The organism is Streptomyces sp. NPDC048560 (assembly GCF_040650955.1).
GTDB lineage: Bacteria > Actinomycetota > Actinomycetes > Streptomycetales > Streptomycetaceae > Streptomyces.
The window spans coordinates 282,955-340,625 of sequence record NZ_JBEZIJ010000011.1; the positions used below are offsets into that span (position 1 = coordinate 282,955).

Here is a 57,671-nt window from a genome sequence, read left to right on the forward strand (position 1 = left end):
CCCGGCCTCCAGGGTGATCGCCACGGACGAGTCGACGCGGGCCAGCTCCTCCAGGGCGATACCGAGGGCGAGGTAGTCGCCGCCCATGCCGCCGTACTCCTCCGGGAACGGCAGACCGAACAGTCCCATCCGTCCCATCTCGCGCACGATCTCGTACGGGAATTCGTGGCGCTCGTAGAAGTCGCCGATCTTCGGTGCGACCACGTCGTGCGCGAACGCCTCGACGGTGCGTCGCAGTTCCTCGTGCTCGGCGGTCAGCCGGTGGTCCAGAGACATGGGAGGGATCACTGCTCCTTGTGGGAGAGGGCGCGGACGGTACGGGACGGGCTGGGTCGGCCCAGTTGTTCGGCGAGCCACACGCTGGTGGCGGTGAGCTCGGCGAGGTCGACCCCGGTGTGGATGCCGAGACCTTCGAGCATCCAGACGAGGTCTTCGGTGGCGAGATTGCCGGTCGCGCTCTTCGCGTACGGGCAGCCGCCGAGGCCGCCCGCCGAGGCGTCCACGGTGCTCACCCCGTGCCGGAGCGCGGCGAGGGTGTTGGACAGGGCCTGGCCGTACGTGTCGTGGAAGTGCACGCCGATGGTGCCGGTGGCGACACCCGCCTCGTTCAGGGCGGTGAGCAGTGCCTGGACATGGCCCGGTGTGGCGACGCCGATCGTGTCGCCGAGGGAGAGCTCGTCGCAGCCGAGGTCCATCAGCGCCTTGGCGACGCGGACGACCTGGGCGACGGGGACGGGACCCTCCCACGGGTCCCCGAAGCACATCGAGAGGTAGCCGCGCACGTGCACCTTGCCGGCTCTGGCTCGTGCGACGACCGGCTCGAACATGGCGAGCGACTCGTCGACGGTCCGGTTGAGGTTGCGGGCGGCGAACGTCTCGGTCGCCGAGCCGAACACCGCGATCCGCCGCGCGCCGAGTGCGAGCGCCCGCTCCAGCCCCCGTTCGTTGGGCACGAGGACGGGGAGTGCGACGTCCCCGACGTCCGCGATGTCGCCGAGCATCGGGAACAGCTTCTCGGCGTCGGCCAGTTGGGGCACCCACTTGGGGTGGACGAAGCTGGTCGCCTCGATCGTGGTGAGCCCGGCCACCGCCAGCCGGCGGATGAACTCCGCCTTCACCTCGGTCGGGACGACCGCCTTCTCGTTCTGGAGTCCGTCGCGGGCCCCGACCTCGTGGATACGGACCCGGGCCGGCAGCCCGTCGACGGGGACCCGCATGGGAAGACCCTCGGTCATGATTCCTCCACAGGGGTCACGACGGCCAGCACCTGGTCCATGGCGACGGTGGCGCCCGCCGTGACGTCGAGTTCGGTCACGGTCCCCGCGTGCGGCGCGGAGATGACGTGCTCCATCTTCATCGCCTCGACGACGAGCAGGCTCTGCCCGGCGGCCACCTCGTCCCCGACGGCGACCTTCACCACGGTGACGGTCCCCGGCATGGGAGCGGCGAGCGTGTCGACCCCGGCGCGGGCGGCACCGCTGAGGGACGCCTCCACGGGGTCGTGGTCCTGGACGTGCCAGGTGTCTCCGTCCCGTCCCAGCCAGCTTCCCTCGGGCGAGGTGGCGTGGTCGAAGGTGTGGGTCAGCCCGTCGATCTCGACGGTGACCCGGTGCGCGGACGTCGTGACCAGCCGGGCCGACTGCGCGCCCGGCTGCGGGGGGACCGGCCCGCAGGCGTCGACCTGGACGTCATCGGCCCGCCCGCCGGCCACGGTGGTCCCGAGCGTCAGCTCGGCCCCTGCCGGATACGGGCGCAGGGCGGTCCGCACGGGCTCGTGGCCGGGCACCCGGAAGTGCTGGACGACCGGGGCCGGGGTGCCGCCGAGGCGCCAGCCGGTCGGTGCGGAGAACGGGTCGGCCCAGGTGCCGGGTGCCGGGTCGGGGGAGTGGTGCCTGAGGAGCGCCGCGGCCCCGTAGACCTCTTCCGGTACGCCGTCGGGGACCAGCCCCGCCACCTCGCGCTCCACGAGACCGGTGTCCAGGTCGCCCGAGGCCACCGACGGGTGGGCGAGCAGCCGGCGCAGGAAGCCCGCGTTGGTCGGGACGCCGAGCACCACCGTGTCGGCGAGGGCGGCGCGCAGCCGGCGCAGGGCCGTCGCCCGGTCGGGACCGTACGCGATGACCTTCGACAGCATCGGGTCGTACGTGCTGCCGACCGGCACACCCTCGCTGAGTCCGGAGTCCGTGCGCACCCCGCCGCTCTGCGGCTCGCTCAGCCGCAGCACCGTGCCGCCGGAGGGCAGGAAGCCGCGGGACGGGTCCTCGGCGCAGACACGAGCCTCGATGGCGTGGCCGGTGAGGGTGATGTCCTCCTGCTTGTACGGGAGTTGTTCGCCGGCGGCGATCCGGAGCTGCCACTCGACGAGGTCGAGTCCCGTGATCAGCTCCGTGACCGGGTGCTCGACCTGGAGGCGGGTGTTCATCTCCATGAAGCAGTACGCGGCGGGGTCGTCGCCCGGCACGATGAACTCCACCGTGCCGGCGCCGACGTAGCCGCAGGAGCGGGCCGCCTGGACGGCGGCCTCACCCATGGCGGCCCGGGTCGCCTCGTCGAGCAGGACCGAGGGCGCCTCCTCGATGATCTTCTGGTGGCGGCGCTGGAGCGAGCACTCGCGCTCACCGAGGTGCACCACGTTCCCGTGGGCGTCGGCCAGGACCTGGATCTCGATGTGGCGCGGCCGGTCGATCCAGCGTTCCACCAGCAGGGTGCCGTCGCCGAACGAGGCGCGGGCCTCGCGCCGCGCCGCAGCGATCTCGTCGGCGAGCAGGGCCTCGTCGCGCACCAGCCTCATGCCCTTGCCGCCGCCGCCCGCCGAGGGCTTCAGCAGTACGGGCATGGCGATCTCGCGTGCGGAGGCGGCGAGCTGGGCGTCGGTGAGGCCGCTGCCCGAGGACCCGGGCACGACCGGCACGCCCGCCGCGGCGACCGTCTCCTTGGCCCGGATCTTGTCGCCCATCAGCGAGATCGCGGAGGCGGGCGGCCCGATGAAGACGAGACCGGCCTCCGCGCACGCCTGCGCGAAGCCCGCGTTCTCGGCGAGGAACCCGTAGCCCGGGTGGACGGCCTCGGCGCCGGTGCGCCGGGCGGCGTCCAGCAGCCGCTCCACGGAGAGGTAACTCTCGGCGGCGGGCGCGGGCCCGATCCGTACCGCCGTATCGGCCTCCCGTACGTGCCGGGCGTCCGCGTCCGCGTCGCTGAAGACGGCGACCGACCGCACGCCGAGCTCGCGCAGGGTCCGGATGACCCGGACCGCGATCTCGCCACGGTTGGCGACCAGAACAGTGCTGAACATTGAAGTCCTCACATCACATCCGGAAGACGCCGAACTGGGGGTCACCCAGGGGGGCGTTGGCACAGGCGGTCAGAGCGAGCCCCAGCACCTGCCGGGTCTCCAGCGGGTCGATCACACCGTCGTCCCACAGCCGGGCGGTGGCGTAGTACGCGTTGCCCTGCTGTTCGTACTGGGCGCGGATCGGGGCCCTGAAGCTCTCCTCGTCCTCGGCGCTCCAGTCGTCTCCGAGCTGGTCGCGCTTGACGGTGGCGAGCACCGAAGCGGCCTGCTCGCCGCCCATGACGGAGATCTTCGCGTTGGGCCACATCCACAGGAAGCGGGGGCTGTAGGCCCGGCCGCACATCGAGTAGTTGCCCGCGCCGTAGGACCCGCCGACCACCACGGTCAGCTTCGGCACCCGGGTGCAGGCGACGGCCGTGACCATCTTCGCGCCGTGCTTGGCGATGCCGCCGGCCTCGTAGTCGCGGCCGACCATGAAGCCGGAGATGTTCTGGAGGAACACCAGCGGGATGCCGCGCTGGTCGCACAGCTCGATGAAGTGGGCGCCCTTCTGGGCGGACTCCGAGAACAGGATGCCGTTGTTCGCGACGATGCCGACGGGGTGGCCGTGGATCTGCGCGAAGCCCGTGATGAGGGTGGTCCCGTACTCCGCCTTGAACTCCGCGAAGCGGGAGCCGTCCACGACCCGGGCGATCACTTCCCGTACGTCGTAGGGCGTCCGCGAGTCGACGGGCACCGCCCCGTACAGCCCGGCGGGGTCCACCTTCGGCTCCTCGGCCGGCTGCACCGACCAGGGGAGCGCCCCGCGCTCGGGAAGGGTGGCCACGATGTTCCGTACGATCCGCAGCGCGTGGGCGTCGTCCTCGGCGAGGTGGTCGGTCACGCCCGAGGTGCGCGAGTGCACCTCGCCGCCGCCGAGCTCCTCGGCTGTCACGACCTCGCCGGTCGCGGCCTTCACCAGCGGCGGTCCGCCGAGGAAGATCGTGCCCTGGTTGCGGACGATCACGGCCTCGTCGCTCATCGCGGGGACGTACGCCCCGCCGGCCGTGCAGGAACCCAGCACGGCGGCGATCTGCGGGATGCCGGCGCCCGACATCCGTGCCTGGTTGTAGAAGATCCGCCCGAAGTGCTCCCGGTCCGGGAACACCTCGTCCTGCATGGGCAGGAAGGCGCCACCGGAGTCGACGAGGTACAGGCAGGGCAGCCGGTTCTCCAGCGCCACCTCCTGGGCCCGCAGGTGCTTCTTCACGGTCATCGGGTAGTACGTGCCGCCCTTGACGGTCGCGTCGTTGGCGACGATCACGCACTCGCGGCCGCTGACCCTGCCGATCCCGGCGATCACGCCCGCCGCCGGGGCGGCGCCCCCGTACAGTCCCTCGGCCGCCAGCGGGGCCAGCTCCAGGAAGGGCGAACCCGCGTCGAGCAGGGTGTCCACCCGCTCCCGGGGCAGCAGCTTGCCGCGCGCCACATGCCGGGCGCGGGCCTTCTCACCCCCGCCGAGCCGTGCCGTGCTGAGCCGCGACCGCAGCTCGTCGGCGAGCGCGTGATGCGCCGCCTCGTTGGCCTGCCAGGCCTCCGAGGCGGGATCGGCCGCGCTCGTCAGGACCGGTGCCTGCTGCATCGTTCGAGCCCCCTTGCCCGTACCGCACTGGTTAATGACCGTTAACGTGTTGCGCTCAGGTTAACGAGCGCTAACGGCCCTGTCTAGAATGAATCTTCATGAGCACTCATGCCACCGCCCGAGTCGCGGCTCCCACCCGCCGCGAGCAGATCCTCCGGGAGGCGGCACGCCTCTTCGCCGAGCGCGGCTTCCACGGCGTGGGCGTCGACGAGATAGGAGCCGCGGTCGGTATCAGCGGCCCCGGCCTCTACCGGCACTTCCCCGGGAAGGACGCGATGCTCGCCGAACTGCTGGTGGGCATCAGTGAGCGCCTCCTGGACGGCGGACGGATGCGCGTGTCGCAGGACGCGGTGGCCGGCGACGGCTCACCGGAGTCGCTCCTGGACGCGCTCATCGAGGGCCACATCGACTTCGCCCTCGACGACCGCCCTCTGATCACCCTCCACGACCGCGAGCTGGACCGCCTCCGGGAGGCCGACCGCAAGCGGGTGCGCCAGCTCCAGCGGCAGTACGTCGAGGTCTGGGTCGAAGCGGTCCGCGCCCTGTATCCGCGGCTGGCCGAGGACGAGGCCCGGATGACCGTCCACGCGGTCTTCGGCCTGCTCAACTCCACCCCGCACCTCACCGGTGCCCTGCCGGAACGGGACGCCACCGCGGCGCTGCTGCACCGGCTGGCACGCGGGGCCTTCACCGCCGCCGCCTCCTGAAGGGCTGTCCTCGACGCCGCCGCCTCCCGGTGCGGTGCACGCGGGCGGTCCTGCGGATCCAGGCAGGTGCGCGCCGGCGTTCCGCCGTGCGAGACACCCGGCACACTGCGCACACCTGACGGCACAATGGGTTCATGCCGATACCCAGCCGCGCCGCCCTCGTCGACCACCTCGTCCGTTCGCGCATCGCGGGAGACGTCGCCACCCCGCGCGACAACAACCTCTCCCACTACCGCAAGCTCGCCAACGGAGAGCGGCACTACTGGCTGGGCCTGGAGCTCGGGGACCGCTGGACCGACGAGCAGGACGTGCTCGCGGTGATGGCCGAGCGCTGCGGGGTCAGCGACGACCCCGCGCACCGGTACGGGCAGGACACCATCGACCCGGAGCTGACCGTCGACGCGCTGGACCGGATGGCGGCGCGGCTGCGCAAGGCGGCGGCGGATTCGGAGCGGGTGCTGCTCGCGACCGGCCACCCGGGTGGTCTGCTGGACGTGCACCGCAAGACGGCGGACGCGCTGCGGAACGCCGGGTGCGAGATTCTGCGGATCCCGTCGGGCCTGGTGACGGAGGAGGGCATGGTCTTCCAGTTCGCGGACGTCGCCGTCCTGGAGCACGGGGCGACGCTGTGGCACACGCACTCGCCGATCCCGATGGCGGCGATCCTGGACGGCTTCGAGCACGAGGGGCGGCCCAGGCCCGACCTCGTGGTGGCCGACCACGGATGGGCCGGGTGCGCCGGTCAGCGGGGCATCGACACCGTCGGGTACGCGGACTCCAACGACCCCGCGCTGTTCCTCGCCGAGGCGGAGGGCACGCTCCAGGTGACGGTGCCGCTGGACGACCACGTCACCGATCCGCGCTTCTACGACCCGATGACCGACTACCTGCTGGACGCGGCGGGACTGCTCTGACCCGTCGGGGGCGGGGTCACCGGCGGCCGGAGGCGGATCCGGCGCCCTTGCGCTGATCCGGTCCCGGCGTCGGGTCCAGATAGACGCGGCGGATCGCGGGGAAGCGCTCCCGCAGCTGGTCCTCCGCCTCCTCCGAGGCCCACTCGATCTCCTCCGCGCTCGCCACGTCACGGAAGTCGATCTTCGCCGCGATCAGGATCTCCGTCGGCCCCTGGATGAGCGTGGTGAGCTCCAGGACGCCCATGATGTGAGGGACCGAGAGCAGTTCCTCGCGTACGCCGTCCCGCATGGCCTTCGGCAGCGGGCGGCCGATCAGCAGCTGGGCGTTGGAGCGGCCGAGCACCCAGGCAACGTACACGAGCAGGACACCGATCAGGACCGAGGCGACGCCGTCCCAGACGCCCGAGCCGGAGAGCTGGCCGCCGAGCAGGCCGCCCGCCGCGAGCAGCAGGCCGACCAGCGCGGCGGAGTCCTCCATCACGACCGCCTTGACGGCCGTGTCGGGGGTGTGGCGCAGGTAGTAGCCGGCGGGGGAGTGCAGCCGGGCGGCCTCGCGGCGGACCTGCCTGACGCCCGTGCGGAGCGAGTAGCCCTCCAGCAGGAACGCGACGCCCAGCACGATGTACGAGATGAGCGGATCGCCCAGCTCCTCGCCGTGCACGAGGGTGTGCACACCGTCGTAGACGGAGAAGACGGCGCCGCCGACGAACGTGGCGATGGAGGCGAGCATCGCCCAGATGTAGCGCTCGGGGCCGTAGCCGAGCGGGTGGTCCTCGTCGGCCGGCTTCGCGCTGCGCTTGAGCGCGGTCAGGAGCATGACCTCGGTGACGGTGTCGGCGACCGAGTGCGCGGCCTCGGAGAGCATCGCGCTCGATCCGCTGATCAGGCCGGCGACCGCCTTCGCCAGGGCGATGCCCAGGTTGGCGATCGCCGCGACGACGACGGTGGACGTGGACTCCCCACCACCACTTTTCGCATCGGTCATGGTGGGGAGTATGTCCGAGTCGGGCGCCTGTGGCCCGTTCATCCCCTCGGGGTGCGGATCAGGCCCTCCTGGATGACGGTGATCGCGAGCCGGCCGTCCTGCGTGTAGATGCGGGCCTGGCCGAGTCCGCGCCCGCCGGAGGCGGACGGCGACTCCTGGTCGTACAGCAGCCATTCGTCCGCGCGGAAGGGCCGGTGGAACCACATCGCGTGGTCCAGGCTCGCGCCCACGACGTCACCGACCGTCCAGCCGCCGCGCCCGTGGGCGAGGAGTACGGAGTCGAGCAGCGTCATGTCGGAGACGTACGTCGCCATGCAGACGTGGAGCAGCGGGTCGTCCGCGAGCTTGCCGTTCGTCCGGAACCACACCTGGGAGCGCGGTTCGCGCGGATCGCCGGCCGTGGCGAAGGGCGGGGCGTCGACGTACCGGAGGTCGACCGCCGCCCGTGCCTCCAGGAGCCGGTCCATGACGCTCGGGTCGACGAAGCGGTCCGCGTAGCGGGGCAGCATCTCCGCCGCGGTGGGCAGCGTCTCGGGGTCCGGGGCGGCCGGCATGGCCGCCTGGTGCTCCAGCCCTTCCTCGAACGTCTGGAAGGACGCGGAGAGGTGGAAGATCGGCTGCCCGTGCTGGACGGCGACGACCCTCCGGGTGGTGAAGGACCCGCCGTCGCGGATGCGGTCGACGCTGTAGACGATCGGGGCGCCGGGATCGCCCATGCGCAGGAAGTAGGAGTGCAGGGAGTGGGCTGTCCTGTCGGCGGGGACGGTCCGGCCCGCGGCGACCAGCGCCTGGGCCGCGACCTGGCCGCCGAAGACCCGGGGCACGACCGCGGAACGGCTCATGCCCCGGAAGATGTCCCGCTCGATCTGCTCCAGGTCGAGCAGATCGAGCAGGGAGTCAAGTGCTTCGCTCATGGAGAGAACGTAACCGCCCTACAGCCCCATCGACTTGGCGATGATCGACTTCATGACCTCGCTGGTGCCGCCGTAGATCCGGTTGACGCGGTTGTCGGCGTAGAGGCGGGCGATCGGGTACTCGTTCATGAAGCCGTAGCCGCCGTGCAGCTGGAGGCAGCGGTCGATCACGCGGTGCGCGACCTCGGTGCAGAAGAGCTTTGCGGAGGCGGCCTCGGCGGCGGTCAGCTCACCGGCGTCCAGGGCCTCCAGGGCGCGGTCGGCGACGGCCTGGGCCGCGTCCACCTCGGCCTGGCAGGCGGCCAGCTCGAACTTGGTGTTCTGGAAGGAGGCGACCGTCTTGCCGAAGACCGTGCGGTCCTGGACGTACTCCTTGGCGAAGCGGACGGCGGCTGCGGCCTGCGCGTACGCGCCGAAGGCGATGCCCCAGCGCTCGGACGCCAGGTTGGTGCCGAGGTAGCCGAAGCCCTTGTTCTCCTCGCCGAGCAGGTCCTCGACCGGCACCTTCACGTCGACGAAGGCCAGCTCGGCGGTGTCGGAGACCCGCAGACCCAGCTTGTCGAGCTTGCGCCCGATCGAGTAGCCCTCGGACTTGGTGTCGACGGCGAAGAGGGAGATGCCGAAGCGGCGGTCGTCCTCGCGCGGGGCGGAGGTACGGGCGCAGACGATCACCTTGTCGGCGTGCACACCACCGGTGATGAAGGTCTTCGAGCCGTTGAGGACGTAGTGCGTGCCGTCCTCGGAGAGCTTCGCGTTGGTCTTCATGCCCGCGACGTCGGAACCGGTGCCCGGCTCGGTCATCGCGAGGGCCCACATCTCCTCGCCGCTGACGAACTTCGGCAGCCAGCGCTTCTTCTGGTCGCCCGTGGCGAGCATCTTGATGTAGGGCAGGCCGAGCAGTACGTGCACGCCGGAGCCGCCGAACGAGACGCCCGCGCGGGCGCACTCCTCCTGGAGCACGGCCTCGTACTTGTGCGAGTCGACACCCGCGCCGCCGAACTCCTCCTCGACCGAGATGCCGAAGACACCCAGCTCACCGAGCTTGTGGTAGAAGTCGCGCGGCGCCTGGCCCGCGGCGAACCACTCGTCGTAGACGGGGACGACCTCGGCCTCGATGAAGGCGCGAAGGGTCTCCCGGAACGCCTCGTGGTCCTCGTTGAATACCGTACGGCGCACGGGGGTGCCTCCTCTGTCGGCTTCGGTCAGCTCAACCTGAGCTTCCGGCGGGCTGGCTAAGCGCTTGCTCAGACCTGCCTCAAAAGTTACCCGCCAGTCACCGTGCCTGTCCAGGGTGATGCTCGGCACTTCGCGACGCCGGCCGGATGTCCACCGGTCGTCACGACCGTCCGCCGAACTGCCAGGTGTGCACCTCGATCCCGGCGTACCGGTCCGCGGTCAGGACGGAGCGGGCCATGTCCGGGTCCGGTGCCCGGACCAGTGCCGCCGTGCCCAGCCAGGTGGCGCCGTCGTCTGACAGCAGAGGCCCGTAGGCGATCAGCTCGTCCCGGTCGGGCGGCAGCGCGAGGTCGGCGGCGGCTCCCGTACCGAGGCCGAGCACCAGGTACCGGTTGCCGTCGTCCGGGCCGCCGGGGAAGTCCCACATGGTGCGCCCCAGGGTGTTGCGCCACCGGCGCAGCAGTACGTCCTGGTACACGCCCGCCTGGTAGCCGGGCTCGTCGAAGGCGAACGCGCGGGCCGCGGCCGGGTCGGGCAGGTCGAGGATGTGCACGCTGCCGGTGGGTGTGCCGCCTTCGAGGGTCGGGCCCCGGGCGATCATCTCCTTCGCGTACCGGTCCATGTAGGACCAGTGGTCTTCCAGCAGTTCGTCGCGCAGCGGCAGGGAGCCGGGCCGGTCACGGTGGTAGCAGAGGAATTCCATGCCCATAGGTTCTCTGTGCGGGGGCAGTTGGTCGAGTGGGTTTGGTCGAGCGGGCTCAAAGCCCCAGCGCGAACCACAGTTCCGTCCGCACGTCCATGTCGTCCAGGTCCGTCCCCAGCAGCGCCCCGCAGCGGGCGATGCGCTGGCGGACCGTGTTGCGGTGGACCTGGAGCGCGACCGCCGTGCGGTCCCAACTGCCGTGCAGGCTCAGCCAGCAGCGCAGGGTCTCGGTCAGCGGTTCGGTGAGCGGGGCGAGGAGGGTGCGGGCATGGGCCTCGGCCAGGTCGCGGGGGACGAGTTCCGTCAGGCCGGTCGGGGGCCGGTGCACCGCGAGGGCCGTGCGGGTCGCCTCCGCGCGGCCCAGGGCGCGGGCCGCCTGGGCGTCGGCCGCCGCGAGGGCGGTGACCGGGGCGGGGGCGGAGGCGCCGAGCGTCCAGCCCGGCTGCGGGGAGATCCGGCCGGCGTCGGTGACCAGGACGCGTACGGCGTGGCGGTCCGCGTCGACGAGGGCCGAACCCAGCGCCGTACCGAGCGCCCCCGCGGTGAGCGGGTCGGCGGGCGCACCGCCGGGGCGGCGCGCGTGGACCACCGTCCAGGGGCCGGCGGTGCCCAGGAGCGGGGTGACGTCCGCAGGGTCCGCGCCGAGCAGCAGGCGTACGAGGGCGGCCGAACGGCCCGCCGCGTCGGCGCCCTGGTGCGGGGCGGTCAGGAGGGAGAGGAGCACGACCGCGATACCGGCCACGGTGTGGTCGCCGGCCGCGCGCCGGTCCGCCGCCAGTGCGAGGACCAGGCCCTGGCCGCCGCCCAGGGGGTACGCGGACAGCTGGGTGCCGCCCACGGTGTCGGTGGCGGAGGCGGGGGCCGGGCGGCCCGCGGGGGAGACCACCCGGGCCAGCCTGAGGAGGGCCGCCCCGGCGTCGGGGGCCGGGCGGCGGCCCGCCGCGTGCAGCTCCTCGCCGTCCGCGGTCAGCAGGGCCGCCCGGCCTGCGAGCTGGGTCGCCAGTTGACGCAGCACCGCGGGCACCGGGTCGGGGCGCGCCGCCGCCGTGGCCAGGGCCTGCTGGGCCCGGGTCACCCGGCGCAGCTCACGGTGCCTGGCCTCCGCCATCAGCCGCCACACGGCCCGCGCGATGGCGGTGAACGGAGTCTCGGGCGGCACCTCCAGGAGCGGCAGCCCGTGCCGGTCGCACGCCTCCACCAGCTCCCTGGGCACCGTGTCGTGCACCGGAGCCACCCCGAATCCGAGCGCCGCCGCCCCCGCCTCCACCAGCCGGGCGACATAGGTGTCCGCGTCCTTCAGCAGCACCCCGGCACTCAGCAGCAGCTCACCGCCGAGGAGGTACGGGTACGGGTCGGCCATCTCCGAGGTGTGCACCCACAGCAGGTCGGCGTGGTCGGGGCCGGCGATCCGGCGCAGCCCCAGGTCCTCGCGGGCGAGCAGTTCGGCGAGGGGGATGGGCGGGGTCGGCGGCGCGGTGGGGGAGTCGGGCATGGATGGTCCATCCATTGGGGGTGGTGAGAATGGATGAAACGTACACTTCATGGCTGCTTACCGGCCACCTACCGTCTTCACCAACCTGTTGAGCGAGACGGAGGGAAGCCCATGGCTGTCGACTATGCCGTGATCGTTGTCTACCTGGCCGGAATGCTCGCCATGGGCTGGTGGGGGATGCGCCGCGCCAAGTCCAAGAGTGAGTTCCTGGTGGCGGGCCGCAGGCTCGGCCCCTGGATGTACTCCGGAACCATGGCCGCCATCGTCCTCGGCGGCGCCTCCACGATCGGTGGCGTGGGCCTCGGCTACCAGTACGGACTGTCCGGCGCGTGGATGGTCTTCACCATCGGCCTCGGGCTCCTCGCCCTGTCCGTCTTCTTCTCCGCCCGCATCGCGCGGCTGAAGGTCTACACCGTCTCCGAGATGCTCGACCTGCGCTACGGCGGGCGGGCCGGAATCATCTCCGGCCTCGTCATGTGGGCGTACACGCTGATGCTCGCGGTCACCTCGACCATCGCGTACGCCACCATCTTCGACGTCCTCTTCGACATGAACCGGACCGTCTCGATCGTCCTCGGCGGTGCCATCGTCGTCGCGTACTCGACGCTCGGCGGCATGTGGTCCATCACGCTGACCGACATGGTGCAGTTCGTCGTCAAGACGATCGGCGTGCTCCTGCTGCTGCTGCCCATCGCGGTCGTCAAGGCCGGCGGCTTCAGCGAGATGAAGGCGCGGCTGCCCACCGAGTACTTCGACCCGCTGGGCATCGGCGGCGAGACGATCTTCACGTACGTCCTGATCTACACGTTCGGAATGCTGATCGGCCAGGACATCTGGCAGCGCGTGTTCACCGCCCGCAGCGACCGGACGGCACGCTGGGGCGGCACGGTCGCCGGTACGTACTGCCTCGTGTACGCGATCGCCGGAGCCGTCATCGGCACGGCGGCCAAGGTCCTCTACCCGACGCTGCCCAGCGCGGACGCCGCGTTCGCGACCATCGTCAAGGACGAACTCCCGATGGGCGTGCGCGGTCTCGTGCTGGCCGCCGCGCTCGCCGCGGTCATGTCGACGTCCTCCGGCGCGCTGATCGCCTGCGCCACCGTCGCCAACAACGACATATGGTCGAAACTGCGGGGGGCCGTCACCGGGGGCGGCGACGGCGGGGAACGCGACGAGGTGAAGGGCAACCGGGTCTTCATCCTGATCATGGGCATCGCCGTCATCCTCATCGCGATCGCGCTCAACAACGTCGTCGAGGCCCTGACCGTCGCGTACAACCTGCTCGTCGGCGGGCTGCTGGTGCCGATCCTCGGCGGGCTGCTGTGGCGCCGCGGGACCGCGGCGGGGGCGCTGGCCGCGGTTGCGGTGGGTGGTGTCGCGGTCATCGGCCTGATGGCCGCGTACGGAATCCTCGCCAACGAGCCGGTCTACTACGGCCTGCTGTCCTCGCTCGCGGTGTACGTGATCGTGTCGCTGGCGACGAAGCCGACGGACGCGGCGGTGCTGTCCGCCTGGCGCGAGCGGCTGGCGGGCCGGGGAGCGGCCGAGGAGCCGGAGCCGGTGAAGGAGCCGGTCACCACCTGACCTCGTGTCCTCGATCGCCGGACAGGCTTGATTCCGCCGGGCTCGACTGCGGGCCGGGCAGGCAATCCGAGCCCGTCCGGCGATCGAGGGCAAAACCGTTGCCCCGGTGATCCCGCACACTCAATAACGTAAGAAACCCGAAGGAAAGGCACTCCGTCCCATGAGCAGCAACGAAACGCCGCGCGGTCCCGTCGACTCGTCCCGTGTCCCGCGGTACGCCGGACCCGCGACCTTCGCCCGGCTGCCCCGGCTCGACGAGGTCGGCACCGCCGACATCGCCGTCGTCGGTGTGCCCTTCGACAGCGGGGTCTCCTACCGGCCCGGTGCCCGCTTCGGCGGCAACGCGATCCGTGAGGCCTCGCGTCTCCTGCGCCCGTACAACCCGGCCCAGGACGCCTCCCCGTTCGCGCTCGCCCAGGTCGCCGACGCCGGTGACATCGCCGCGAACCCGTTCAACATCAACGAGGCCGTCGAGACGGTCGAGGCCGCGGCCGACGACCTGCTCGGCACCGGCGCCCGCCTGATGACGCTCGGCGGCGACCACACCATCGCGCTGCCCCTCCTGCGCTCCGTCGCCAAGAAGCACGGCCCCGTCGCCCTGCTCCACTTCGACGCGCACCTGGACACCTGGGACACGTACTTCGGTGCCGCGTACACCCACGGCACCCCGTTCCGGCGGGCCGTCGAGGAGGGCATCCTCGACACCGAGGCGCTCTCCCACGTCGGTACGCGCGGCCCGCTGTACGGCAAGCAGGACCTCACCGACGACGCGAAGATGGGCTTCGGCATCGTCACCTCCGCCGACGTCATGCGCCGGGGCGTCGACGAGATCACCGACCAGCTGCGTCAGCGGATCGGTGACCGTCCGCTCTACATCTCCATCGACATCGACGTCCTGGACCCGGCCCACGCGCCCGGCACCGGCACGCCCGAGGCCGGCGGCCTCACCTCCCGGGAACTGCTGGAGATCCTGCGCGGACTGGCCTCCTGCAACCTGGTCTCGGCGGACCTCGTCGAGGTCGCGCCGGCGTACGACCACGCGGAGATCACCTCCGTCGCCGCCTCGCACGCGGCGTACGAACTCACCACGATCATGTCCCGTCAGATCGCAGAGGCGCGCGCGAAGTGACCCACGACCACGACGACCGCCCGCGGCTCACCCCCGCGCAGGCCGAGGCGGCGCTCAACCCCCCGCCCGGCCGCAACGGCGGCGACCTCGTCGTCGAGACGCTCCAGGGTCTCGGCGCCACGACCGTGTTCGGGCTGCCCGGCCAGCACGCGCTCGGCATGTTCGACGCGCTGCGCCGCTCCTCGCTCACGTACATCGGTCTGCGCGTCGAGAACAACGCGGGCTTCGCCGCCGACGCCTACGGCCGGATCACCGGAGAAGTCGCCCCGCTGCTGCTCTCCACCGGCCCCGGCGCCCTCACCTCGCTCGCCGCGCTCCAGGAGGCGGCGTCCGCCTCCGCGCCGGTGCTCGCGATCTCCAGCCAGATCCCGACGGCGGGGCTCGGCGGCGGCCGGCACGGCTATCTGCACGAGCTCCGCGACCAGAAGGCGTCGTTCCGCGACATCGTGAAGTCGGTGCACACCGTCCGTACCGCTTCCCAGATCCCGTCCGCGATCGCCGCGGCCTGGGAGTCCGCGCTCACCGCGCCGCACGGCCCGGTCTGGGTGGAGATCCCGCAGGACGTGCTGCTCGCCGAGACGATCCTGCCGGTCGTCACGGCGATGGACGCCACCCCGCGCGAGCTCTTTCCACGCCCCGAGCTGACCGTCGCGGCGGCCCACCTGCTCTCGAACGCCGAACGCCCGGCGATCATCGCGGGCGGCGGAGTCGTACGGTCCGACGCGACGGGCAAGCTGCGCGCCCTCGCGGAGAAGATCAACGCCCCCGTCGTCACCACCTTCGGCGGCAAGGGCGCCTTCCCGTGGGAGCACCCTCTTTCGCTGCGCTCCTGGCTGGAGGACCGGCACACCACGGACTTCCTGGAGTCCGCGGACGTCCTGCTGGTCGTCGGCTCGGGCCTCGGGGAACTCTCGTCGAACTACCACACCTTCCGGCCGGGCGGCCGGGTCATCCAGATCGAGGCCGACGCCGGGAAGCTGGAGTCCAACCACCCCGCGCTCGGCATCCACTCCGACGCCCGTGAGGCGCTCGCCGACCTTCTCGACGCGGTGGAACCGCGCGAGGACGCGACGGCGGCCGAGCGGGTCCGTACGGTGCTGGAGAAGGTGGGGGCCCGGATCGACGCCCAGGACCTCGCCCTGGAGCAGCAGGTCCTCGCGTCGGTGCGCGCCGCGCTGCCCGAGACGGCGCCCAGCTTCTGGGACATGACGATCCTCGCGTACTGGGCATGGTCGGCCTTCGACGCCCGCCATCCGAACACGATGCACTCGGCGCAGGGCGCGGGCGGCCTCGGCTACGGCTTCCCGGCCGCCATCGGCGCGGCGGCGGCCGACCCCACGAGGCCGGTGCTCGCGGTCTCCGGTGACGGCGGCGCGATGTACTCGATCGCGGAACTGGCCACGGCCAGGCAGTACGGCCTGCCCATCACCTGGCTGATCGTCGACGACGGCGGCTACGGCATCCTGCGCGAGTACATGACGGGCGCGTTCGGCGAGGCCACCGGGACGGAGCTCTCCCGCCCCGACTTCGTGGCCCTGGCCGAGTCCTTCGGCGTCCCGGCGGTCCTCACGACACCGGAGTCGCTGACCGATGACCTCGGGAAGGCGCTGGCGGCCCCCGGCCCGTCGGTGGTCGTGCTCCCTGCCCTGCTGAGGATGTTCGAGCCGACGCACCTGTAGGCGGTCAGCGGAACCCGGTCTCCTCGGCGATGGCGTCCTCCTGCGCCTGGCAGCCGAGGAGGAACTCCTTCTGCTCCTCCGGGCCGAGGCTGCCGGGCAGCTCCCTCCCCGAGGGCATCAGGTCCGGGATCGACCGGAACACGGAGCCGGCGGCGGCGCCCTGTCCCCGCCGCCGGGCCGCGTCGTAGGACCTGCCGACCATCCACAGGGGCTCGCGAAGATGGGTCAGCGGCTTCGCCGCCGCCCTGGCCCGTGACTCCGGGCGTCCCAGCGCGCGGAAGCCGACGTCGCCGAGCTTCTGCAGGGCGGCGAGCGCCGCGTAGAGCTGCCCGCTGCGATAGGCGTCCGACGGCTGGGCGTCCGGCATGGGTCCTCCGCGCTCTCGGGGTGCGGAACGTGCCTACCCCGCGGCCGGCGTGTGAACGCCCCGACGCCTCCCTCCGGCCCCGGTTCACGGCCCGCCCGGTTCGGGACCGGCAGGGGACGCAGGCCCCGTTCGTGTTACGGCGGGATGAAATCTGCTCCCGGCCGCGTTGGTGACTTCCGGTAGATCAGGTGGCACGTGGCACGGCGGGTCGAACGGGAGGCATCGGTGGAGGGCGCGGAACAACAGGGGTGGGGACGGCGGCTGGCCGGATACGCATGGCGCTACAAGCGCAATGTGGTGCTGGCGCTGGGTTCCTCGCTCGCCGGAATGGCCGTGATGGCCCTCGTCCCGCTGATCACCAAGGTGATCATCGACGACGTGGTCGTCGGGCACACCCGGTCCCTCGCCGTCTGGACCGGGCTGCTCATAGTCGCCGCGGTGCTCGTCTACATCGCCACGTACATCAGGCGGTACTACGGCGGCAGGCTCGCCCTCGACGTACAGCACGACCTGCGCACCGAGATGTACTCGACGATCACCCGGCTCGACGGGAAGCGGCAGGACGAGCTGTCCACCGGGCAGGTCGTGGGGCGCGCCACCAGCGACCTCCAGCTGATCCAGGGGCTTCTCTTCATGCTCCCGATGACCATCGGGAACGTCCTGCTCTTCGTCATCTCCCTGGTGATCATGGCGTGGCTCTCGCCGCTCCTCACCCTCGTCGCCCTCGCTGTCGCCCCCGCGCTCTGGTTCATCGCCCGCCGCTCCCGCGCCCGCCTCTTCCCCGCCACCTGGTACGCCCAGAGCCAGGCGGCCGCCGTCGCCGGAGTCGTCGACGGCGCCGTGTCGGGGGTCCGGGTGGTCAAGGGCTTCGGGCAGGAGGACCAGGAGACCGGCAAACTGCGCGAGGTCGGGCGCAGGCTCTTCGCCGGGCGGCTGCGCACCATCAAGCTGAACTCGCGCTACACCCCGGCCCTCCAGGCCGTGCCCGCGCTCGGCCAGGTCGCGATGCTGGCCCTCGGCGGCTGGCTCGCCACGCGGGGCGAGATCACCCTCGGCACGTTCGTCGCCTTCTCCACCTACCTCGCCCAGCTCGTCGGCCCGGTCCGGATGCTCGCCATGGTCCTCACCGTCGGCCAGCAGGCCAGGGCCGGTGTGGAGCGCGTCCTGGAGCTCATCGACACCGAGCCGTCCATGCAGGACGGTACGAAGGACCTCCCGGCCGACGCTCCGGCCAGCGTCGAGTTCGACGACGTCAGCTTCGGCTACGACGAGGCACGGCCCGTCCTCGACGGGTTCTCGCTCACCATCGAGCCCGGCGAGACCGTCGCGGTCGTCGGCGCGTCCGGCAGCGGCAAGTCCACCGTCTCGCTCCTGCTGCCCCGCTTCTACGACGTCACGCACGGCGCCGTCCTCGTCGGCGGCCACGACGTCCGCGAGCTCACCCAGGAATCACTCCGGGCCGCCATCGGACTCGTTCCGGAGGACAGCTTCCTGTTCTCCGACACCGTCGGGGCCAACATCGCGTACGGCTTCCCGGACGCCACCCAGGAGCAGATCGAGCAGGCCGCCCGCTCCGCGCAGGCGCACGGCTTCATCACGGACCTGCCCAAGGGCTACGACACCAAGGTCGGCGAGCACGGACTCACCCTGTCCGGCGGCCAGCGCCAGCGCGTCGCGCTCGCCCGCGCCATCCTCACCGACCCCCGTCTGCTGCTCCTGGACGACGCCACCTCCGCCGTCGACGCCCGGGTCGAGCACGAGATCCACGAGGCCCTCAAGCAGGTGATGGCGGGCCGCACCACCCTCCTGATAGCGCACCGCCGCTCCACGCTCGGCCTCGCCGACAGGATCGCCGTCCTCGACAAGGGGCGGCTCGCCGACATCGGTACGCACGAGGAGCTGGAGCGGCGCTCCGCGCTCTACCGCCGTCTCCTCACCGACCCGGACGAGCTGGGCGGCACCTCGCCCGGCCACCGGCCGGTCAGGGCGGACGTGCGGGAGGACGACAGGACCCTCCAGGAGGAACTGGACGCCGAGTTCGACGCCGAGCGCGGCATCACGCCCGAGCTGTGGATCCGCAAGGAGGAGCCGCGCGGCCCGGTCGCGGACGGGATGCCCGCCACCCCCGAACTGCTGGCCCAGGTCGACGCGCTGCCGCCGGCCACCGACATCCCGGACATCGACGAGGCGAGCGCCGTACGGGCCGAGGAGTCCTACGGCCTGCGCCGGCTGCTGCGCGGCTTCGGGCTGCCCCTGATGGTGAGCCTCGGACTCGTCGCCGTCGACGCGGGCATGGGCCTGCTCCTGCCCGTGCTGATCAGGCACGGCATCGACGAGGGCGTCACCCAGCTGGCGCTCGGCGCGGTCTGGGCCGCCTCCGGGCTCGGCCTGTTCGTCGTGCTGGTGCAGTGGCTCGCGCAGATCGGCGAGACCCGGATGACGGGCCGTACCGGTGAGCGGGTCCTGTACGCGCTCCGCCTCAAGATCTTCGCGCAGCTCCAGCGGCTCGGCCTCGACTACTACGAGCGCGAGCTGACCGGCCGGATCATGACGCGGATGACGACGGACGTGGACGCCCTGTCCACCTTCCTCCAGACCGGTCTGGTCACGGCCTTCGTCTCCGTGGTCACCTTCTTCGGCATCATGGTCGCCCTGCTCGTCCTCGACGTCGAACTGGCTCTGGTCGTCTTCGCGACCCTGCCCGTCCTGGTCGTCGGCACGTTCTTCTTCCGCCGCAGAAGTGTCGCGGCGTACGAGCTGGCCCGTGAGCGGATCAGCGCCGTCAACGCCGACCTCCAGGAGTCCGTCTCCGGACTGCGCATCGTGCAGGCGTTCCGCCGCGAGCGGGACGGCGCCGCGCGGTACGCGGCGAGCAGCGACCACTACCGCGAGGCCCGGGTACGCGGCCAGTGGCTGATCTCGGTCTACTTCCCGTTCGTCCAGCTGCTGTCCTCCGTCGCCGCGGCCGCCGTACTGATCGTCGGTGCGGGGCGCGTCGACAACGGGACGCTGACCACCGGCGCGCTGGTCGCCTACCTCCTCTACATCGAGCTGTTCTTCGCCCCCGTGCAGCAGCTCTCCCAGGTCTTCGACGGCTACCAGCAGGCGACGGTCTCGCTCGGCCGGATCCAGGAACTCCTCCAGGAGCGGACGTCCACGGCCGACCCCGACGAGCCGCTGGACGTTCTCGCGCTGCGCGGCGACATCGCCTTCGAGGACGTGTCCTTCGCGTACAACGGCGAGGAGGAGGCGCTCACCGGGGTCGACCTGCGCATCCCGGCGGGCCAGACGGTCGCGTTCGTCGGCGAGACGGGCGCGGGCAAGTCCACGCTCGTCAAGCTCGTCGCCCGGTTCTACGACCCGACGGCGGGCCGGGTCACCGCGGACGGCACCGACCTGCGCGCGCTCGACATGACCGCGTACCGGCACCGGCTCGGAGTCGTGCCGCAGGAGGCGTACCTCTTCGCCGGTACGGTCCGTGACGCCATCGCCTACGGTCTGCCGGACGCCACCGACGCCCAGGTGGAGGCGGCGGCGCGGGCGGTCGGCGCGCACGAGATGATCGCCACGCTCGACGGCGGCTATCTGCACGAGGTCGCCGAGCGCGGCCGTAACCTGTCGGCCGGCCAGCGCCAGCTGATCGCGCTCGCCCGCGCGGAACTGGTCGACCCGGACGTCCTTTTGCTCGACGAGGCCACCGCCGCGCTGGACCTCGCCACCGAGGCGCTCGTGAACCAGGCCACCGACCGGCTCACCGGCCGCCGCACCACGCTGGTCGTGGCGCACCGGCTGACCACGGCCGCCCGCGCGGACCGGGTCGTGGTCATGGACCACGGCCGGGTCGTCGAGGACGGCACCCATGACGAACTGCTGGCCAGGGCCGGTACGTACGCCCGGCTGTGGCGCACGTTCATAGGAGAGGACGAACCGGCGGCGGTCTGACGGGCACACGCCCCGGGCGGGACCGGTCCTCGCTCCATGCAACCTTCGGACGGCTCTTCGCGTCGTACGCATGTACGCGCACGTCTCGGGTAGGGCCAATGTGTTCGATAGGGATGGTGAGACCGCTGAGGTCATCAAGACCGTGGGGAGCGGAGGAGACCCTCGCAGGCTCCCGGCGCTCCAGGGGCAGGCGCGCCCTCGCGTATCTGCTCGTCCTGCCGCTGCTCGCCCCCCTCGTCCTCGCCCTCGGCGCCCCCGCCCAGGCGGCCGCCGCCTGCTCCGGACGGCACGCCACGACGGTGTCCTTCGCCAAGGGCGAGCTGCGCGTGTACAAGAGCCGCGCCTACGTGTGCGCGGTGACCGTCGCCAAGAAGCCCGGCGCGCGCCGGGCGATGAGCGTCTCGCTCCAGGCGCGCGGCGGCCGGCCGGTCGTCGACGAGGGCCGTTTCACGACGCGAGCGGGCCCGGTCACCGTGTACGCGCTGAACCGCTGCGTCCGCGCGACGGGCGCTGTCGCGGGCAGTTCGGGCTCCACCGGATGGATCCTCTGCTGATGCCCTGTTAAAAGATCGCACAACCGGGTCTGGCGTGGCACGTGTTGCCCCCGCTAGGTTCACGGCGAATGTCGTGAATCAAGGGGAGGGTGAATGCGCAAGGCGCTCAGAGGGGTTCTGTCGCTCGCGGTGCTCATAGGCACCGTCAGTGCGACGGGGGCCTCGGCCGGTGCGGCCACCGCCGCGGAACCGACCGCGACGCAGAGCAGCACGATCAGCAGCGACGCAAGCAGCGAGGACATCAAGGACCGCATCCTGGCCATCCCGGGGATGAGTCTGATCGAGGAGAAGCCGTATCCCGGATACCGCTACTTCGTCCTCAACTACACCCAGCCGGTGGACCACCGGAACCCGTACAAGGGCACGTTCCAGCAGCGCATCACGCTGCTGCACAAGGACACGAGCCGGCCGACGGTCTTCTTCACCAGCGGCTACAACGTCTCCACCAACCCCAGCCGCAGTGAGCCGACGCAGATCATCGACGGCAACCAGGTCTCGCTGGAGTACCGCTTCTTCACCCCGTCCCGACCGGCGCCCGCCGACTGGTCGAAGCTGGACATCTGGCAGGCCGCCAGTGACCAGCACCGGGTCTTCAAGGCGCTGAAGAAGCTCTACACGAAGAACTGGCTGACCACGGGCGGCTCCAAGGGCGGCATGACCGCCACCTACTTCGAGCGCTTCTACCCGAAGGACATGGACGGCGTCGTCGCCTACGTCGCGCCCAACGACGTGGTGAACAAGGAGGACTCGGCGTACGACCGGTTCTTCGAGAACGTCGGTACCCAGGACTGCCGCGACCGGCTGGCCGGGGTGCAGCGCGAGGCGCTCGTCCGCCGCGAGCCGCTGGAGAAGAAGTTCGAGGCGTTCGCCGCCGAGAACGGCTACACCTTCAACACCGTCGGCACGCTGGACAAGGCGTACGAGGCCGTCGTCATGGACTACGTCTGGGCCTTCTGGCAGTACAGCCTCGTCTCCGACTGCGAGGCCGTCCCGGCCGACGCGGCCAACGCCACCGACGAGGCGATCTGGGACTCCGTCGACGGCATCTCCGGCTTCGCGGCGTACGCCGACCAGGGCCTGGAGCGGTACACGCCGTACTACTACCAGGCGGGCACCCAGCTCGGAGCGCCGGACATCAAGCAGCCGTGGCTCGGCGGCCTCAGCCGGTACGGCTACCAGCCGCCGCGCACCTTCGTGCCGCGTGACATCCCGATGACGTTCCAGCCGTCGGCGATGCGGGACGTGGACAGCTGGGTGCGGCACAACGCCACCCGGATGATGTACGTCTACGGCGAGAACGACCCGTGGGGTGCGGAGCCCTTCCGCCTCGGCGCGGGCGCCCGCGACAGCTACGTCTACACCGCGCCGGGCGCCAACCACGGCGCCAGGGTGTCGGGTCTCGTCGCCGACGAGAAGGCCGAGGCCGTCGCGGCCATCCTGCGCTGGGCCGGGGTCGCTCCGGCGGCCGTGCAGGCCGACCCGTCGAAGGCGAAGCCGCTCGCCCCGTACGACGCCCGTCTGGACAAGCGGGACGTGGACACCCAGCGGGGCCAGGGAATGCTGCGTCCGTGACGCCCTGACACCGAAGGGGGCTGCGCCCGCCGGGTTCCGTACAGCGAACCCGGCGGGCGCAGCCCCTCGGTATGTCCCGGCGCCCCGGTGACCCGGCTAGTAGGAGAGTCCGTAGCCGACCGGGTGGAGCACCTGCGTGGGATCGTCCGCCCGCTGGACGGGCACCGGCAGCTTGCCCTCGGGGCGGGCGACGCCCGCGATGACCCGTACGGCCGCCCGCAGTTCGACATCCGTCCAGGAGTACGTGGCGAGGCTGGCCGCGTATCCCGTGCCGGCGAGCCGGGCGATGTCGTACGGGTTGCGGATGGCGACGGCGATCACCGGTACGCCTGTCGCCGCGAGCGAGCTGACCAGGGTGCGCTGGGAGCTGGTCATCGAGACGTTGTACGTCCCCACGACCACGGCGTCCTTGCCCTGCGCCGCCGCGACCGCCTCGGCGATCTTCGCCTGGGTGGGGGCGGTGCCGGTGGACAGCGCGGTCGCGCTGAACCCGAGCTCGACGAAGGCCGCTGCGAGGGTGCCGGTCGGCGGGCCGGTCGTGCCGGACGGCGAGGCCGGATCGGCGCCGACCACCAGGATGTTCCTGTGGGAGCGGCGGGAGAGCGGGAGCAGCGAACCGGAGTTGGCGAGCAGCGTGGTGGTGTGCTCGGCGATCCGGTCGGCTGCGGCGAGGTGCGCGGGGATGCCGACGACCCTGTCCACGCCCCGGCGGCTGACGTACGGGTCGCGGAACAGCCCGAGCTTCGCCTTCAGCCGCAGGATGCGAAGGATCGACTCCTCGATCCGTGCCTCGCTGATCTCCCCGCTCTTCACGGCCGCCAGGACGGCGTTCCAGGCGACGGCGAGGTTCGGGGGGTTCAGCAGCTGGTCGACCCCCGCCTTGAGCGCGAGCACGGGTACCCGGTCGTCGCCGTACTTCGTGCGCACCCCCTCCATGTTCAGCGCGTCGGTGACCACGACGCCGTCGTAGCCCAGCTCCTCGCGCAGCACTCCGGTGAGGATCGGGTGCGAGAGCGTCGCCGGGTCCTCCGAGGCGTCGAGCGCGGGGACGACGATGTGCGCGGTCATGATCGAGTCGATGCCCGCAGCGATCGCCGCCCGGAACGGCGGGGCGTCCAGCTCCTCCCACTGCTCACGGGTGTGGTGGATGTACGGGATGCCGGTGTGGCTGTCCGTGTTGGTGTCGCCGTGGCCGGGGAAGTGCTTGGCCGTGGCGGCGATCCCGGCGCTCTGATACCCCTTCACCTGCGCGGCGACCAGACCGGCCACCGACTGCGGGTCGGAGCCGAAGGAGCGCACGCCGATCACGGGGTTGGCCGCGTTGACGTTGACGTCGGCGTCCGGGGCGTAGTTCTGCCGGATCCCTATGGCGGCCAGTTCGGCGCCCGCGATCCGGCCCGCGAGCCGGGCGTCGGAGAGCGAACCGCCCGCACCCAGCGCCATCGCGCCGGGCATCAGCGTGGCGGGTTCGCCGACCCGGCAGACGATGCCGTGCTCCTGGTCGGTGGAGATCAGCAACGGCACGGGAGTGCGCCCGCCGAGCCCGGCCCGCTGGATGCCGTTGGAGAGCTCGGCGATCTGGTGCGGGTCACGGGTGTTGTGCGCCCAGGCGAAGTAGATGATTCCGCCGACGTGGTACGTCGAGACCAGCTCGGCCGCCGTGCGCACCCCGATCTCGGTGAGGTTGGCGTCGATGTCGGCCTGGTCGGGATCGGTGGCGGAGTGGCCGTACACCCGCATCACGAAGAGCTGGCCGACTTTCTCCTCCAGACTCATTCCGGAGACGAGCCGTCGGAGGCGGTCGTGCGTGGCGGCGCTGACGGACTCCTCGGCGGCGGCGCCGGGGGCGACTGCGCCTGTCGCGGCTGCTGCGGCGGTGACCGCTGCGGCGGTGAGGAGGGCGCGTCGGGAGGTGCGGTGGTGCACGTGAGCTCCTTCCGGTACTGAAAGAAACTTCCAAGACTGTACGGATATATGGAAAGTAACTACCAGTCAAGGGGACGGCCCGAGAAAGCCGCCCGCTTGCCGTGAAGTCACCGTCTTGTCCTCAATCGGCCGACGGGCCCGCCTGCAGACCTGCCGCCGCGCCCCGTACCCGCAACGCCTCCACCGCCGCCCTGATCGCCGGCCGCCGCGCGGCCTCCGTGCGCCACAGCGCGTACAGCCGCCGCACCGGTACGGGATCGAGCCGCACCGCCAGCACGCCCGCCGGCAGCGGCCCCCGCCCCAGCCGGGGGATCATCGCGACACCGAGCCCGGCGGCGACCAGGGCCAGCTGGGTGTGGTTCTCCTCGGCCTGGTGCCTGATGTCCGGCTCGTACCCCGCCGCTCGCAACGTCCGTACGAGCCAGTCGTGGCAGACCGTCCCCGGCGGCTGGCAGATCCACCGCTCCATGGCCAGCTCCGAGCGCCGGACCGCCGTGCGCCCGGCCAGCGGATGGCCCTCCGGCACCAGCAGATCGCACCGGTCGTCCCCGATCACGGCCTGGGCGACCCCTTCCGGGGCGGGCAGCGGGGCGATGTCCCAGTCGTGCGCGACCGCCAGGTCGATCACGCCCTTGGCCACCAGGTCGACCGACAGATGCGGATCGACCTCGGTCAGCCGGGCCTCCAGCGCCGGATGCTCCCGGTCCAGTTCCGCCAGGACGCCGGGCAGCAGGCCGCGCGCCGCCGAGGCGAACGCGCCGATGGACAGCCGCCCCGTGGGCTGCCCTCTGCGCTCCTCCATCGTCGTCTCGGCCTGCTCGACGATCGCGAGCAACTGCTGTGCGGTGGAGGCCAGATGGATCGCCTCCTCGGTCAGGGCGATGCCCCGCCCGCGCCGTTCGAGCAGCGTCGTGCGGGTCTCCCGCTCCAGCTTGGTGATCTGCTGCGAGACGGCCGAGGGGGTGTAGCCGAGCGCGGCGGCCGCACCCGCGACGGAACCGTGGACGGAGATCGCGTGCAGGGCGCGCAGCCGGGAGAGATCGAGCACCGGAAACCTCGCAGACCGGAGGGACGCGCGAGCGGAGAGCGCGTGGGCGGAGAACGCGGACGCGTGAGTCGAGAACGCGGACGCGTGAGTCGAGAACACGGACGCGCGTGAGTCGAGAACACGGACGCGTTAGCAACGCTCAATTGCACCATGAAGAAATCCGCGCTGGTGCTACACGGTCCGTGCGTCCGATGCTCGGTCCATGCGTCCCCTCCACATCGCCCTGGCCGCGCTGGTCGCCGCCGTCTGGGGTCTGAACTTCGTCGTCATCGAGATCGGCCTCGGCCACTTCCCGCCGCTGCTCTTCTCCGCCCTGCGCTTCCTCGTCGCGGCCCTGCCCGCGGTGTTCCTCGTCGGGCGGCCGAAGGTCGCCTGGAAGTGGATCATCGGCGTCGGCCTGGCCCTCGGGGTGGCGAAGTTCGGGCTGCTCTTCGTCGGCATGGACCAGGGGATGCCCGCCGGTCTCTCCTCGCTCGTCCTCCAGGTCCAGGCCGTCTTCACCGTGCTCTTCGCCGCCGTCGCACTGGGCGAACGGCCGGGACGGGTGAGGATGCTGGGGATGGCCGTCGCACTCGCCGGTATCGGGGTCGCGGCGGTCGACGAAGGGGCGGGCGGGCCCGTGCTCGCGTTCGTCCTCGTGATCGCGGCAGCGGCCTGCTGGGGCGTGTCGAACGTCCTGACCCGCAAGGCGGCTCCGTCCGACCCCCTCAACTTCATGGTGTGGGTGTCGACCGTGCCCGTCCTGCCGCTGCTGGGCCTCTCCCTCCTCTTCGAGGGCTGGGACCGCGACGCCGAGGCGCTCGCGGCCCTGGAGTGGAGCGGCGTCGGCAGCATCGTCTACGTGGCCTGGGTCGCGACGGTCCTCGGGTTCGGGGCCTGGGGCTTCCTGCTGCGCCACCACCCGGCCTCGTCCGTCGCCCCGTTCACCCTGCTCGTACCGGTCTTCGGCATGTCCTCGGCCGCGCTGCTGCTCGACGAGTCGGTGAGCCCGCTTCGGTGGTGCGCGGCGGCCCTGCTGGTCGGCGGGGTGGCCCTGACTTCCCTGGCCGGAGTGCGCCGCACCCGCGCCGTGCCGGAGGCGCCCGTCGTGCGGCCGGAGCGGGTCTGAAACGCCGCTCCGGCGTCCGGCCTACTGCTTCGGCGCGCCCAGCCGCAGCAGGTGCTCACGCCCCGCGGACAGCAGCCCCGGCAGCTCCGCCGCCCCCGGGTGCCAGCGCTTCTCGTACTCCCAGCAGACCCAGCTGTCCGGGTCCAGGGTGTCCAGGCAGGGGCCCAGAGGCAGCACGCCCGCCCCGAGCGGCAGCGGTTCCTCGTCCTGCGCCGAGGCGACGTCCTTCACCTGTACGTAGCCGAGGTGCGGGGCCAGGACGGCGTGGCTGGCGGCCGGGTCCTCGCCCGCCAGCCAGGTGTGCATGACGTCCCACAGCGCGCCGATGTGCTTGTGCCCGACGGTCCCCACCACCCGGGCGGTGTCCGCGCCCGCGCGGTGCGAGTCATGGGTCTCCAGCAGGATGCGCACGTCGTGGTCGGCCGCGTGCGGAGCGGCGGCGCCGAGCCGGCGGGCGGCCGTCGCGTCGGCCGTCGCGGGATCCTGGCCGCCACCGCCGGGGAAGACCCGCACGTGCGGCGCGCCCAGGTCGCGGGCCAGCTCGACCAGCTGGGCGAGCTCGTCCAGCACCGGTCCGTCGGGGCCGTCGGCCGCCACACGGACGTAACCGGCGAGCGTCAGGATCTGCACCCCGCCGCGCCTGAACTCCTCGACGACGTGCGCCCGCTCGTCCGGTGACAGCCCCAGGTGGACGGGCTCCTCGGGGTGGGTGCGCAGTTCCACCCCCTGGTAGCCGTGCTCGGCGGCGAGCCGTACGACGTCGGCCACGGGCATCCCCGGCACTCCGAGGGTCGAGAAAGCGAGCTTCACGTGCGAGTTCCTTCGGTCGGTTCCGTTGATGCGTGTACGGATACCCGGGCCCGGGGGCGGAAACCTCAGCCCACCCGCGGCGGCGCCGTCGAACCCCGCACCATCAGTTCTGCCGCGATCGTCGCGATGCCGCCGGGCGGCGGTGTCTCCTTGCCCATCGCCAGGCGTCCGGCCCGCGCCCCGGCCTCGAACAGCGGCAGCCGTACGGTCGTCAGCGCGGGTACCGCGTCCACCGAGAACGGCAGGTCGTCGAAACCGGCCACCGACACGTCCTGCGGAATGCGCAGCCCCTGGTCGCGGATCGCGGCCCCGGCACCCAGCGCCACCGTGTCGTTGGCGGCGACGATCGCGGTCAGGCCCGGTTCGCGGCGCAGGAGTTCGAGCGTGGCCTCGTAGCCGGAGCGGCGGTCGTACGGGCCGTGGACGGTGAGGCGCTCCACGTCGGGGTGCCGGCCCGCCTCGCCCGCGTCCCCGTACAGCCCGGCGGCGCGCATCGCCTCGCGGTGGCCCTCCAGGCGGTGGCGCGTGGTCGTGCGCTCGCGGGGGCCCGCGACGTAACCGATCCGCCGGTGGCCGAGCGAGACGAGGTGTTCCGTGAGGCGCCGGCCGCCGCCCCGGTTGTCGAAGGCGAGGGAAGCGGCGACCGCCTCGCCGCCCGGCAGCGGGGGCCGCCCGCAGAAGACGATCCGGGTGCCCGCGTCCGCGAGCTTGGTCAGTTTCGCGGACATCGCGGCCTGGTGGACGGGGTCCTCCAGGGCGCCGCCGGTCAGGACCACGGCCGCCGCGCGCTGGCGCTGGAGCAGCGTGAGATAGGTCAGCTCGCGTGCTGGGGAGCCGCCCGTGTTGCAGACGACGGCGAGCTTCTCGCCACCCGCCCGGCCCGAACCGTCGCCCGGGCCGCCGATCTCGGACTGGGCCGCCCCCGCCATGATCCCGAAGAAGGGGTCGGCGATGTCGTTGACCAGGATGCCCACGAGGTCCGATGTGGCCGCGGCGAGCGAGCTGGCCGGCCCGTTGAGCACGTAGTCCAGGTCGTCCACCGCGCGCAGGACCCGCTCGCGCGTCGAAGCGGCTACCGGGTAGTTGCCGTTCAGTACGCGGGAGACGGTGGCCGGGGACACCCGGGCGCGAGCCGCCACATCCGCCAGGGTGACTGTCATCGCTTTCCTCCGAGGAGTAATCAGGGCGCCCCCTCTTGTCCGGGTCGCTGTCGGCAGGCTAGCGTCATACCGCATAGAAAGCGCTTGCTACGGCTGTATGGAGGGAACTTCGTGACACGCAGGACAGTGCGCATCGCCATGAACGGCGTCACGGGTCGCATGGGATACCGGCAGCACCTGGTGCGCTCGATCCTCGCGATCCGCGAGCAGGGTGGCCTCGATCTCGGCAACGGCGAGGTGCTGTGGCCCGAACCGGTGCTCGTCGGCCGCCGGGCCCACGCCCTGGAGGAGATGGCAGCGGAGCACGGTCTGACCGAGTGGTCGACCGACCTGGACGCGGTGCTCGCCGACGACAGCATCGACATCTACTTCGACGCCCAGGTCACCTCGGCCCGCGTCGAGGCGATCAAGAAGGCCATCGCGGCCGGCAAGCACATCTACACCGAGAAGCCCACCGCCACGGACGTCGAGGGCGCCCTCGACCTGGCCAGGCTCGCCCGTGACGCCGGCATCAAGCACGGTGTGGTCCAGGACAAGATCTTCCTGCCGGGCCTGGTGAAGCTGAAGCGCCTCATCGACGGCGGGTTCTTCGGCGACATACTGTCCGTGCGCGGCGAGTTCGGCTACTGGGTCTTCGAAGGCGACTGGCAGGACGCCCAGCGCCCCTCGTGGAACTACCGCGCCGAGGACGGCGGCGGCATCGTCGTCGACATGTTCCCGCACTGGGAGTACGTCCTGCACGAGCTGTTCGGCAAGGTGACGACCGTCCAGGCACACGTCCAGACGCACATCCCGCAGCGCTGGGACGAGCAGGGCAAGCCGTACGACGCCACCGCCGACGACGCCGCCTACGGCATCTTCCAGCTCGCGAGCGGCGCGGTCGCCCAGATCAACTCCTCCTGGACCGTGCGAGTCAACCGCGACGAGCTGGTCGAGTTCCAGGTGGACGGCACCCACGGCTCCGCCGTCGCCGGACTGCGCAACTGCCGCGTCCAGCACCGCTCGGCCACCCCCAAGCCGGTCTGGAACCCCGACCTCCCCGTCACCGAGTCGTTCCGCGACCAGTGGCAGGAAGTCCCCGACAACGCCGTCTTCGACAACGGCTTCAAGGCACAGTGGGAGCTCTTCCTGCGCCACATCGTGCTGGACGAGCCCTACACCTGGGACCTGATGGCAGGCGCGCGCGGCGTCCAGCTCGCCGAGCTCGGCCTGAAGTCCTCCGCCGAGGGCCGGCGCTTCGACGTGCCGGAGCTGACCCTGTGACGATCCACCTTCCCCAGGGGCCGTACGAGCCCCGAGCCACCCCCCTCGACCTGGCACCGGGCAAGGCCGCGCTCACCTCGCGCATCGTCTTCTCCGCAGCCCACGTCGTCGCCGATCCGTACGCCGACGTCAGCCCGGACGCACCGGCCGCCGTCGACTGGGACGCCACCCTCGCCTTCCGCCGCCATCTGTGGTCGCACGGCCTCGGCGTCGCCGAGGCCATGGACACCGCGCAGCGCGGCATGGGCCTGGACTGGGCGGGCGCGTCGGAGCTGATCCGGCGTTCGGCGGCCGAGGCCAGGGCGGTGGGCGGGCGCATCGCCTGCGGCGTGGGCACCGACCAGCTCACCGGTCCCGCGAGCCTCGCCGAGGTGCGCGCGGCGTACGAGGAGCAGCTCGCGCTCGTCGAGGAGAGCGGCGCCCAGGCCATCCTGATGGCCTCGCGCGCGCTCGCCGCGGCGGCGAAGGGGCCCGAGGACTACCTGGAGACGTACGCCCATCTCCTGCGCCAGGCGTCGGAACCGGTCGTCCTGCACTGGCTCGGCCCGATGTTCGATCCCGCGCTGGAGGGCTACTGGGGCAGTACGGACCTCGACGCGGCGACCGACACCTTCCTCAAGGTCATCGCGGAACACCCCGACAAGGTCGACGGCATCAAGATCTCGCTCCTCGACGCCGAGCGGGAGATCGATGTCCGGCGCCGCCTTCCCGGCGGAGTGCGCTGCTACACCGGCGACGACTTCAACTACCCGGAACTGATCGAGGGCGACGAGCGGGGCTTCAGCCACGCCCTGCTCGGCATCTTCGACCCCCTGGGCCCGCTGGCCGCCCACGCGGTCCGGGTCCTGGACACGGGCGACGCGAAGGGGTTCCGTGAACTCCTCGACCCGACGGTCGAGCTGTCCCGGCACCTGTTCCGGACGCCGACCCGCTTCTACAAGACGGGTGTCGTCTTCCTGGCCTGGCTGGCCGGGCACCAGGAGCACTTCACCATGGTCGGCGGCCTCCAGTCGGCGCGCTCGCTGCCGCACCTGGCCAAGGCGTACGAACTCGCCGACCGCCTGGGCCTGTTCCCCGATCCCCAGCTGGCCGAATCCCGGATGCGCGCGCTGCTGACGGTCCACGGAGGAGCACGATGAGCGGTCTCGGACGGCTGAGCATCAACCAGGAGACCATCAAGCAGTGGTCCCTGCCCGAGCTGGCGGAGGGCTGCGTCAAGGCGGGCATCGACAAGGTCGGCCTGTGGCGGGCCCCGGTCCAGGAGTACGGGGTCGAGCGCACCGCCCGCCTGCTCGCCGACGCGGGCCTCACCGTCACGAGCCTGTGCCGTGGCGGCTTCTTCACCGCACTCGACCCGGCGGAACGGGCCCGCGCCCTGGACGACAACCGGGCGGCGCTGGACGAGGCGGCCGGCCTGTCCACCGACACCCTGGTCCTGGTCTCCGGCGGCCTCCCGGCCGGCAGCCGCGACCTGCACGGCGCCCGCGAGCGCATCGCGGACGCCCTCGCCGAACTGGCCCCGTACGCGGCCGAGCGCGGCGTACGCCTGGCCATCGAACCGCTGCACCCGATGTTCGCCTCGGACCGCTGCGTCGTCTCCACGCTGTCCCAGGCCTTGGACATCGCCGAGCGCTTCCCCGCCGAGCAGGTCGGGGTGGTCGTCGACGCGTACCACGTCTGGTGGGACGACCAGGCGCCCGCCCAGATCGCCCGCGCGGGCGCGGGCGGACGCATCCACTCCTTCCAGCTCGCGGACTGGATCACCCCCCTTCCGGCCGGGGTCCTGCTGGGCCGCGGCCAACTGGGCGAGGGAAGCGTGGACTTCCGCGCTCTCAGGCACCAGGTCGAGGCCGCGGGCTTCACCGGGCCGATCGAGGTCGAGATCTTCAACGAGTCCCTGTGGGCCCGAGACGGCTCCGAGGTCCTCGCCGAGGTGGCCGCCCGGTACCTGGAACACGCCTGCTGAGAGGCCCGGGAACGACCAAAGGTAAAGAGATCGTCAAGGGGTGCAACCTTTACGTACCTTGCCTGGTCGTACTCGGCGTCGGGGCTTCTGGGGAGGGGTCCGGGGGGACGGGAAGACCCGACGGGGAGGGGAAAGCGAGGGGGTCCGGCCGCGAGGCCGGGCCCCGTTCCGCTTTCCGGTGCGTCGGCGGCCCGGTCGTCGCGACCGCGCGGGGGTACGCCGTGGCGATGTCAGCACGTTGCGGCGGACCCTGTCGGACCGGCCGGAGTCCTCGGCCGGTCGTGGCCTGCCCGCCTGCCTGCCTACGCCGAGCCGAGGAAGGCGATCATCGGGCGGAATCCGCTGACGTTAATTGCCGAGTTCATTTCTCGTGCTTTGTATTGCGATTGCGATTAGCGAATCAAGGTTCTTTGGCCGCGGTGAGTAATTAGCTTGGTTCAGGGCTTCTAATCGCGACCTGGTAAGCTGCGCCGGGTGACCCTCGCCGATACGTCCGCACACACCCGGATGCCCTGGAAGTCCGCCGGGGTCCGAACGATCCCGCAGGCCTTTCCGTACCAGGGGAGTAAGCGGGCACTCGCAGGCCAGATCCTCTCGCTCTTCCCTCAGGAAGGCAGTCCCAGGCTGGTGGAGCCGTTCGCGGGTTCGGCGGCGATCTCTGTTGCGGCGCTGCACTACAAGCTCGCGGACGCGGCTTACATCTCGGACGTCAACGAGCCGCTCATGGGTTTGTGGAAGCTCATCATCGCGGAGCCGCAGCACCTCATCGCTGAGTACACCCGCATGTGGAACGAACAGCTGGACGACCCCCGCGCTTACTTCCTGGAAGCGCGAGACAAGTTCAACGCGGGTAAGCAACCGGAGATTCTCCTCTACCTGCTGTGCCGGTGTGTGAAGGCAGCTGTTCGCTACAGCCAGAAAACGGGCGACTTCAATCAGGGTGCGGATCACCGGCGTCTGGGGGCGAAGCCGAGCAACATGGCGGAACGCATCAGTCGGGCTTCCGTCATCATGCAGGGTTCGACCGTGGCGACCTCCGCCTATCAGGATCCGCTGGTCAATGCTTCCCGTGACGAGCTGGTGTACATGGACCCGCCCTATCAGGGCACGAGTGACGTGTCCGACCACCGTTACCTGAAGGGTCTCCAGCGCGAGGCGTTCAGCGAGGTGCTTCAGCAGGCGGTGGACAACAAGGTGTCCTTCATCGTTTCGTACGACGTGGTGACCGATGACGAGAAGTACGGCTCCGCTCTGCCGGCCGAGCTCGGACTCACTCATCGCCACGTCGTCGCGGGTGTGTCGTCGCAGGCGACACTCATGGGTCAGAAGCGGATGACCACCGAGTCCCTGTACATCTCGCCGGCGCTCGTGCAACGTCTCGGCGGCGCTGATGCGATCGACGGCCGTCTCGGGTCGGCCCCGGCTGCCGAAGCGGCGCTCTTCTAGCCATCCGGCGGGAGCGCGGCGTGATCAGCGGCCGATCGTCTCCCTGACTCCTCCCGGCAGGCGGCTTCCTTCAACTACGGTTGCAGCCATGCCCGATGAAGCTCCTGCTCCACTCAGCGAAGACCAGATCGCTTGGTTGCGCCAACTCACCATGTCCAAGCGAGCCGCCCTGGTGCGCGACCACATCCTTGAGCACGGCTCCGTCACGACGCGCAAGCTTGCGGAGCTCGGTTACAGCCATCCGCCTCGCGCGGCGCGCGACTTGAAGGATGCGGGAGCCGGGGTTGTCACCGTCATGGTCAAGGGGCCGGACGGTCGGCGTATGGCGAGCTACGCGTTCAACGGGACGGCCAACCAGAACGGTGCCGGCCGCGTGGTCATTCCCAAGCGGTTCGCCGACGATCTGAAAAGGGCCCATTCCTACAGATGTGCCATCTGTGCAGGCACATTTGCCGGGCGTGAACTGCAATGCGACCACCGAGTGGCCTTTGCCATCGCGGGTGACAAGCCAGTCATGGTCGAAGAAGACTTCATGCCGATCTGCGCCTCGGACAACCGTGCGAAATCCTGGTCCTGTGAACACTGTCCGAACTGGGAAACAAAGGACGCGGAAACCTGTAAGTCGTGCTTCTGGGCCCACCCGGAAAACTATTCTCATGTCGAGATGCGTCCGGAACGGCGTATCAATCTGACATTTCAGGGTGACGAGGCGGAGATAGCCGACGCGCTCAAGGCTTATGCGGTCGAAGCCGGTATTTCGCTTGCCGAGGCGGCAAAGCGAAAGCTTGCGGAGTGACGAGTGAGTGAAATTCGCGGACATGGATCCGCCCGCGGGAGGTCCCTCTGTCGCAGCCGACGTGAGTCGTCATCGCCTGCTTGCTCTCCTGCTGTCAGCCGCGACCGGTAGCGTCGGCGCATGTCCAACATGGCCGTCCTCGAAGGCGTACTTGAGCGGATCACCTACGCCAACGAGGAGAACGGGTACACCGTCGCCCGCGTCGACACCGGGCGCGGCGCGGGCGACCTCCTCACGGTGGTCGGCTCGCTGCTCGGGGCGCAGCCCGGCGAGTCACTGCGCATGGAGGGCCGCTGGGGTTCGCATCCGCAGTTCGGCAAGCAGTTCACCGTCGAGAACTACACGACGATCCTGCCCGCCACCATCCAGGGAATCCGCCGCTACCTCGGCTCCGGCCTGATCAAGGGCATCGGCCCCGTCATGGCCGACCGGATCACCACCCACTTCGGCGTCGACACCCTCGACGTCATCGAGCAGGAGCCGAAGCGGCTGGTCGAGGTCCCCGGGCTCGGCCCGAAGCGGACGAAGATGATCGCCGCGGCCTGGGAGGAGCAGAAGGCGATCAAGGAGGTCATGGTCTTCCTCCAGACCGTCGGCGTCTCCACCTCCATCGCCGTCCGCATCTACAAGAAGTACGGTGACGCCTCGATCTCCGTCGTGAGGAACCAGCCCTACCGGCTGGCCGCCGACGTCTGGGGCATCGGCTTCCTCACCGCCGACAGGATCGCCCAGTCCGTCGGCATACCCCACGACAGCCCGGAGCGGGTCAAGGCCGGCCTGCAGTACGCCCTGTCGCAGTCCACCGACCAGGGGCACTGCTTCCTCCCCGAGGAGCGGCTCATCGCCGACGCCGTGAAGCTGCTCCAGGTCGATACGGGACTGGTCATCGACTGCCTCGCGGAACTCGCCGAGGACCCGGAGGGGGTCGTGCGGGAGAAGGTGCCCGGGCCGGAGGACGGGCAGCCGGTCACCGCCGTCTACCTGGTGCCCTTCCACCGCGCCGAAATCGCCCTCGCCGCCCAGGTCCAGAGGCTGCTGAGGACGCCTGAGGACCGGATGCCGTCCTTCCAGGACGTGGACTGGGACAAGGCGCTGGCCTGGCTGGCGCAGCGGACGGGGGCCACGCTGGCGCCCGAGCAGGAGGCGGCGGTCCGGCTCGCGCTGAGCCGCAAGGTGTCCGTCCTCACCGGCGGCCCGGGCTGCGGCAAATCGTTCACCGTCCGCTCGGTCGTCGAACTGGCCCGGGCCAGGAAGGCGAAGGTGGTGCTGGCCGCCCCCACCGGGCGCGCGGCGAAACGGCTCTCGGAGCTGACGGGCGCCGAGGCGTCCACCGTGCACCGGCTGCTCGAACTGAAGCCGGGCGGGGACGCGGCGTACGACAGGGACCGCCCCCTCGACGCCGATCTGGTCGTCGTCGACGAGGCGTCGATGCTCGATCTCCTGCTTGCCAACAAGCTCGTGAAGGCGGTGGCACCCGGTGCCCACCTCCTGCTGGTGGGTGACGTGGATCAGCTCCCCTCCGTCGGCGCGGGGGAGGTGCTGCGCGATCTGCTCTCCGAGGGAAGCCCGGTGCCCGCCGTCCGGCTGACCACGATCTTCCGCCAGGCGCAGCAGTCCGGTGTCGTCACCAACGCCCACCGGATCAACTCGGGGCTGCCCCCGCTCACCCAGGGGCTCTCCGACTTCTTCCTCTTCGTGGAGGACGAGACCGAGGACGCGGGCGTGCTCGCGGTCGATGTCGCGGCCCGCCGCATTCCCGCCAAGTTCGGTCTGAACCCCCGCCGTGACGTGCAGGTTCTCGCGCCGATGCACCGCGGTCCCGCGGGCGCGGGGCATCTGAACGGCCTGCTCCAGCAGGCCATCACCCCGGGCCGCCCCGACCTGCCCGAGAAGCGGTTCGGCGGTCGGGTCTTCCGGGTCGGCGACAAGGTCACGCAGATCCGCAACAACTACGAGAAGGGGGAGAACGGTGTCTTCAACGGCACGGTCGGCGTCGTCACCTCACTTGACGCGGACGAGCAGAAGCTGACCGTCCTCACGGACGAGGACGAGGAGATTCCGTACGATTTCGACGAGCTCGACGAGCTGGCCCACGCCTACGCCATGACGATCCATCGCTCCCAGGGGAGTGAGTACCCCGCGGTCGTCATTCCCGTGACCACGAGCGCCTGGATGATGCTCCAGCGGAACCTGCTCTACACGGCTGTGACCAGGGCGAAGAAGCTCGTCGTGCTGGTCGGGTCGCGCAAGGCGATCGGGCAGGCGGTCCGCACGGTTTCCGCAGGCAGACGCTGTACGGGACTGGATTTCCGGCTGCGGGGCGGGCCGGTCGAAGACTTCACACAAAAATGATCGATCAAATCGGTGGGAAACATCACGGAGGGCTTCCGGAACCGGATTCGAGGGGGCAGGATGAGTAAGTTGGCGGCACTCAGTGCCGCCAGTAGGTCCAATGGACGCCCCCGAGTGCACTCTCCTGAGCCAAATGGGGGAGGGTGGAAGACAGTCAGGGCACCTCGAAGAAGAGGCACTACGTCGGTGAGGGATGACGTGAGCGAGCACACCAGCAATGCTGTAGTACTGCGGTACGGCGATGACGAGTACACCTACCCGGTGATCGACAGCACCGTCGGCGACAAGGGCTTCGACATCGGGAAGCTCCGGGCCAATACCGGCCTGGTGACGCTGGACAGCGGATACGGCAACACCGCCGCGTACAAATCCGCCATCACCTATCTCGACGGTGAGCAGGGCATCCTGCGGTACCGCGGCTACCCGATCGAGCAGCTGGCGGAGGAGTCGACCTTCCTTGAGGTCGCCTACACGCTGATCAACGGTGAGCTTCCCAAGGCCGACGAGCTGTCGGACTTCAAGAACGAGATCACCCAGCACACGCTGCTGCACGAGGACGTCAAGCGGTTCTTCGACGGCTTCCCGCGTGACGCGCACCCGATGGCGATGCTGTCCTCGGTCGTCAGCGCGCTGTCCACGTTCTACCAGGACAGCCACAACCCGTTCGACGAGGAGCAGCGCCACCTCTCGACGATCCGGCTGCTGGCCAAGCTCCCGACGATCGCGGCGTACGCGTACAAGAAGTCGATCGGTCACCCGTTCGTCTACCCGCGCAACGACCTCGGCTATGTCGAGAACTTCCTGCGGATGACGTTCTCGGTCCCGGCCCAGGAGTACGTGCCGGACCCGGTCGTCGTCTCGGCGCTGGAGAAGCTCCTCATCCTGCACGCGGACCACGAGCAGAACTGTTCGACCTCCACCGTGCGTCTGGTCGGCTCCTCGCAGGCGAACATGTTCGCCTCGATCTCCGCCGGTATCTCGGCGCTGTGGGGCCCGCTGCACGGTGGCGCCAACCAGTCGGTCCTGGAGATGCTCGAAGGCATCCAGGCCAACGGTGGCGACGTCGACTCCTTCATCAACAAGGTGAAGAACAAGGAGGACGGCGTCCGCCTGATGGGCTTCGGCCACCGGGTGTACAAGTCCTTCGACCCGCGCGCCAAGATCATCAAGGCCGCGGCCCACGACGTGCTGTCCTCGCTCGGCAAGTCCGACGAGCTGCTGGACATCGCGCTCAAGCTGGAGGAGCACGCGCTCTCCGACGAGTACTTCGTCTCGCGCAACCTCTACCCGAACGTGGACTTCTACACCGGCCTGATCTACCGGGCCATGGGTTTCCCGAGCGAGATGTTCACCGTGCTCTTCGCGATCGGACGGCTGCCGGGCTGGATCGCCCAGTGGCACGAGATGATCAAGGAGCCGGGATCGCGCATCGGCCGCCCGCGCCAGATCTACACCGGCGAGGTCCTGCGCGACTTCGTCCCGGTCGAGGGTCGCTGACCCCGGTCCTCCGCAGAGCTTTCCGGTACGACTGACTCTGCCGCACCTGGCCCTCCCTCGGGCCGTCTGTCTTCGCCCCGCGTACCGCGCTTTCGCACAGAGCGCGGTGTCCGGGGCGATTCGGCGTTTCAGGGGCGGTTTCAGGGGGCGTGGTAGCGGGCCCCGGCGGGAGAAAGCGAGAAGCGCCCCGCCGCCGATCCCCCCACGGGTCGACGTACAGGGCGCTTCCCTTGTCCCGGAGCGGATTCCCCCCACGGGATCCGGCCGGGCGTCTGTGCGGAGCCGAGGCTCCGGGTGTCGCGCTGGTCGTGCGTATTCGGTTGGATGCGGGCCGGCGTTCCGCCGGGGTACGTACGGGAGGGCCGCTCAAAGCTCCCCGAGCACGTGCCCCGGCCAACGCTAGCCATGGAGCGTCCCCCAAGACACTCCATCGGATGTCCCCCAAGACATCCTTGGCATCGCACTCTAAGACTCTCGAACCCCTCAGATGGTTACCCCAAATGCAGTGTGATCTAGATCTCGTTGTGGAAATTACGTGAAGGAGCGCAGCCGGAGGCTGTTCGTCACCACGAAGACGGACGAAAAAGCCATGGCCGCGCCCGCGATCATGGGGTTGAGCAGGCCGAATGCAGCGAGCGGCAGGGCGGCCACGTTGTAGCCGAACGCCCAGAACAGGTTGCCCCTGATGGTGACGAGCGTGCGGCGGGAGAGCCGGATGGCATCGGCGGCGACCTTGAGATCTCCACGAACGAGCGTCAGGTCGCTCGCCTCGATCGCTGCGTCCGTGCCCGTGCCCATCGCCAGGCCGAGGTCGGCGGTGGCGAGAGCGGCCGCGTCGTTGACGCCGTCGCCGACCATGGCGACCGTCCGGCCCTCGGCCTGAAGCCGCCGGATCAGGTCCACCTTCTCCTCGGGGAGCACCTCCGCGTAGACCTCGTCGATCCCGGTCGTACGGGCCACGGCGTCTGCCACGGCCCGGTTGTCCCCGGTCAGGAGTACGGGCCGCAGCCCCAGGGCGCGCAGGTCCGCGACGGCCGCCGCACTGCCGTCCTTGATCGCGTCGGCGACTTCGAGGACCGCCCGAGCCTCTCCGTCCCAGGCCACCGCGATGGCCGTACGGCCCCGCTCCGCCGCGCCCGCCATGGCGTCGGCCAGGCCGCGCGGCAGCTCGATCCCGGCGTCGCTGAGCAGCTTCGGGCGGCCGGCCAGCACCTGATGGCCCTCGACGGTTCCGCGCACGCCCAGGCCGGGGGCGTTGGCGAAGTCCTCGGGGGTGGGGAGTGCGGTGCCTGTGCGTTCCATGGCGCCCGCCGCGACGGCTTGGGCGATGGGGTGTTCGGAGGAGTGCTCCAGGGCGCCCGCGATTCGCAGGACGTCCGTTTCGGTGGTGCCTTCGGTGGTGTGGATGTCCAGCAGGGTCATGCGGCCGGTGGTGACGGTGCCGGTCTTGTCGAGGACGATCGTGTCGACGCGGCGGGTGGTCTCCAGGACTTCGGGGCCCTTGATGAGGATGCCGAGCTGGGCGCCGCGTCCGGTGCCGACCATGAGGGCGGTGGGTGTGGCGAGGCCGAGGGCGCAGGGGCAGGCGATGATCAGTACGGCGACCGCGGCGGTGAACGCGGCGGTGGCGTCGTCCGTGAGCAGGAGCCACGTGACGAGCGCGCCCAGGGCGATCAGGAGCACCGCGGGGACGAAGACGGCGGAGATGCGGTCGGCGAGGCGCTGGGCGGCGGCCTTGCCGTTCTGGGCGTCCTCGACGAGCCTGGCCATCCTGGCGAGCTGGGTGTCGGCGCCGACGCGGGTGGCCTCGACGACCAGCCGGCCGCCCGCGTTGACTGTGGCACCGGTGACCGGGTCGCCGACGGCCACGTCCACGGGGACGGATTCGCCGGTGAGCATCGAGGCGTCGACGGCGGACGAGCCCTCGACGACGGTGCCGTCGGTGGCGATCTTCTCGCCGGGGCGCACCACGAAACGGTCCCCGACGGCGAGTCGGCCGACCGGGACGCGTACCTCCGTACCGTTCCTGAGCACGGCGACGTCCTTGGCGCCGAGGTGCATCAGCGCACGCAGCGCCGAACCGGCCTTCCGCTTGGAGCGTGCCTCCAGATAGCGGCCCAGGAGGATGAAGGTGATCACGCCCGACGCCACCTCCAGATAGATCGTCGAGGCGGCGTCGGCGCGCGTGACGGTGAGATCGAGACCGTGCCGCATCCCGGGCATGCCCGCGTCCCCGAGGAACAGGGCCCACAGCGACCAGCCGAACGCCGCGAGTGTGCCGATCGAGACGAGGGTGTCCATGGTGACCGCCCCGTGCCGGAGGTTGGTCCAGGTGGCGCGGTGGAAGGGCAGCCCGCCCCAGACGACGACGGGGGCGGCGAGGGTGAGGGAGAGCCACATCCAGTTGTCGAACTGGAGGGCCGGGACCATGGCGAGCAGGACGACCGGGAGGGACAGCACGGCCGAGACGAGGAGGCGCTGCCGGAGCGCGGCGAGCGCGTCGGGAGCCCCGTTCTCCGTGGCGTCCCCGGCTCCTCCGGCCTCCGCGGCCCCATCCGCCTGCTCCGGCGCCTCCGCCTCCGCTTCCGGTGCTGCCGCGGGCGGTGGCGCCGGGGTCGGGCGGGGTACGGGGAGGGCCGTGTAGCCGGTCTTCTCGACCACGGCGACGAGGTCCGCCACCTCCGTGCCCTCGCCGAAGGAGACGTGGGCCTTCTCGGTCGCGTAGTTGACGGTGGCGGTCACGCCGTCCATGCGGTTGAGCTTCTTCTCGATGCGGGCCGCACACGAGGCGCAGGTCATCCCACCGATCGTGAGCTCGGTCTCGGAGAATTCCGCAGCCGGAACCTCGGCTGTCGTGGTGCTGGCCATGTCCGAACTCCTGGGTCACGCAGATCGGGCCGTACCCCACCAGTATCTGCTGGCAGGTCCGGCCCGACGGCGTGGAGCGATGGTGCGGAGGGTGCAGGCGGTGCGGGTTGCGCCGGTGAAGCGGGTGGTGCGGCGGAATTCGGCGGAGTCTCAGGCGCGGCCGACGAGCTCGTAGCCCGCCTCGTCGACGGCGGCGCGTACGGCCTCCTCGTCCAGCGGGGCCCGGGAAATCACGGTCACCAGTCCGGAGGAGGCGACCGCCTTCGCGGAGGTGACCCCCGCGATGGCGGAGATCTCCTCGGAGACGGCGCCTTCGCAATGACCGCAGGTCATGCCCTTGACCTCGTACACCGTGGTGACGGCGCCGACCTGGACGTCGGTCGCGCTGTCGTGGCACGAGCCGGTGGGCGAGCAGCAGGAGCCGGTGGCGGCCTGGGGGGTCTCGGTCTCGGCGGTCATGGCGTTCTCCTCTTCGGCAAACACGGGTGGGCGTGACGTGGGGGAGCGCCGTACCGCCGGTGCGCCCTCACTCATCCCACTCTATACCCCTAGGGGGTATGAATGCGACCCGCTCGGCCCCGCGCCCGCCTCGTGCGGGGCGGGCGGGATGCGGGCGGGCGCGAATCCGCGTCTGCTGCGAGGTCTCCGGCGCGGTCACGTTCCCGCACGTTCCCGTGGCGTGTCTCCCGGGATGCCCAAACCCTATGCTTCAAGGCCTTTTCGGGCACGCGGAGTCGGGGGCCGATTCACCGACCAGGGGGTTCAGGTAGCGGAACAGGACAGTTTTCAGTTCCTTGACGTACGCCTCCCGTTGGTCGCCCTCGTGGCCCATGATCAGGTCGAGTCCGGTCGTGAAGACGGCGAACACCATGTGCGCGATGCGGCTGACCTGGTCGGCGTGGAGATCGGTGAGGTAGCCGGCGAGGATCGCCTCGACCCGGGTGAGCATCGTGGCGTGCACGGTGTCGTGTTCCTGGGTGATCGCCCCGGGGATCTCCGTGCCGTGCATCAGGACCCCGAAAGCCGGGTTCTCGCAGTTGAAGGTGATCAGCGGGTCGAGGATGGCGTCGAGCATCTCGTCGAGCGGGAGCTCGATGTGGCTGGGTACGAAAGCCGCGCCGTAGGTGTCCCGCCAGCGGTTGAGGAGCTGGTCGCCCAGCTCGATGGCGATGGCCTCCTTGTTCGGGAAGAACTGGTAGAGCGTTCCCGGCGAGACGCCTGCCTCGCGGGCGATGGCGTTGGTGCTGGCCGCCGTGTAACCGGTGCTGGAGAAGACGCTCGCGGCGGCTTCGAGGAGCTGGGCGATACGGGCTTCGCCGCGGGCCTGGCGGCGGCGCGGACGGGCGGCCCCGGAGCCGTCGTCCTCCTTGGGGCCGGCCTTTCCCTGTGCGCCGCCGGCTTTCGCGCCGCCGGCTCCGGGGTGGCGTCCGGCCTCGTCGGCCGGTGCGGCCTCGTCGGCGGGTGCGGGCTCGATGCCTTTCCCTGCTCTGGCATCCGACACGGTCTATCCCCAGCTCTCCAGATGCGGTTGACAAACACGAGCGCTCACTCGCATTCTAAGAAAACGCGAGCGATGACTCGTGTTTGCCAGTGTAATCGGCAATGACTGACCCATGCTGCCCTGTGCTGCCCGGGTCTCGGTGAAGGGGACACCGCACCATGTCCGAAGTCAACAGCCCGACGCGGGTCGGCGGCTGGACCCGCTTCGTCACCGCGCGGCCACGGTTCGCGCTGCTTGCGGCCCTGGTGATCTCGGCCCTCGCCGTGTTCGCGGGCAGCGGCGTCGCCGAGCGGATGGGCAGCGGCGGCTGGGAAGCGCCCGACGCCGAGTCGGCGTATACGAAGGAGGTGCTGGAGCGCGAGTTCCCCGCATCCCAGCCCAATCTGCTGCTGCTGATCGACAGCGGCGACGCCTCCGTCGACGACCCGGTGGTGGCCAGGGAGGCCGCCCGGCTCACGGAGCGGCTGGCCGGCGAGGAAGGGATCACGGGCGTCGGCTCGTACTGGCAGGCCAGGACGCCCTCGCTGCGCTCGGAGGACGGACACGAGGCGATCATCGCGGCCCGGATCGAGGGCGACGAAACGGCCGCGGGCAGGATTCTCGACCGGGTCGCTCCGGCGTTCCAGGGGGAGAGCGGTCCGGTCGAGGTCTCCGTGGGCGGGCCTGTCGCGGTGAGACACGAGATGCAGACGATCATCGAGGAGGATCTGCTGCGGGCCGAGCTCATCGCCCTGCCGGTGACGCTGGTACTGCTGGTCATGGTCTTCGGCAGCGCGATCGCCGCCCTGCTGCCCCTCGGCGTCGGCATCGTGGCGATCCTCGGCACCAACGCCGTCCTGCGCGGACTCACCGAGTTCACGGACGTATCGGTCTTCGCGCAGAACCTCACCACGGCGCTGGGGCTCGGACTCGCCATCGACTACGCCCTGTTCATCGTGCGCCGGTTCCGCGAGGAGCTGGCCTCGGGTTCCGATCCCCGGACGGCCGTGGGCGCCACCCTGCGTACGGCGGGGCGCACGGTGCTCTTCTCCGCGCTGACCGTCGCGGTGTCCCTGGCCGCGATGCTGGTCTTCCCGCAGTACTTCCTGCGCTCCTTCGCCTACGCGGGGATCGCCGTCGTGCTGCTGGCCGCGGCCGCCGCACTGATCCTGCTGCCCGCGGCCCTGATGCTGCTCGGCCCCCGGGTCAACTCCCTGGACCTGCGCAAGGTGCTGCGCCGCCGCACCCGGAAGCCCCGGACAGCCGGCGAGGCGCGCGGCGCGGACGGTGTGGAGCACCCGGACGGCGCCGGCAAGGGATGGGGGCGGCTTGCGGCGCTGGTGATGCGCAGAGCCCCTCTCTTCGCCGGAGCCACCACGGCCGGGCTCGTCCTGCTGGGTCTGCCGTTCCTCGGAGTGCAGTTCGGTACCGCGGACGACCGGCAGCTGCCCGCGACCGCCGAGTCGCGGGTCGTGCAGGAGCACATCCGGGAGGGCTTCCCCGGCAGCCCCGGCGGCGGCCTGGAGCTGCTCGCGACGGGGAAGGCGACCACCGCCCAGTACGCCGCGCTGCGCGGCGACATCGCCGGACTCCCCGGGGTGCTGCGGGTCGACGGACCGATCGTCTCCGGTTCGTACGCCTACTTCAGCGTGCTGCCGGAAGGGGAGATGGTGGGGGAGGAGGCCCAGCAGCTCGTCGAGGACCTCCGGGCCGTTCCCGCCCCCTTCGACACCTCGGTGTCCGGCGCGGCAGCCGTACTCGTCGACTCGAAGGCCGCCATCGCGGACCGGCTGCCATGGGCGGTGGGCATCATCGTCGTGGTGACGCTGCTGCTGGTCTTCCTGCTCACCGGCAGTGTGCTGATCCCGCTCCAGGCGGTCGTGCTGAACGCGCTGAGCCTGACGGCGATGTTCGGGGCCGTCGTCTGGGTGTTCCAGGACGGGCACCTGTCCGGGCTGCTCTCCTTCACCAGCACCGGGGACATCGAAACGACCCTGCCCGTGCTCATGTTCTGCGTCGCGTTCGGGCTCTCCATGGACTACGGCGTGTTCCTCATCTCCCGCATCAAGGAGGAGTACGACCGCAGCGGCGACCACGAGCACTCGGTGACCTTCGGGCTGCGGCACACCGGCGGGCTGATCACCGCGGCGGCGGTGATCCTGGCGGTGGTGATGGTGGCGATCGGTACCTCGCGGGTGACCAACACCAAGATGCTGGGGCTGGGGATCGCGCTGGCGGTGCTCATGGACGCCATGGTGGTCCGCAGTCTGCTGGTGCCCTCGGTGATGAAGCTGATGGGCCGCGCCAGCTGGTGGGCTCCCGCTCCGTTGCGGGCGTTCCATCAACGCTTCGGGCTGAGCGAGGGCGATTCGGCGTCGGCGCCCCTTCGTCCCGGTGTTCCCTCCGATGTTCCCTCCGGCGCCCTTTCCGGTGCTTCTTCCCCCTCGGAAGCGTCGCGGGAAGCGGAAGGGAGCGGGGTGTTCGAGTCGGGGGAGAAGCGGGACAAGATCGGCAGCGGGGCGTAGATTCGGCGCCTCCGGGCGACGGGCGAGGCGAAGGGCGGAACCGATGCGGGCAGTTGTGTTCGAGGAATTCGGGCAGGAAGCCCGGCTGAGGGAGGTGCCCGATCCCGCTCCCTCCCCCGAGGGCGTGGTGGTCCGGGTCGAGGCCACCGGGCTGTGCCGCAGTGACTGGCACGGCTGGATGGGCCACGACCCGGACATCACCCTCCCGCACGTGCCCGGGCACGAACTGGCCGGAGTCATCGAGGCGGCGGGAGCCGGCGTCGCCGGCTGGCGGCCGGGAGACAGGGTGACGGTGCCCTTCGTCTGCGCCTGCGGCCGGTGCGAGGCATGCGGGTCCGGGGCCCAGCAGGTGTGTGAACGGCAGACCCAGCCCGGGTTCACCCACTGGGGCTCCTTCGCGGAGTACGTGGCTCTGGAGCAGGCGGACGTGAATCTGGTCGCTCTGCCCGATGAGCTGTCGTTCGCCACGGCGGCGGGGCTCGGCTGCCGGTTCGCCACCGCGTTCCGGGCCGTCGTCGGTCAGGGCCGGGTGGCGCCGGGGGAGTGGGTGGCCGTCCACGGCTGCGGAGGGGTCGGCCTGTCGGCGGTGATGATCGCGGTGGCGCACGGAGCGAAGGTCGTGGCCGTCGACGTCTCGCCCCGCGCCCTGGAGCTGGCGCGGACCTTCGGAGCGGTGGAGTGCGTGGACGCCTCGGCCCACCCCGAGGGTGCGGACGAGGCGGTGCGTGAACTCACGGGCGGCGGTGCGCATCTGTCGGTCGACGCGCTCGGCTCACCGGTCACCTGCGCCGCCTCGGTACGGAGCCTGCGCCGGCAGGGCCGTCACATACAGGTCGGCCTGCTGCCGTCGGCGACCGGCGACCCGGTCGTGCCGATGGCGCGGGTCATCGCTCTCGAACTGGAAATCCTCGGCAGCCACGGCATGGCCGCACACGACTACCGGCCGATGATGGACATGGTGCGGTCCGGCACGCTGCGCCCCGATCTGCTGGTGACCTCCACGATCTCGTTGGAAGCTGCGCCGGCCGCGCTCGCCGCGATGGGGGCCGCGCCCGGCGGGGGCGTGACGATCATCGAACCGTCGGGGAACCGGCGTGGCTGACGCCCCGCACGGGACCGGAAGGGGCCGATCTTCGCGCAGGGCCCGGTGGGCAGGCGGGGCTCTTCCCGTGGGAGCGGTTCGGTCCGGTCAGTCGCGTCGGCCGCGGTTGCCGGGGCGTGAGGCGACCCAGGCGCGGACGGTGTCCGCGTACCAGTAGGGCTTGCCGCTCTCCACATGGTCGGGAGGCGGCAGCAGACCGTGCTTGCGATACGAGCGGATGGTGTCGGGCTGCACCCGGATGTGCGTGGCAATGTCCTTGTAGGACCAGAGACTTCTGTCCGTCATGGGTGACACCTCTCTCTACCGCAGCGGCGGCGGGAAGCCGTCGGGGGATGTGCGGCATGAACGCTGACGATCACTCAGCCTGTGCCTGGTCAACGACGCTGAGTGACGAGCGGGGAGAGGTGTGGGACGCCTGTGACGGAAGACCCGCGTAACGGAGACAAGCGTGACAAGGAGGTGACAGCTGTGACAGAACGAAGTCAGTGGGGATTTGAGGGACTTGGAGGGCTTCGGGGATGCCGGGGACTTCAGCGACCGAGGGGGCTGCGGGGATCGGCTGCGGTCCGGGGTGTGCCGCAGGAGCGGAGGAACTCCCGCGTGCGGCGCGCGATCGGGAGCGGCTTGTCCGGCGCGCAGGGATACATGTCCTGTTCGACGATCGCGAACAGGTCGACGCCCAGGGCGCGGGCGGCATCCAGGACCGGTTCCAGTGCCGGGACCCCGTGCGGCGGTTCGCACATCACTCCGCGGGCCACGGCCGGCCCGAACGGAACCTCTTCGGCGACCACCTGGGCAAGGATCGCGGGATCGACCTGCTTGAGGTGCAGATAGCCGATGCGCTCACCGTAGGTCTCGATGAGCTTGACGCTGTCCCCTCCGCAGTATGCGTAGTGGCCGGTGTCCAGGCAGAGGGAGACCAGGTCCGGATCGGTGGCGTCGAGGAAACGGCTGACGTTCTCCTCGGTGTCGATGTGCGTGTCGGCGTGCGGGTGCACGACGATGCGCAGCCCGTACCGGTCCTGCACCTCGCGGCCGAGCCGCTCCGTCTGCGCGGTCAGATCGCGCCACTGCGCGGCCGTGAGCGTACGGTCCTCCAGGACCTCGCCGGTCTTGTCGTCGCGCCAGAACGACGGGATGACCACCAGGTGGTCCGCGCCCATCGCCCGGGTGAGGGCCGCGATGTCCGCGACATGAGCCCACGTCCGGTCCCAGACGGCGGGGCCGTGGTGCAGTCCGGTGAAGACGGTGCCCGCCGAGACCTGGAGTCCACGGCGCCGGGTCTCCTCCGCCAGCCGGGCCGGATCCACGGGGAGATAGCCGTACGGCCCCAGTTCGATCCACTCGTAGCCGGCCTCGGAGACCTCGTCGAGGAAGCGGTGCCAGGGCACTTGCCGCTCGTCGTCGGGGAACCACACTCCCCACGAATCAGGTGCCGAGCCGATACGGATGCGGGCCGGAGAGGGTACGGAGGAGGTCATATCGCCCACCCTCGGGTCCTCGCCGGGGAGTGTCAAGACTTCGTCCGAATGTCCGGACAAAATATTGACAGCGTTCCGGGGGAGGGCTAGACCTGGGACCAGCCGTCCGGCCGCGGCCCGACCGCGGTGTGAAGGGATGCGTATGCCTGAGCCGTACGACGTGATCACCATGGGGCGGATCGGGGTGGACATCTACCCCCTGCAGACCGGAGTGCCGCTCGCCCGCGTCGAGACCTTCGGGAAGTTCCTCGGCGGCTCGCCGACCAATGTCGCCGTGGCGGCCGCCCGCCTCGGCCGGCGCACGGCCGTGATCACCCGGACCGGCCGGGACGCCTTCGGCGACTACCTTTGTGGACAACTGCGGGAGTTCGGGGTCGACGACCGTTGGGTGACGGCCGTCGAGGAGTATCCGACCCCGGTCACCTTCTGCGAGATCTTCCCGCCGGACGACTTCCCGCTCTACTTCTACCGGCAGCCCAAGGCGCCCGATCTCGAGATCCACGGCGCGGAGCTGGACCTGGACGCGGTCCGCGCCGCCCGGGTGTTCTGGATGACGGGCACCGGACTCTGCGCCGAACCCAGCCGCAGCGCCACCCTCGCCGCACTCCGCGCCCGCGGCGACGCCCTCGCCGAGCGGCCGGCCGGGGACGGCCCGGCCGGTGTCACCGTCTTCGATCTGGACTGGCGGCCCATGTTCTGGCCAGGCGGCGACCACGGCACCGTGGCGCCCGAGCGGTACCGGGAAGCGCTCGCCCACGCCACCGTGGCCGTCGGCAATCTCGACGAGTGCGAGATCGCCACCGGTGAGCGCGAACCGTACGCGGCGGCCCGCGCCCTGCTCGCGGCCGGGGTCGAGCTGGCCGTCGTCAAGCAGGGCCCCAAGGGTGTGCTCGCCGTACACCGCGACGGCACCACCGCCGACGTACCGCCCCTGCCCGTGGAGGTCGTCAACGGCCTCGGCGCGGGGGACGCGTTCGGCGGTGCGCTCTGCCACGGGCTGCTCGCCGGATGGCCGACCGAGCGCGTCATGCGGTACGCGAACGCGGCCGGGGCCATCGTCGCCTCCCGCCTCGCCTGTTCGTCCGCGATGCCGTATCCGGCCGAGGTCGAACAGGCCCTGGCCGACGGCGCCGTCATCCCGACCGGAGCGACCCCATGACGCCCGCCGCCTCCTCCGTCTCCGAGCTCGTCGGGTTGCGGGTGCACCATCCAGAGGCAGTCGCCGAGGCCGCCGCCCGGCGCCGCCGACGGCCCCTCGTCCCGCCCGGCGGGCGGCTGATGATCATCGCCGCGGACCATCCGGCCCGCGGCTCCCTCGCCGTCGGTGACGACGGACTGGCCATGGCGAACCGCTTCGACCTCCTCGAACGCCTCTGCCTCGCCCTCTCCCGGCCGGGCGTCGACGGCGTCCTCGCCACCGCCGACATCCTCGACGACCTGCTGCTGCTCGGAGCCCTGGAGGGAAAGGTCGTCATCGGTTCCATGAACCGCGGCGGACTCGCGGGCGCCTCCTTCGAGCTGGACGACCGGTTCACCGGCCACCGCCCCACCGACCTCGCCAGGCTGGGCTTCGACGCGGGGAAACTGCTGCTGCGCATCGACTACGACGACCGGGGCTCCCTGGACACCCTGCACACCACCGCCCGTGCCATCGACGACATGGCGGCACGTCAACTGCCCGTATTCGTCGAGCCGTTCCTCTGCCGCCGCGTCGACGGCCGGCTCCGCAACGACCTGGCGGCGGCCGCCGTCACCCTGTCCATCGCCATCGCCTCGGGCCTTGCGGGCACCTCCGCGTACACCTGGCTCAAGGTGCCGGTCACGGAGGATCCCGACGACATGGCCCAGGTGATGGAGACGTCCACCCTGCCCGCCGTGCTGCTCGGCGGTGAGGTCGGCGGCGATCTCGACGGTGCGTACGAGAAGTGGCGTGGGGCGCTGCGACTGCCCTCCGTCCAGGGGCTCGTCGTGGGGCGTTCCTTGCTCTATCCGGCCGACGGCGATGTCGCCGGGGCGGTCGACACAGCCGTGGCACTGCTCTAGGAGGGCGTCCGAAGGGCATGGGGAAGGCATGGAGATGACGACATACGAGGACCGTCCGGAAATGCGCCACCACCGCCACCACCTCCCGGCCGGCAGTGCGGGGAGCGACGCCTACGCCCTCGACATCGTCCCGGAGCGGGCCGGATGGGACCGGTCCAGCCTGCGCGTGCTCGAACTGGAGCCGGGCGGTGTTCACACCCTCGTAACCGGGGAGAGTGAATGGATCATTTTGCCGTTGACAGGCGGCTGTACGGTGCACACGGCAGGTGAGATCTTTGAACTGCTGGGCAGGGAAAACGTGTTCAGCGGGGTGAGCGATTTCGCGTACCTACCGCGTGATGCCCACGCACAGATCGCCTCCGGCGCAGGAGGCCGCTTCGCCCTGGCAGGAGCGAAGTGCGAGCGACGACTCCCCGCTCGCTACGGCCCCGCGCCGGAGGTACCCGTCGAGCTGCGCGGCACCGGGAACTGCTCCCGGCAGGTCAACAACTTCGCCGCCGCCGACACCTTCGACTGCGACCGCCTCATCGCGGTGGAAGTGCTCACGCCAGGCGGCAACTGGTCCTCGTACCCGCCGCACAAGCACGACGAGCACCACCCCGGCGCCGAGTCCGTGCTCGAAGAGATCTACTACTTCGAGGTGGAGGCGGACGACCTCGCCTACCACCGGGTGTCACCGTCCCGGGCAGGCGGCACCGACGTCCTCGCCGAAGTCCGTACAGGCGACGCCGTCCTCATCCCCGACGGCTGGCACGGCCCTTCCATCGCTCCGCCCGGCCACACCCTCTACTACCTGAACGTGATGGCGGGGCCGGGCGAGCAGCGCGAATGGCTGATCCGCGACCACCCCGACCACAGCTGGATCCGCGACACCTGGCCGGACCGGCCGGTCGATCCCAGGCTCCCCCTCTACGGTCCGGAGGCCGCCCGATGACACCCTCACCCCACGGCGACGGACCGGGCACCCGGCGGCTGACCACCGCCCAGGCCCTCGTCGCCTTCCTCGCCCGCCAGTACACCGAGCGCGACGGCCGCCGCCATCGCCTGATCGGCGCGACCTGGGGCATCTTCGGTCACGGCAACGTCGCCGGGATCGGCCAGGCCCTCGTCGAGGCCGGACCGGACGACATGCCGTTCCTCCAGGGCCGTAACGAACAGGCCATGGTGCACGCGGCCGTGGGGTACGCGCGCCAGTCCGGCCGGCTCTCCGCGCAGGCCGTCACCACCTCCATCGGCCCCGGCGCCACCAACCTCGTCACCGGAGCCGCCCTCGCCACGGTCAACCACCTGCCCGTGCTCCTCCTCCCCGGCGACACCTTCGCGACCCGGCCCGCCGACCCCGTGCTGCAACAGCTCGAAGTGCCGTACGCGGGCGATGTCTCCGTCAACGACTGCCTGCGTCCGGTGTCCAGGTACTTCGACCGGATCGGCCGCCCTGAGGCGCTGATCCCCGCCGCCCTCGCCGCGATGCGCGTCCTGACCGACCCGGTGGCCACCGGCGCCGTCACCCTGGCGCTGCCGCAGGACGTCCAGGCGGAGGCGTTCGACTGGCCGGAGGAGTTCTTCAGGGAGCGGGTCTGGCACATCCGCCGGCCCCGCCCCGAGGACCGCGAACTGGCCGTCGCCGCCGCGGCGATCAGGCGGAGCGCCCGCCCGCTCATCATCGCGGGCGGCGGCGTCCGCCACAGCGGCGCCCAGGCGGCGCTGAGCGCCTACGCGGAGGCGACCGGCATCCCCGTCGCCTCCACCCAGGCGGGCAAGGGCTCGCTGCCCCACGGCCACCCCGGCGACGTCGGCGGCATCGGACACACCGGCACGGCCACCGCCGACGAGCTGGCCCGCGCCGCCGACCTGGTGATCGGCGTCGGCACCCGCTACAGCGACTTCACCACCGCCTCGTCGACGCTCTTCGCCCCCTCCGCGCGTTTCGTCAACATCAACATCGGCCCCTTCGACGCGCACAAACTCTCGGCGCTGACCGTGCTCGGCGACGCCCGCGAGGCACTCGAAGCCCTGCGCGAGGGCTTGGGCGGCGCGCCCCACCGGGTCGACGCGGCGTACGAAGCCGGGTACGGCGCGGCCAGGACCAGGTGGGAGGAGCGGGTCACCGCCGCCTACACCCCGGCAGACCCGTCGGCGCGCCCCACGCAGGCCCAGGTCCTCGGCGTACTCGACACCCTGGTCACCGAGGACGACATCCTGATCAACGCCGCCGGTTCGCTCCCGGGCGACCTGCACAAGCTCTGGCGCACCCGCTCCGCCGACCAGTACCACGTCGAGTACGGCTACTCCTGCATGGGCTACGAGATCCCCGCCGCGATCGGGGTCCAGCTCGCGGCCCCCGGCCGGCCCGTCTGGGCACTCGTCGGCGACGGTACATACTTGATGAATCCCACCGAAATCGTCACCGCCGTGCAGGAGGGACTACCCATCAAAGTCGTCATCCTCCAGAACCACGGGTACGCCTCGATCGGCGGCCTGTCCGAGTCCGTCGGCGGTGAGCGCTTCGGTACCGCTTACCGCCACCGGGCAGCCGACGGCACCTTCACCGGCGCGCCCCTGCCGGTCGATCTCGCGGCCAACGCGGCCTCCCTCGGAATGCGCGTCCTGCGCCCCCGGACCGTGACTGACCTGCGCGAAGCCCTCGCCGACGCCCGCGCGGCGGACCGTCCTACTTGTGTCTACGTCGAGACCGAAACGGCAGACACTGTGTCGGGGCCCCCTCCGGCACAGGCGTGGTGGGATGTTCCGGTAGCCGAAACCGCGACCCGCCCGTCGGCGGTCAAGGCCAGGGAAGAGTACGAACGCCACGTCGCAGCCCGACGCCGCCACCTCTGAAGGAGCACGTAGTCATGACGAAGACCGTCAACCACTGGATCGGCGGCAAGAGCGTCGAGGGCACGTCGGGCAACTACGGTCCGGTCACCGACCCCGCCACCGGCGCCGTCACCACCCAGGTCGCGCTGGCCTCGCCCGACGAGGTGGACGCCGCGGTCGCCGCCGCCAAGGCCGCGTACGAGACGTGGGGCACGTCCTCGCTGTCCGCCCGCACCGCGGTCCTCTTCCGCTACCGCGCCCTGCTCGACGCACACCGCGACGACATCGCCGCGCTGATCACCGCCGAGCACGGCAAGGTGCACTCGGACGCGCTCGGTGAGGTCGCCCGCGGCCTGGAGATCGTGGAGCTGGCCTGCGGCATCACCACCCAGCTCAAGGGCGAGCTGTCCACCCAGGTCTCCAGCCGGGTCGACGTCTCCTCGATCCGCCAGTCGATCGGTGTCGTCGCCGGCATCACGCCGTTCAACTTCCCGGCCATGGTGCCGATGTGGATGTTCCCGCTCGCCATCGCCTGCGGCAACACGTTCGTCCTGAAGCCCAGCGAGAAGGACCCCTCGGCCGCCAACCTGCTGGCCGAGCTGGCCGCCGAGGCGGGGCTGCCCGACGGCGTGCTCAACGTCCTGCACGGCGACAAGGTCGCTGTCGACGGGCTGCTGAACCACCCGGACGTCGCCGCGGTCTCCTTCGTGGGCTCGACCCCGATCGCCCGCTACATCCACACCACCGCCTCCACCAACGGCAAGCGCGTCCAGGCGCTCGGCGGCGCCAAGAACCACATGCTGGTCCTGCCCGACGCCGACCTGGACGCGGCGGCCGACGCCGCGGTCTCGGCTGCGTACGGCTCCGCCGGTGAGCGCTGCATGGCCATCTCCGCCGTGGTCGCCGTCAGCTCCATCGCCGACGAGCTCGTCGCCAAGATCAAGGAGCGGGCCGAGAAGATCAAGATCGGCCCGGGCAACGACCCCGCCTCCGAGATGGGTCCGCTGATCACCGCGGCCCACCGCGACAAGGTCGCCTCCTACGTGACGGGCGCGGCCGCCCAGGGCGCCGACGTCGTCCTCGACGGCACCGGCCACACGGTCGAGGGGTTCGAGGACGGCCACTGGATCGGCCTGTCCCTGCTGGACAAGGTGTCGACGGACTCCGACGCGTACAAGGACGAGATCTTCGGCCCGGTCCTCTGCGTCCTGCGCGTCGACACGTACGACGAAGGCGTCGCCCTCATGAACGCCTCGCCGTTCGGCAACGGCACCGCGATCTTCACCCGCGACGGCGGCGCCGCCCGGCGCTTCCAGCTGGAGATCGAGTGCGGCATGGTCGGCGTCAACGTGCCGATCCCGGTGCCGGTCGGCTACCACTCCTTCGGTGGCTGGAAGGACTCGCTCTTCGGCGATCACCACATCTACGGCAACGACGGGGTGCACTTCTACACCCGCGGCAAGGTCGTCACGACCCGCTGGCCCGACCCGGCGGACGCTCCCGCGGGCGTCGACCTGGGCTTCCCCCGCAACCACTGATCCGGGCAACCGGATCCGAACACCCGGATCCGAACGACCGGATCCGAACGACCGGATCCGAACGACCGGATCCGTGCACGCGATGTCCCGAGCCCTCGCCCGCGCACAGCGGGCGGGGGTTTCGTGTTCCCCCAAGGCACGGGATGACAAGGTGGACGCATGAGGGGTTCGGGATCACCACTGCCGTACGGGGAAGCGCTGCGGGCCGGACTGGGGGAGCCCCGGCGCCCACGGCGCCTGGAGAGCAGCCCGCGTTCGCGGGTCTGGCGCATCGGTCTTGAGGGGCGGACCGCCGTACTGAAACAGCTCGTCGCGGGACCCGGCGCCGAGGAGCGGTACGGGCGCGAGGTGGCCGCCCTGAGCATCGCCTCCCGCGCCGCGAGCCCGGTGGTGCCCGCGCTGCTGGGCACCGACCCCGAGGAACGGGTGCTGGTCCTGGAACACGTGGAGGACCGCCGGCCGGCCGCCGACTGGATCGTCGGATACGCGGCGGCCCTGGCCCGGCTGCACACCACGGCGCGACCCGGCGACGCGGGGGACCTGCCCGCCTGGCAGGGACCCTCGGGAGCCGACGTCACGTCCTTCCTCGCCCTGGCCGACATCCTCGGGGCCCCGGCACCACCCGAGGTGACCGACGAGCTGACGGCGCTCGTCCACCGGCTCTCCCGCACCCCGGTGAACGCCCTGCTCCACGGCGACCCCTGCCCCGGCAACGATCTGCACACCGGGGACGGCGTCCGGTTCATCGACTTCGAACAGGCATCGCTGGGAAACGGCCTGATGGAGCTCGCCTACCTGCGCATCGGGTTCCCGACCTGCTGGTGCGTCACCTCCGCCGCCGAACCGCTGCTGGAGCGGGCCACCGGCGCCTACCGCGCGGCGTGGCGCACCGCGACCGGCACCGACCTCGACGAGACGGGTCTCATCGACGCGTGTGCGGGCTGGCTGATCCGCGGGGACGCCCTCGTCCAGCGGGCCCACCGGGGCGCCGTCGACCACCTGGCCCGCATCCCTGAGCAGGACTGGAAGTGGGGCACCACGACCGCCCGCGGCCGACTCGTCCACCGCCTGCGCGTAGTCGCCGAACTGACCGTCGGCCATCCGGAACTCGGCGCTCTGAGCACCCTCGCCACGGACCTGGGCCACCGGATGCTGGCGCGCTGGCCGAGGCTGGAGCGGGTGCCCGCGAAGCGTCCGTAGAAAACCTGGTGGCAGCTACCGGCGGGCCCACGCAGGGTGTACTCCATGACCGCGCAGCCACAGACCCCGCCGCCCCACGAGATCCGCGCCCGGCACACCGGGTCGACCGTCACCGTCTATCAGGCCTACCCGCCGGCCATCGGCCTCCCGGCCGCCCGCGAAGGCCGCTTCCCGGCCTCCTGGAAGCGTGACCGCATGACGTGGATCAAGCCGAGCTTCCTGTGGATGATGTATCGCTGCGGCTGGGCGACGAAGGAGGGCCAGGAGACGGTCCTCGCCGTCGAGATCACGAGGGAGGGCTTCACCTGGGCGCTGGAGAACGCCGAACTCTCCCACTACGTACGGGGCGTGCACCCCGACCCGGCCACCTGGCGGCGTGATCTGCGCCGCGCACCCACCCGCGTCCAGTGGGACCCCGAGCGTGACCTGCACCTGAACCCGCTCCCGTACCGCTCCCTGCAGCTCGGCCTCGCGGGCGAGGCGGCCCGGCGGTACGCGGACGAGTGGACGGTCTCCATCCGCGACGTCACCCCTCTCGCCCAGGAGATCCACACCCTGGTCCGCGCGGGGAGTGCGCGGGCCGCCGCCGCGCTGCTGCCCAGGGAGACCCCGTGGCACACCACCGGACGAGTGCCCCGGCCCTCGGCGCCCGGGGTGCACGCGGGCTGAGCGGGCAGCCGCCCGCCTCGACTGTCGGTCCCGGTTGCTATACCTGACCCATGACCGCCTTCCGTGACTTCAACTTCAAGCTCCTCGTCATCGAGGGGCTCATGTACTGGGACGACACGCTGAAGCCCGCCTTCAGCCTGAGGGACCACATGCGGACACTCGGCGTCGACGACCTCGACGCCTATGTCGAGGAGAAGGAGCTGGAGTACACCGTCCTGGACGAGCCCCGCGCGTACTTCGAGGCCCTGGAGATCCCCACGGAGATGCTCGCCTCCGTCGAGGCGCTGACGTTCGACGGCGGGCTCCAGGTCTTCCAGGAGTGTGCCCCGGTCTGGGACGGCGAGGACGACCTCTTCGACATCCGCTCCCTCGACGACCTGGACCTGCTGCCGAACCTCAAGCTCTTCGACGGCGGGAGTGAGCTGGAGTTCATGCTGCCCGGCTCCCTGGAGATCCTGGCCGCAAGGGGCATCGAGACACGCTGAGAGCGGCCGTTCGGTTCGGTGCGTACGCGTGGGTACGAAGGAGGAGGTTGCGGTGGCCGGTACGACGGTGGCAGAGGTGATGGCCGAGCTGGCCGAGCTGGAGGACCCGAAGGCCCGCGCGGTGAACGAGAGACACGGGGACGACCACGGTGTGAACCTCGGCAAGCTGCGTGCGCTCGCCAAGCGGCTGAAGACGCAGCAGGAACTCGCGTGCCGGCTCTGGGAGACGGACGACACCGCGGCGAGACTGCTGGCGGTCCTGATCTGCCTGCCGAAGGCGTTCGGGCGGGACGAGCTGGACACGATGGTGCGTGGGGCCCGCGCACCCAAGGTGCACGACTGGCTCGTGAACTACGTGGTGAAGAAGAACCCGCACTCCGAGGAGTTGCGCGTGGCCTGGTCCGCCGATCCGGACCCGGTGGTCGCGAGCGCCGGCTGGGCGCTGACCACCGAACGTGTGGCGAAGAAGCCCGAGGGCCTCGACCTCGATGAACTGCTCGATGTCATCGAGGCGGAGATGAAGAACGCCCCGGACCGCCTGCAGTGGGCGATGAACCACTGCCTGGCCCAGATCGGCATCGAGCACGCCGGGTACCGCGCCCGTGCGCTGGACATCGGTGAGCGCCTTCAGGTGCTCAAGGACTACCCGACGTCCCCGGGCTGCACGTCTCCGTTCGCACCCGCGTGGATCGATGAGATGGTGCGCCGGAAGCAGGGCTAAAGGGCTGTCCCGCAATCCCTGGTGGATCAGCGCGCGGCGTCAGATGCGGTGCATCGCAAGGCGGAGGTACGTCCGCGTACTGGATGTATCCGGGCGTTCCGACGACGCGGCGAGGTGCCGTAGCTGTCGTCGTGCGCCCGCCAGGGGTTACGCGACAGCCCTCAGGGCTCCGCGATCGGATCCGGCGGGTGCGCGCCGGGGGAGCCGGTGTACCGCGTACGGAGTACGGCGGCCGTGCCCCGTACCTCTGAGGGAGGCCGGGGACTTCCCCCTGGCGGCTTCCCGCCGGGCCCCGGCGTCCGCTTAGGGTCGGGGTATGGACTCCCCAACTTCCCGGTGGCGGCCCCGGCTGCCACGCAAGCGCGGCCGATGGGCTGCCGGCCTCGCCGCGCTCGTCGTGCTCGCGGGCGGCGGCACGTGGACCGCGGTCGCCGACGACAGCGCTCCCGCCGTGCAGCGCGAGGACCGGACGCTGCGGCTCGACGGGGTGCCGATCGACACCTCGTACTTCACGAGCGGGGGTTCCGAGCGGCGGCCCGCCGTCCTCATCGGGCACGGCTTCGGCGGCAGCAAAGCCGACGCGCGGGCCCAGGCGCAGAAGCTGGCGGCCGATGGCTACGCCGTCATGACCTGGTCGGCCCGCGGATTCGGGAAGTCGGGCGGAGAGATCGCGCTCAACGCACCCGACGCCGAGGTCAAGGACGTATCAGGGCTCATCGACTGGCTGGCCGGCCGGCCC

47 protein-coding genes (2 of these 47 only partly in view) are annotated in these 57,671 nt (G+C 71.0%); 28 read left to right on the forward strand and 19 right to left on the reverse strand.

Annotated features, from left to right (window positions below; all coding sequences use genetic code 11):
• The 4 genes in view from AB0C82_RS28225 to AB0C82_RS28240 are tightly spaced (at most 13 nt apart) and all read right to left on the reverse strand, a layout consistent with a single transcriptional unit that may run on beyond the window.
• On the reverse strand, positions 1-276 hold the beginning of the coding sequence (locus AB0C82_RS28225; RefSeq protein WP_362847075.1) for an acyl-CoA dehydrogenase family protein. It extends 891 nt beyond the left edge of the window; the window shows 276 of its 1,167 coding nt (coding positions 1-276); it begins with the start codon at positions 274-276; the stop codon falls past the left edge of the window.
• A gap of 8 nt (positions 277-284) precedes the next feature.
• Positions 285-1,235, reverse strand: a complete 951-nt coding sequence (locus AB0C82_RS28230; RefSeq protein WP_362847077.1) for a hydroxymethylglutaryl-CoA lyase — start codon at positions 1,233-1,235, stop codon at positions 285-287.
• On the reverse strand, positions 1,232-3,292 hold the full coding sequence (locus AB0C82_RS28235; protein ID WP_362847079.1) for a biotin carboxylase N-terminal domain-containing protein: 2,061 nt from the start codon (positions 3,290-3,292) through the stop codon (positions 1,232-1,234). Before AB0C82_RS28235 ends, AB0C82_RS28230 begins: the two co-directional genes overlap by 4 nt.
• Positions 3,293-3,305: 13 nt before the next feature.
• Entirely contained in the window at positions 3,306-4,913 is a 1,608-nt protein-coding gene (locus AB0C82_RS28240; protein ID WP_362847081.1) for a carboxyl transferase domain-containing protein, read from the reverse strand.
• 98 nt (positions 4,914-5,011) lie between these two features.
• Between AB0C82_RS28240 and AB0C82_RS28245 the strand changes: the two genes are divergently transcribed.
• Together AB0C82_RS28245 and AB0C82_RS28250 are read left to right on the forward strand one after the other, a co-directional pair.
• The gene (locus AB0C82_RS28245) at positions 5,012-5,620 is read left to right on the forward strand and encodes a TetR/AcrR family transcriptional regulator (protein WP_362847083.1); all 609 of its coding nucleotides are present in this window, start codon (positions 5,012-5,014) and stop codon (positions 5,618-5,620) included.
• 134 nt (positions 5,621-5,754) lie between these two features.
• A complete protein-coding gene (locus tag AB0C82_RS28250; protein ID WP_362847085.1) occupies positions 5,755-6,534 on the forward strand; it encodes a phosphatase in 780 nt (259 codons plus the stop codon).
• A 16-nt stretch (positions 6,535-6,550) separates the two neighbouring features.
• Here AB0C82_RS28250 and AB0C82_RS28255 read toward each other — a convergent pair whose 3' ends face one another.
• The 5 genes from AB0C82_RS28255 to AB0C82_RS28275 form a co-directional block, all read right to left on the reverse strand.
• Positions 6,551-7,519: a cation diffusion facilitator family transporter gene (locus AB0C82_RS28255; RefSeq protein WP_362847087.1), complete on the reverse strand. Its 969-nt coding sequence runs from the start codon at positions 7,517-7,519 to the stop codon at positions 6,551-6,553.
• A 38-nt stretch (positions 7,520-7,557) separates the two neighbouring features.
• On the reverse strand, positions 7,558-8,433 hold the full coding sequence (locus tag AB0C82_RS28260) for an acyl-CoA thioesterase II (protein ID WP_362847089.1): 876 nt from the start codon (positions 8,431-8,433) through the stop codon (positions 7,558-7,560).
• Positions 8,434-8,451: 18 nt separating this feature from the next.
• Positions 8,452-9,609, reverse strand: a complete 1,158-nt coding sequence (locus AB0C82_RS28265) for an acyl-CoA dehydrogenase family protein (RefSeq protein WP_362847091.1) — start codon at positions 9,607-9,609, stop codon at positions 8,452-8,454.
• A 160-nt stretch (positions 9,610-9,769) separates the two neighbouring features.
• Positions 9,770-10,312 (reverse strand): YciI family protein, encoded by a 543-nt coding sequence (locus AB0C82_RS28270; protein ID WP_362847240.1) that lies wholly within the window; start codon positions 10,310-10,312, stop codon positions 9,770-9,772.
• Positions 10,313-10,367: 55 nt separating this feature from the next.
• Positions 10,368-11,804 (reverse strand): PucR family transcriptional regulator, encoded by a 1,437-nt coding sequence (locus tag AB0C82_RS28275; RefSeq protein ID WP_362847093.1) that lies wholly within the window; start codon positions 11,802-11,804, stop codon positions 10,368-10,370.
• A gap of 111 nt (positions 11,805-11,915) precedes the next feature.
• Between AB0C82_RS28275 and AB0C82_RS28280 the strand changes: the two genes are divergently transcribed.
• The 3 genes from AB0C82_RS28280 to AB0C82_RS28290 all read left to right on the forward strand — a co-directional run bounded on the left by AB0C82_RS28280 (position 11,916) and on the right by AB0C82_RS28290 (position 16,196).
• A complete protein-coding gene (locus tag AB0C82_RS28280) occupies positions 11,916-13,388 on the forward strand; it encodes a sodium:solute symporter (RefSeq protein WP_362847095.1) in 1,473 nt (490 codons plus the stop codon).
• A 160-nt stretch (positions 13,389-13,548) separates the two neighbouring features.
• Positions 13,549-14,517, forward strand: a complete 969-nt coding sequence (gene speB, locus AB0C82_RS28285; RefSeq protein WP_362847097.1) for an agmatinase — start codon at positions 13,549-13,551, stop codon at positions 14,515-14,517.
• The gene (locus AB0C82_RS28290; protein ID WP_362847099.1) at positions 14,514-16,196 is read left to right on the forward strand and encodes a thiamine pyrophosphate-binding protein; all 1,683 of its coding nucleotides are present in this window, start codon (positions 14,514-14,516) and stop codon (positions 16,194-16,196) included. Before speB ends, AB0C82_RS28290 begins: the two co-directional genes overlap by 4 nt.
• Before the next feature lie 4 nt (positions 16,197-16,200).
• Here the strand turns inward: AB0C82_RS28290 and AB0C82_RS28295 are convergent, their stop codons facing one another.
• Positions 16,201-16,563: a hypothetical protein gene (locus AB0C82_RS28295; RefSeq protein ID WP_362847101.1), complete on the reverse strand. Its 363-nt coding sequence runs from the start codon at positions 16,561-16,563 to the stop codon at positions 16,201-16,203.
• A 225-nt stretch (positions 16,564-16,788) separates the two neighbouring features.
• On the opposite strand from AB0C82_RS28295, the gene AB0C82_RS28300 reads away from it, so the two are divergent.
• The 3 genes from AB0C82_RS28300 to AB0C82_RS28310 all read left to right on the forward strand — a co-directional run bounded on the left by AB0C82_RS28300 (position 16,789) and on the right by AB0C82_RS28310 (position 22,631).
• A complete protein-coding gene (locus AB0C82_RS28300; RefSeq protein WP_362847242.1) occupies positions 16,789-20,505 on the forward strand; it encodes an ABC transporter ATP-binding protein in 3,717 nt (1,238 codons plus the stop codon).
• Positions 20,506-20,618: 113 nt separating this feature from the next.
• On the forward strand, positions 20,619-21,059 hold the full coding sequence (locus AB0C82_RS28305; protein WP_362847102.1) for a hypothetical protein: 441 nt from the start codon (positions 20,619-20,621) through the stop codon (positions 21,057-21,059).
• A gap of 93 nt (positions 21,060-21,152) precedes the next feature.
• On the forward strand, positions 21,153-22,631 hold the full coding sequence (locus AB0C82_RS28310) for a S28 family serine protease (RefSeq protein ID WP_362847104.1): 1,479 nt from the start codon (positions 21,153-21,155) through the stop codon (positions 22,629-22,631).
• Positions 22,632-22,727: 96 nt separating this feature from the next.
• Here AB0C82_RS28310 and AB0C82_RS28315 read toward each other — a convergent pair whose 3' ends face one another.
• The gene (locus AB0C82_RS28315; protein ID WP_362847105.1) at positions 22,728-24,557 is read right to left on the reverse strand and encodes a glycoside hydrolase family 3 protein; all 1,830 of its coding nucleotides are present in this window, start codon (positions 24,555-24,557) and stop codon (positions 22,728-22,730) included.
• A 121-nt stretch (positions 24,558-24,678) separates the two neighbouring features.
• The gene (locus tag AB0C82_RS28320; RefSeq protein WP_362847107.1) at positions 24,679-25,605 is read right to left on the reverse strand and encodes a LysR family transcriptional regulator; all 927 of its coding nucleotides are present in this window, start codon (positions 25,603-25,605) and stop codon (positions 24,679-24,681) included.
• Between the two features lie 202 nt (positions 25,606-25,807).
• Here AB0C82_RS28320 and AB0C82_RS28325 point away from each other — a divergent pair, with 202 nt between their 5' ends.
• The gene (locus tag AB0C82_RS28325; RefSeq protein ID WP_362847109.1) at positions 25,808-26,713 is read left to right on the forward strand and encodes an EamA family transporter; all 906 of its coding nucleotides are present in this window, start codon (positions 25,808-25,810) and stop codon (positions 26,711-26,713) included.
• A gap of 21 nt (positions 26,714-26,734) precedes the next feature.
• Here AB0C82_RS28325 and AB0C82_RS28330 read toward each other — a convergent pair whose 3' ends face one another.
• Both AB0C82_RS28330 and AB0C82_RS28335 read right to left on the reverse strand, forming a co-directional pair.
• Positions 26,735-27,523, reverse strand: coding sequence for a sugar phosphate isomerase/epimerase family protein (locus tag AB0C82_RS28330; RefSeq protein WP_362847111.1), 789 nt, complete (start codon positions 27,521-27,523; stop codon positions 26,735-26,737).
• 65 nt (positions 27,524-27,588) lie between these two features.
• A complete protein-coding gene (locus AB0C82_RS28335) occupies positions 27,589-28,683 on the reverse strand; it encodes a LacI family DNA-binding transcriptional regulator (RefSeq protein ID WP_362847113.1) in 1,095 nt (364 codons plus the stop codon).
• 111 nt (positions 28,684-28,794) lie between these two features.
• Here AB0C82_RS28335 and AB0C82_RS28340 point away from each other — a divergent pair, with 111 nt between their 5' ends.
• The 7 genes from AB0C82_RS28340 (at position 28,795) to AB0C82_RS28370 (ending at position 38,003) form a co-directional block, all read left to right on the forward strand.
• Positions 28,795-29,946, forward strand: coding sequence for a Gfo/Idh/MocA family oxidoreductase (locus tag AB0C82_RS28340; protein WP_362847115.1), 1,152 nt, complete (start codon positions 28,795-28,797; stop codon positions 29,944-29,946).
• Positions 29,943-31,085 (forward strand): dihydrodipicolinate synthase family protein, encoded by a 1,143-nt coding sequence (locus AB0C82_RS28345; protein ID WP_362847117.1) that lies wholly within the window; start codon positions 29,943-29,945, stop codon positions 31,083-31,085. Before AB0C82_RS28340 ends, AB0C82_RS28345 begins: the two co-directional genes overlap by 4 nt.
• On the forward strand, positions 31,082-31,912 hold the full coding sequence (locus tag AB0C82_RS28350) for a sugar phosphate isomerase/epimerase family protein (protein WP_362847119.1): 831 nt from the start codon (positions 31,082-31,084) through the stop codon (positions 31,910-31,912). Before AB0C82_RS28345 ends, AB0C82_RS28350 begins: the two co-directional genes overlap by 4 nt.
• A gap of 474 nt (positions 31,913-32,386) precedes the next feature.
• A complete protein-coding gene (locus AB0C82_RS28355; protein WP_362847121.1) occupies positions 32,387-33,358 on the forward strand; it encodes a DNA adenine methylase in 972 nt (323 codons plus the stop codon).
• 88 nt (positions 33,359-33,446) lie between these two features.
• Positions 33,447-34,154: a hypothetical protein gene (locus AB0C82_RS28360; RefSeq protein ID WP_362847123.1), complete on the forward strand. Its 708-nt coding sequence runs from the start codon at positions 33,447-33,449 to the stop codon at positions 34,152-34,154.
• Positions 34,155-34,274: 120 nt separating this feature from the next.
• On the forward strand, positions 34,275-36,506 hold the full coding sequence (locus AB0C82_RS28365) for an ATP-dependent RecD-like DNA helicase (protein ID WP_362847125.1): 2,232 nt from the start codon (positions 34,275-34,277) through the stop codon (positions 36,504-36,506).
• 198 nt (positions 36,507-36,704) lie between these two features.
• Positions 36,705-38,003 (forward strand): citrate synthase, encoded by a 1,299-nt coding sequence (locus AB0C82_RS28370; protein ID WP_362847127.1) that lies wholly within the window; start codon positions 36,705-36,707, stop codon positions 38,001-38,003.
• A 531-nt stretch (positions 38,004-38,534) separates the two neighbouring features.
• Here the strand turns inward: AB0C82_RS28370 and AB0C82_RS28375 are convergent.
• The 3 genes from AB0C82_RS28375 to AB0C82_RS28385 form a co-directional block, all read right to left on the reverse strand.
• Positions 38,535-40,871 (reverse strand): heavy metal translocating P-type ATPase, encoded by a 2,337-nt coding sequence (locus AB0C82_RS28375; RefSeq protein ID WP_362847129.1) that lies wholly within the window; start codon positions 40,869-40,871, stop codon positions 38,535-38,537.
• Between the two features lie 150 nt (positions 40,872-41,021).
• Positions 41,022-41,330: a heavy-metal-associated domain-containing protein gene (locus AB0C82_RS28380; RefSeq protein ID WP_362847131.1), complete on the reverse strand. Its 309-nt coding sequence runs from the start codon at positions 41,328-41,330 to the stop codon at positions 41,022-41,024.
• 250 nt (positions 41,331-41,580) lie between these two features.
• A complete protein-coding gene (locus tag AB0C82_RS28385; protein WP_362847133.1) occupies positions 41,581-42,372 on the reverse strand; it encodes a TetR/AcrR family transcriptional regulator in 792 nt (263 codons plus the stop codon).
• Between the two features lie 158 nt (positions 42,373-42,530).
• On the opposite strand from AB0C82_RS28385, the gene AB0C82_RS28390 reads away from it, so the two are divergent.
• Positions 42,531-44,876, forward strand: coding sequence for an MMPL family transporter (locus AB0C82_RS28390; RefSeq protein ID WP_362847135.1), 2,346 nt, complete (start codon positions 42,531-42,533; stop codon positions 44,874-44,876).
• Between the two features lie 43 nt (positions 44,877-44,919).
• The gene (locus tag AB0C82_RS28395) at positions 44,920-45,978 is read left to right on the forward strand and encodes a zinc-dependent alcohol dehydrogenase family protein (RefSeq protein ID WP_362847137.1); all 1,059 of its coding nucleotides are present in this window, start codon (positions 44,920-44,922) and stop codon (positions 45,976-45,978) included.
• Between the two features lie 87 nt (positions 45,979-46,065).
• On the opposite strand, the gene AB0C82_RS28400 is transcribed toward AB0C82_RS28395, so the two are convergent.
• Complete coding sequence (locus tag AB0C82_RS28400) at positions 46,066-46,263, reverse strand: MerR family transcriptional regulator (protein ID WP_362847139.1); 198 nt, start codon at positions 46,261-46,263, stop codon at positions 46,066-46,068.
• Positions 46,264-46,508: 245 nt separating this feature from the next.
• Positions 46,509-47,459, reverse strand: coding sequence for a sugar phosphate isomerase/epimerase (locus tag AB0C82_RS28405; protein ID WP_362847141.1), 951 nt, complete (start codon positions 47,457-47,459; stop codon positions 46,509-46,511).
• A gap of 142 nt (positions 47,460-47,601) precedes the next feature.
• Between AB0C82_RS28405 and iolC the strand changes: the two genes are divergently transcribed.
• The 10 genes from iolC to AB0C82_RS28455 form a co-directional block, all read left to right on the forward strand.
• Positions 47,602-48,618, forward strand: a complete 1,017-nt coding sequence (gene iolC, locus AB0C82_RS28410) for a 5-dehydro-2-deoxygluconokinase (protein ID WP_362847143.1) — start codon at positions 47,602-47,604, stop codon at positions 48,616-48,618.
• Complete coding sequence (locus tag AB0C82_RS28415) at positions 48,615-49,502, forward strand: deoxyribose-phosphate aldolase (protein ID WP_362847145.1); 888 nt, start codon at positions 48,615-48,617, stop codon at positions 49,500-49,502. The genes iolC and AB0C82_RS28415 overlap by 4 nt, the downstream gene beginning before the upstream one ends.
• Positions 49,503-49,536: 34 nt before the next feature.
• Positions 49,537-50,436, forward strand: a complete 900-nt coding sequence (gene iolB, locus AB0C82_RS28420) for a 5-deoxy-glucuronate isomerase (protein ID WP_362847245.1) — start codon at positions 49,537-49,539, stop codon at positions 50,434-50,436.
• Positions 50,433-52,340, forward strand: a complete 1,908-nt coding sequence (iolD, locus tag AB0C82_RS28425) for a 3D-(3,5/4)-trihydroxycyclohexane-1,2-dione acylhydrolase (decyclizing) (RefSeq protein ID WP_362847147.1) — start codon at positions 50,433-50,435, stop codon at positions 52,338-52,340. Before iolB ends, iolD begins: the two co-directional genes overlap by 4 nt.
• Before the next feature lie 14 nt (positions 52,341-52,354).
• Positions 52,355-53,857, forward strand: coding sequence for a CoA-acylating methylmalonate-semialdehyde dehydrogenase (mmsA, locus tag AB0C82_RS28430; protein ID WP_362847149.1), 1,503 nt, complete (start codon positions 52,355-52,357; stop codon positions 53,855-53,857).
• A gap of 159 nt (positions 53,858-54,016) precedes the next feature.
• A complete protein-coding gene (locus tag AB0C82_RS28435; protein WP_362847151.1) occupies positions 54,017-55,057 on the forward strand; it encodes an aminoglycoside phosphotransferase family protein in 1,041 nt (346 codons plus the stop codon).
• Between the two features lie 45 nt (positions 55,058-55,102).
• The gene (locus AB0C82_RS28440) at positions 55,103-55,726 is read left to right on the forward strand and encodes a DUF4291 domain-containing protein (protein WP_362847153.1); all 624 of its coding nucleotides are present in this window, start codon (positions 55,103-55,105) and stop codon (positions 55,724-55,726) included.
• A 50-nt stretch (positions 55,727-55,776) separates the two neighbouring features.
• Positions 55,777-56,211, forward strand: a complete 435-nt coding sequence (locus AB0C82_RS28445; RefSeq protein WP_362847155.1) for a hypothetical protein — start codon at positions 55,777-55,779, stop codon at positions 56,209-56,211.
• A 79-nt stretch (positions 56,212-56,290) separates the two neighbouring features.
• Positions 56,291-56,932, forward strand: coding sequence for a DNA alkylation repair protein (locus AB0C82_RS28450; RefSeq protein ID WP_362847248.1), 642 nt, complete (start codon positions 56,291-56,293; stop codon positions 56,930-56,932).
• Positions 56,933-57,248: 316 nt separating this feature from the next.
• Positions 57,249-57,671 carry the start of an alpha/beta fold hydrolase gene (locus tag AB0C82_RS28455; RefSeq protein ID WP_362847158.1) on the forward strand. The gene runs 2,262 nt beyond the window's last position, so 423 of the gene's 2,685 nt are visible here — the first part of the coding sequence; it begins with the start codon at positions 57,249-57,251; its stop codon lies off the right edge, out of view.

Coding starts and splice junctions, on each gene's coding strand:
- AB0C82_RS28230 (WP_362847077.1), bottom strand. CDS start 1,235: ATGACCGAGGGTCTTCCCATGCGGGTCCCCGTCGACGGGCTGCCGGCC.
- AB0C82_RS28235 (WP_362847079.1), bottom strand. CDS start 3,292: ATGTTCAGCACTGTTCTGGTCGCCAACCGTGGCGAGATCGCGGTCCGG.
- AB0C82_RS28240 (WP_362847081.1), bottom strand. CDS start 4,913: ATGCAGCAGGCACCGGTCCTGACGAGCGCGGCCGATCCCGCCTCGGAG.
- AB0C82_RS28245 (WP_362847083.1), top strand. CDS start 5,012: ATGAGCACTCATGCCACCGCCCGAGTCGCGGCTCCCACCCGCCGCGAG.
- AB0C82_RS28250 (WP_362847085.1), top strand. CDS start 5,755: ATGCCGATACCCAGCCGCGCCGCCCTCGTCGACCACCTCGTCCGTTCG.
- AB0C82_RS28255 (WP_362847087.1), bottom strand. CDS start 7,519: ATGACCGATGCGAAAAGTGGTGGTGGGGAGTCCACGTCCACCGTCGTC.
- AB0C82_RS28260 (WP_362847089.1), bottom strand. CDS start 8,433: ATGAGCGAAGCACTTGACTCCCTGCTCGATCTGCTCGACCTGGAGCAG.
- AB0C82_RS28270 (WP_362847240.1), bottom strand. CDS start 10,312: ATGGAATTCCTCTGCTACCACCGTGACCGGCCCGGCTCCCTGCCGCTG.
- AB0C82_RS28275 (WP_362847093.1), bottom strand. CDS start 11,804: ATGCCCGACTCCCCCACCGCGCCGCCGACCCCGCCCATCCCCCTCGCC.
- AB0C82_RS28280 (WP_362847095.1), top strand. CDS start 11,916: ATGGCTGTCGACTATGCCGTGATCGTTGTCTACCTGGCCGGAATGCTC.
- speB (WP_362847097.1), top strand. CDS start 13,549: ATGAGCAGCAACGAAACGCCGCGCGGTCCCGTCGACTCGTCCCGTGTC.
- AB0C82_RS28295 (WP_362847101.1), bottom strand. CDS start 16,563: ATGCCGGACGCCCAGCCGTCGGACGCCTATCGCAGCGGGCAGCTCTAC.
- AB0C82_RS28305 (WP_362847102.1), top strand. CDS start 20,619: ATGGTGAGACCGCTGAGGTCATCAAGACCGTGGGGAGCGGAGGAGACC.
- AB0C82_RS28310 (WP_362847104.1), top strand. CDS start 21,153: ATGCGCAAGGCGCTCAGAGGGGTTCTGTCGCTCGCGGTGCTCATAGGC.
- AB0C82_RS28325 (WP_362847109.1), top strand. CDS start 25,808: ATGCGTCCCCTCCACATCGCCCTGGCCGCGCTGGTCGCCGCCGTCTGG.
- AB0C82_RS28335 (WP_362847113.1), bottom strand. CDS start 28,683: ATGACAGTCACCCTGGCGGATGTGGCGGCTCGCGCCCGGGTGTCCCCG.
- AB0C82_RS28350 (WP_362847119.1), top strand. CDS start 31,082: ATGAGCGGTCTCGGACGGCTGAGCATCAACCAGGAGACCATCAAGCAG.
- AB0C82_RS28360 (WP_362847123.1), top strand. CDS start 33,447: ATGCCCGATGAAGCTCCTGCTCCACTCAGCGAAGACCAGATCGCTTGG.
- AB0C82_RS28365 (WP_362847125.1), top strand. CDS start 34,275: ATGTCCAACATGGCCGTCCTCGAAGGCGTACTTGAGCGGATCACCTAC.
- AB0C82_RS28375 (WP_362847129.1), bottom strand. CDS start 40,871: ATGGCCAGCACCACGACAGCCGAGGTTCCGGCTGCGGAATTCTCCGAG.
- AB0C82_RS28380 (WP_362847131.1), bottom strand. CDS start 41,330: ATGACCGCCGAGACCGAGACCCCCCAGGCCGCCACCGGCTCCTGCTGC.
- AB0C82_RS28390 (WP_362847135.1), top strand. CDS start 42,531: ATGTCCGAAGTCAACAGCCCGACGCGGGTCGGCGGCTGGACCCGCTTC.
- AB0C82_RS28395 (WP_362847137.1), top strand. CDS start 44,920: ATGCGGGCAGTTGTGTTCGAGGAATTCGGGCAGGAAGCCCGGCTGAGG.
- AB0C82_RS28400 (WP_362847139.1), bottom strand. CDS start 46,263: ATGACGGACAGAAGTCTCTGGTCCTACAAGGACATTGCCACGCACATC.
- AB0C82_RS28405 (WP_362847141.1), bottom strand. CDS start 47,459: ATGACCTCCTCCGTACCCTCTCCGGCCCGCATCCGTATCGGCTCGGCA.
- iolC (WP_362847143.1), top strand. CDS start 47,602: ATGCCTGAGCCGTACGACGTGATCACCATGGGGCGGATCGGGGTGGAC.
- AB0C82_RS28415 (WP_362847145.1), top strand. CDS start 48,615: ATGACGCCCGCCGCCTCCTCCGTCTCCGAGCTCGTCGGGTTGCGGGTG.
- iolB (WP_362847245.1), top strand. CDS start 49,537: ATGACGACATACGAGGACCGTCCGGAAATGCGCCACCACCGCCACCAC.
- iolD (WP_362847147.1), top strand. CDS start 50,433: ATGACACCCTCACCCCACGGCGACGGACCGGGCACCCGGCGGCTGACC.
- mmsA (WP_362847149.1), top strand. CDS start 52,355: ATGACGAAGACCGTCAACCACTGGATCGGCGGCAAGAGCGTCGAGGGC.
- AB0C82_RS28435 (WP_362847151.1), top strand. CDS start 54,017: ATGAGGGGTTCGGGATCACCACTGCCGTACGGGGAAGCGCTGCGGGCC.
- AB0C82_RS28440 (WP_362847153.1), top strand. CDS start 55,103: ATGACCGCGCAGCCACAGACCCCGCCGCCCCACGAGATCCGCGCCCGG.
- AB0C82_RS28445 (WP_362847155.1), top strand. CDS start 55,777: ATGACCGCCTTCCGTGACTTCAACTTCAAGCTCCTCGTCATCGAGGGG.
- AB0C82_RS28450 (WP_362847248.1), top strand. CDS start 56,291: ATGGCCGAGCTGGCCGAGCTGGAGGACCCGAAGGCCCGCGCGGTGAAC.